Origin of the sequence: Tateyamaria sp. syn59, from assembly GCF_007995245.1 — a bacterium.
Taxonomy (GTDB): domain Bacteria; phylum Pseudomonadota; class Alphaproteobacteria; order Rhodobacterales; family Rhodobacteraceae; genus Tateyamaria.
In genome coordinates this window covers 167,221-223,450 of record NZ_VCBA01000005.1, presented here as the reverse complement: position 1 = coordinate 223,450, position 56,230 = coordinate 167,221, and the positions used below count along the sequence as shown (strand labels likewise).

General features: G+C 59.3%; 57 protein-coding genes (2 of these 57 running past the window's edge). 36 read left to right on the top strand and 21 right to left on the bottom strand.

Annotation, left to right across the window (positions count from 1 at the left end):
• Window positions 1-195: the 5' end (the start) of an argininosuccinate synthase gene (locus FD715_RS11705; protein WP_147109783.1), read on the bottom strand. The gene continues 1,023 nt to the left of window position 1, outside the view; the window shows 195 of its 1,218 coding nt (coding positions 1-195); the start codon lies at window positions 193-195; the stop codon falls past the left edge of the window.
• A gap of 117 nt (window positions 196-312) precedes the next feature.
• Here FD715_RS11705 and ilvA point away from each other — a divergent pair, with 117 nt between their 5' ends.
• The gene (gene ilvA / locus FD715_RS11700; RefSeq protein ID WP_147109781.1) at window positions 313-1,539 is read left to right on the top strand and encodes a threonine ammonia-lyase IlvA; all 1,227 of its coding nucleotides are present in this window, start codon (window positions 313-315) and stop codon (window positions 1,537-1,539) included.
• On the opposite strand, the gene FD715_RS11695 is transcribed toward ilvA, so the two are convergent.
• Window positions 1,536-1,868, bottom strand: a complete 333-nt coding sequence (locus FD715_RS11695) for an Hpt domain-containing protein (RefSeq protein ID WP_147109779.1) — start codon at window positions 1,866-1,868, stop codon at window positions 1,536-1,538. The two genes, ilvA and FD715_RS11695, sit on opposite strands and share 4 nt — an antisense overlap.
• A 149-nt stretch (window positions 1,869-2,017) precedes the next feature.
• Between FD715_RS11695 and FD715_RS11690 the strand changes: the two genes are divergently transcribed.
• Complete coding sequence (locus FD715_RS11690; protein ID WP_147109777.1) at window positions 2,018-3,301, top strand: PP2C family protein-serine/threonine phosphatase; 1,284 nt, start codon at window positions 2,018-2,020, stop codon at window positions 3,299-3,301.
• Here FD715_RS11690 and FD715_RS11685 read toward each other — a convergent pair.
• The gene (locus FD715_RS11685; protein WP_147109775.1) at window positions 3,289-3,726 is read right to left on the bottom strand and encodes an NUDIX hydrolase; all 438 of its coding nucleotides are present in this window, start codon (window positions 3,724-3,726) and stop codon (window positions 3,289-3,291) included. The two genes, FD715_RS11690 and FD715_RS11685, sit on opposite strands and share 13 nt — an antisense overlap.
• Window positions 3,727-3,802: 76 nt before the next feature.
• Between FD715_RS11685 and FD715_RS11680 the strand changes: the two genes are divergently transcribed.
• The 8 genes from FD715_RS11680 to FD715_RS11645 all read left to right on the top strand — a co-directional run bounded on the left by FD715_RS11680 (window position 3,803) and on the right by FD715_RS11645 (window position 13,013).
• Window positions 3,803-4,789: an Hsp33 family molecular chaperone HslO gene (locus FD715_RS11680; RefSeq protein ID WP_147109772.1), complete on the top strand. Its 987-nt coding sequence runs from the start codon at window positions 3,803-3,805 to the stop codon at window positions 4,787-4,789.
• A complete protein-coding gene (locus tag FD715_RS11675; protein WP_223274844.1) occupies window positions 4,782-5,381 on the top strand; it encodes a CoA pyrophosphatase in 600 nt (199 codons plus the stop codon). Before FD715_RS11680 ends, FD715_RS11675 begins: the two co-directional genes overlap by 8 nt.
• Window positions 5,354-6,526, top strand: coding sequence for a CCA tRNA nucleotidyltransferase (locus tag FD715_RS11670; RefSeq protein WP_147109769.1), 1,173 nt, complete (start codon window positions 5,354-5,356; stop codon window positions 6,524-6,526). The genes FD715_RS11675 and FD715_RS11670 overlap by 28 nt, the downstream gene beginning before the upstream one ends.
• 160 nt (window positions 6,527-6,686) lie before the next feature.
• Window positions 6,687-8,528, top strand: a complete 1,842-nt coding sequence (locus FD715_RS11665; protein ID WP_147109767.1) for an ABC transporter ATP-binding protein — start codon at window positions 6,687-6,689, stop codon at window positions 8,526-8,528.
• Window positions 8,525-10,357 carry an ABC transporter ATP-binding protein gene (locus tag FD715_RS11660; RefSeq protein ID WP_147109765.1) on the top strand — a complete coding sequence of 611 codons (1,833 nt, stop codon included), beginning with the start codon at window positions 8,525-8,527 and terminating at the stop codon, window positions 10,355-10,357. The genes FD715_RS11665 and FD715_RS11660 overlap by 4 nt, the downstream gene beginning before the upstream one ends.
• Window positions 10,358-10,397: 40 nt before the next feature.
• A complete protein-coding gene (locus tag FD715_RS11655; protein WP_147109763.1) occupies window positions 10,398-11,627 on the top strand; it encodes a class I SAM-dependent RNA methyltransferase in 1,230 nt (409 codons plus the stop codon).
• A 12-nt stretch (window positions 11,628-11,639) separates the two neighbouring features.
• On the top strand, window positions 11,640-12,407 hold the full coding sequence (locus tag FD715_RS11650) for an ion transporter (RefSeq protein WP_147109761.1): 768 nt from the start codon (window positions 11,640-11,642) through the stop codon (window positions 12,405-12,407).
• 105 nt (window positions 12,408-12,512) lie between these two features.
• Entirely contained in the window at window positions 12,513-13,013 is a 501-nt protein-coding gene (locus FD715_RS11645) for a murein L,D-transpeptidase family protein (RefSeq protein WP_147109759.1), read from the top strand.
• On the opposite strand, the gene FD715_RS11640 is transcribed toward FD715_RS11645, so the two are convergent.
• A complete protein-coding gene (locus FD715_RS11640) occupies window positions 13,014-13,661 on the bottom strand; it encodes a CAP domain-containing protein (RefSeq protein WP_147109758.1) in 648 nt (215 codons plus the stop codon).
• A 172-nt stretch (window positions 13,662-13,833) separates the two neighbouring features.
• On the opposite strand from FD715_RS11640, the gene FD715_RS11635 reads away from it, so the two are divergent.
• Both FD715_RS11635 and FD715_RS11630 read left to right on the top strand, forming a co-directional pair.
• On the top strand, window positions 13,834-14,427 hold the full coding sequence (locus tag FD715_RS11635; protein WP_147109756.1) for a L,D-transpeptidase: 594 nt from the start codon (window positions 13,834-13,836) through the stop codon (window positions 14,425-14,427).
• 138 nt (window positions 14,428-14,565) lie between these two features.
• A complete protein-coding gene (locus tag FD715_RS11630; RefSeq protein ID WP_039685157.1) occupies window positions 14,566-14,745 on the top strand; it encodes a hypothetical protein in 180 nt (59 codons plus the stop codon).
• A 75-nt stretch (window positions 14,746-14,820) separates the two neighbouring features.
• Here the strand turns inward: FD715_RS11630 and hemH are convergent, their stop codons facing one another.
• Together hemH and FD715_RS11620 are read right to left on the bottom strand one after the other, a co-directional pair.
• Window positions 14,821-15,882: a ferrochelatase gene (hemH, locus tag FD715_RS11625; RefSeq protein WP_147109753.1), complete on the bottom strand. Its 1,062-nt coding sequence runs from the start codon at window positions 15,880-15,882 to the stop codon at window positions 14,821-14,823.
• A gap of 54 nt (window positions 15,883-15,936) precedes the next feature.
• Window positions 15,937-16,755: an SAM-dependent methyltransferase gene (locus FD715_RS11620; protein ID WP_147109751.1), complete on the bottom strand. Its 819-nt coding sequence runs from the start codon at window positions 16,753-16,755 to the stop codon at window positions 15,937-15,939.
• Between the two features lie 21 nt (window positions 16,756-16,776).
• On the opposite strand from FD715_RS11620, the gene FD715_RS11615 reads away from it, so the two are divergent.
• Genes FD715_RS11615 through FD715_RS11600 form a run of 4 tightly spaced genes read left to right on the top strand, consistent with a single transcriptional unit; the run spans window position 16,777 to window position 19,091 of the window.
• Entirely contained in the window at window positions 16,777-17,502 is a 726-nt protein-coding gene (locus tag FD715_RS11615) for a ComF family protein (RefSeq protein ID WP_147109749.1), read from the top strand.
• A gap of 41 nt (window positions 17,503-17,543) precedes the next feature.
• Window positions 17,544-17,801, top strand: a complete 258-nt coding sequence (grxC, locus tag FD715_RS11610; RefSeq protein WP_076629579.1) for a glutaredoxin 3 — start codon at window positions 17,544-17,546, stop codon at window positions 17,799-17,801.
• Entirely contained in the window at window positions 17,802-18,632 is an 831-nt protein-coding gene (locus tag FD715_RS11605) for a carbon-nitrogen hydrolase family protein (RefSeq protein ID WP_147109747.1), read from the top strand.
• A 6-nt stretch (window positions 18,633-18,638) separates the two neighbouring features.
• Window positions 18,639-19,091 carry a MarR family winged helix-turn-helix transcriptional regulator gene (locus FD715_RS11600; protein ID WP_147109745.1) on the top strand — a complete coding sequence of 151 codons (453 nt, stop codon included), beginning with the start codon at window positions 18,639-18,641 and terminating at the stop codon, window positions 19,089-19,091.
• Here the strand turns inward: FD715_RS11600 and ubiG are convergent.
• The gene (gene ubiG, locus FD715_RS11595) at window positions 19,078-19,824 is read right to left on the bottom strand and encodes a bifunctional 2-polyprenyl-6-hydroxyphenol methylase/3-demethylubiquinol 3-O-methyltransferase UbiG (protein WP_147109743.1); all 747 of its coding nucleotides are present in this window, start codon (window positions 19,822-19,824) and stop codon (window positions 19,078-19,080) included. The two genes, FD715_RS11600 and ubiG, sit on opposite strands and share 14 nt — an antisense overlap.
• A gap of 49 nt (window positions 19,825-19,873) precedes the next feature.
• On the opposite strand from ubiG, the gene pip reads away from it, so the two are divergent.
• The 6 genes from pip to infB all read left to right on the top strand — a co-directional run bounded on the left by pip (window position 19,874) and on the right by infB (window position 27,087).
• Window positions 19,874-20,845 (top strand): prolyl aminopeptidase, encoded by a 972-nt coding sequence (gene pip / locus FD715_RS11590; RefSeq protein WP_147109741.1) that lies wholly within the window; start codon window positions 19,874-19,876, stop codon window positions 20,843-20,845.
• On the top strand, window positions 20,842-21,612 hold the full coding sequence (locus FD715_RS11585; protein WP_147109739.1) for an ABC transporter substrate-binding protein: 771 nt from the start codon (window positions 20,842-20,844) through the stop codon (window positions 21,610-21,612). Before pip ends, FD715_RS11585 begins: the two co-directional genes overlap by 4 nt.
• A 126-nt stretch (window positions 21,613-21,738) precedes the next feature.
• Window positions 21,739-22,314, top strand: a complete 576-nt coding sequence (gene rimP / locus FD715_RS11580; RefSeq protein ID WP_147109737.1) for a ribosome maturation factor RimP — start codon at window positions 21,739-21,741, stop codon at window positions 22,312-22,314.
• Window positions 22,314-23,933 (top strand): transcription termination factor NusA, encoded by a 1,620-nt coding sequence (gene nusA, locus FD715_RS11575; RefSeq protein ID WP_147109735.1) that lies wholly within the window; start codon window positions 22,314-22,316, stop codon window positions 23,931-23,933. The genes rimP and nusA overlap by 1 nt, the downstream gene beginning before the upstream one ends.
• Window positions 23,934-23,955: 22 nt before the next feature.
• Entirely contained in the window at window positions 23,956-24,606 is a 651-nt protein-coding gene (locus tag FD715_RS11570; protein ID WP_147109734.1) for an RNA-binding protein, read from the top strand.
• A 9-nt stretch (window positions 24,607-24,615) separates the two neighbouring features.
• Complete coding sequence (gene infB, locus FD715_RS11565) at window positions 24,616-27,087, top strand: translation initiation factor IF-2 (RefSeq protein ID WP_147109732.1); 2,472 nt, start codon at window positions 24,616-24,618, stop codon at window positions 27,085-27,087.
• 67 nt (window positions 27,088-27,154) lie between these two features.
• Here the strand turns inward: infB and FD715_RS11560 are convergent, their stop codons facing one another.
• The 4 genes from FD715_RS11560 to FD715_RS11545 are packed head-to-tail and all read right to left on the bottom strand — an operon-like array spanning window position 27,155 to window position 29,874.
• The gene (locus FD715_RS11560) at window positions 27,155-27,403 is read right to left on the bottom strand and encodes a hypothetical protein (RefSeq protein ID WP_147109730.1); all 249 of its coding nucleotides are present in this window, start codon (window positions 27,401-27,403) and stop codon (window positions 27,155-27,157) included.
• A 6-nt stretch (window positions 27,404-27,409) separates the two neighbouring features.
• Window positions 27,410-27,808, bottom strand: a complete 399-nt coding sequence (locus FD715_RS11555) for a (deoxy)nucleoside triphosphate pyrophosphohydrolase (RefSeq protein WP_147109728.1) — start codon at window positions 27,806-27,808, stop codon at window positions 27,410-27,412.
• Window positions 27,805-29,031: a bifunctional glutamate N-acetyltransferase/amino-acid acetyltransferase ArgJ gene (argJ, locus tag FD715_RS11550; protein WP_147109726.1), complete on the bottom strand. Its 1,227-nt coding sequence runs from the start codon at window positions 29,029-29,031 to the stop codon at window positions 27,805-27,807. Before argJ ends, FD715_RS11555 begins: the two co-directional genes overlap by 4 nt.
• A gap of 3 nt (window positions 29,032-29,034) precedes the next feature.
• Window positions 29,035-29,874: a peptidylprolyl isomerase gene (locus FD715_RS11545; RefSeq protein ID WP_147109724.1), complete on the bottom strand. Its 840-nt coding sequence runs from the start codon at window positions 29,872-29,874 to the stop codon at window positions 29,035-29,037.
• A 177-nt stretch (window positions 29,875-30,051) separates the two neighbouring features.
• Here FD715_RS11545 and secA point away from each other — a divergent pair, with 177 nt between their 5' ends.
• The 3 genes from secA (at window position 30,052) to FD715_RS11530 (ending at window position 35,444) form a co-directional block, all read left to right on the top strand.
• Window positions 30,052-32,751 (top strand): preprotein translocase subunit SecA, encoded by a 2,700-nt coding sequence (gene secA, locus FD715_RS11540; RefSeq protein ID WP_147109722.1) that lies wholly within the window; start codon window positions 30,052-30,054, stop codon window positions 32,749-32,751.
• A 118-nt stretch (window positions 32,752-32,869) separates the two neighbouring features.
• Window positions 32,870-33,868 carry a hypothetical protein gene (locus FD715_RS11535; protein ID WP_147109720.1) on the top strand — a complete coding sequence of 333 codons (999 nt, stop codon included), beginning with the start codon at window positions 32,870-32,872 and terminating at the stop codon, window positions 33,866-33,868.
• A 22-nt stretch (window positions 33,869-33,890) separates the two neighbouring features.
• Complete coding sequence (locus FD715_RS11530; RefSeq protein ID WP_147109718.1) at window positions 33,891-35,444, top strand: substrate-binding domain-containing protein; 1,554 nt, start codon at window positions 33,891-33,893, stop codon at window positions 35,442-35,444.
• On the opposite strand, the gene radC is transcribed toward FD715_RS11530, so the two are convergent.
• The 4 genes from radC to dnaK form a co-directional block, all read right to left on the bottom strand.
• Window positions 35,441-36,190, bottom strand: coding sequence for a DNA repair protein RadC (gene radC, locus FD715_RS11525; protein ID WP_147109716.1), 750 nt, complete (start codon window positions 36,188-36,190; stop codon window positions 35,441-35,443). The two genes, FD715_RS11530 and radC, sit on opposite strands and share 4 nt — an antisense overlap.
• Before the next feature lie 96 nt (window positions 36,191-36,286).
• Complete coding sequence (locus FD715_RS11520) at window positions 36,287-37,024, bottom strand: calcium-binding protein (protein ID WP_147109714.1); 738 nt, start codon at window positions 37,022-37,024, stop codon at window positions 36,287-36,289.
• Window positions 37,025-37,233: 209 nt separating this feature from the next.
• Window positions 37,234-38,394 carry a molecular chaperone DnaJ gene (gene dnaJ, locus FD715_RS11515; RefSeq protein ID WP_147109712.1) on the bottom strand — a complete coding sequence of 387 codons (1,161 nt, stop codon included), beginning with the start codon at window positions 38,392-38,394 and terminating at the stop codon, window positions 37,234-37,236.
• Between the two features lie 79 nt (window positions 38,395-38,473).
• Window positions 38,474-40,384 (bottom strand): molecular chaperone DnaK, encoded by a 1,911-nt coding sequence (gene dnaK, locus FD715_RS11510; protein WP_147109710.1) that lies wholly within the window; start codon window positions 40,382-40,384, stop codon window positions 38,474-38,476.
• A 193-nt stretch (window positions 40,385-40,577) separates the two neighbouring features.
• Here dnaK and FD715_RS11505 point away from each other — a divergent pair, with 193 nt between their 5' ends.
• A complete protein-coding gene (locus FD715_RS11505; RefSeq protein WP_147109708.1) occupies window positions 40,578-41,186 on the top strand; it encodes an alpha-ketoglutarate-dependent dioxygenase AlkB in 609 nt (202 codons plus the stop codon).
• 222 nt (window positions 41,187-41,408) lie between these two features.
• The gene (locus FD715_RS11500) at window positions 41,409-42,470 is read left to right on the top strand and encodes a porin (RefSeq protein ID WP_147109706.1); all 1,062 of its coding nucleotides are present in this window, start codon (window positions 41,409-41,411) and stop codon (window positions 42,468-42,470) included.
• Between the two features lie 26 nt (window positions 42,471-42,496).
• Here FD715_RS11500 and FD715_RS11495 read toward each other — a convergent pair whose 3' ends face one another.
• Window positions 42,497-43,321 (bottom strand): ABC transporter permease, encoded by an 825-nt coding sequence (locus FD715_RS11495; RefSeq protein WP_147109704.1) that lies wholly within the window; start codon window positions 43,319-43,321, stop codon window positions 42,497-42,499.
• Window positions 43,322-43,440: 119 nt separating this feature from the next.
• On the opposite strand from FD715_RS11495, the gene cysQ reads away from it, so the two are divergent.
• The 9 genes from cysQ to FD715_RS11450 all read left to right on the top strand — a co-directional run bounded on the left by cysQ (window position 43,441) and on the right by FD715_RS11450 (window position 53,621).
• The gene (gene cysQ, locus FD715_RS11490; RefSeq protein WP_147109703.1) at window positions 43,441-44,238 is read left to right on the top strand and encodes a 3'(2'),5'-bisphosphate nucleotidase CysQ; all 798 of its coding nucleotides are present in this window, start codon (window positions 43,441-43,443) and stop codon (window positions 44,236-44,238) included.
• Window positions 44,238-45,038 carry a 3-deoxy-manno-octulosonate cytidylyltransferase gene (locus tag FD715_RS11485; RefSeq protein ID WP_147109701.1) on the top strand — a complete coding sequence of 267 codons (801 nt, stop codon included), beginning with the start codon at window positions 44,238-44,240 and terminating at the stop codon, window positions 45,036-45,038. The genes cysQ and FD715_RS11485 overlap by 1 nt, the downstream gene beginning before the upstream one ends.
• Window positions 45,035-46,264 (top strand): glycosyltransferase family 2 protein, encoded by a 1,230-nt coding sequence (locus FD715_RS11480; RefSeq protein ID WP_147109699.1) that lies wholly within the window; start codon window positions 45,035-45,037, stop codon window positions 46,262-46,264. Before FD715_RS11485 ends, FD715_RS11480 begins: the two co-directional genes overlap by 4 nt.
• A 128-nt stretch (window positions 46,265-46,392) precedes the next feature.
• Entirely contained in the window at window positions 46,393-47,286 is an 894-nt protein-coding gene (galU, locus tag FD715_RS11475) for a UTP--glucose-1-phosphate uridylyltransferase GalU (protein ID WP_147109697.1), read from the top strand.
• A 14-nt stretch (window positions 47,287-47,300) separates the two neighbouring features.
• Complete coding sequence (gene galE, locus FD715_RS11470) at window positions 47,301-48,284, top strand: UDP-glucose 4-epimerase GalE (protein WP_147109695.1); 984 nt, start codon at window positions 47,301-47,303, stop codon at window positions 48,282-48,284.
• A gap of 37 nt (window positions 48,285-48,321) precedes the next feature.
• A complete protein-coding gene (locus FD715_RS11465) occupies window positions 48,322-49,434 on the top strand; it encodes a glycosyltransferase family 1 protein (protein ID WP_147109693.1) in 1,113 nt (370 codons plus the stop codon).
• A 72-nt stretch (window positions 49,435-49,506) separates the two neighbouring features.
• Window positions 49,507-50,493 (top strand): glycosyltransferase family 2 protein, encoded by a 987-nt coding sequence (locus FD715_RS11460; RefSeq protein ID WP_189799479.1) that lies wholly within the window; start codon window positions 49,507-49,509, stop codon window positions 50,491-50,493.
• On the top strand, window positions 50,490-52,187 hold the full coding sequence (locus FD715_RS11455; RefSeq protein ID WP_147109689.1) for a beta-1,6-N-acetylglucosaminyltransferase: 1,698 nt from the start codon (window positions 50,490-50,492) through the stop codon (window positions 52,185-52,187). The genes FD715_RS11460 and FD715_RS11455 overlap by 4 nt, the downstream gene beginning before the upstream one ends.
• 6 nt (window positions 52,188-52,193) lie before the next feature.
• Window positions 52,194-53,621, top strand: coding sequence for a sulfotransferase domain-containing protein (locus FD715_RS11450; protein ID WP_147109687.1), 1,428 nt, complete (start codon window positions 52,194-52,196; stop codon window positions 53,619-53,621).
• On the opposite strand, the gene FD715_RS11445 is transcribed toward FD715_RS11450, so the two are convergent.
• From FD715_RS11445 to FD715_RS11425, 5 genes are all read right to left on the bottom strand, one after another.
• Complete coding sequence (locus FD715_RS11445; RefSeq protein WP_147109685.1) at window positions 53,618-54,082, bottom strand: PTS sugar transporter subunit IIA; 465 nt, start codon at window positions 54,080-54,082, stop codon at window positions 53,618-53,620. The two genes, FD715_RS11450 and FD715_RS11445, sit on opposite strands and share 4 nt — an antisense overlap.
• 36 nt (window positions 54,083-54,118) lie before the next feature.
• Entirely contained in the window at window positions 54,119-54,682 is a 564-nt protein-coding gene (gene hpf, locus FD715_RS11440; RefSeq protein ID WP_147109683.1) for a ribosome hibernation-promoting factor, HPF/YfiA family, read from the bottom strand.
• 218 nt (window positions 54,683-54,900) lie between these two features.
• Window positions 54,901-55,659, bottom strand: a complete 759-nt coding sequence (gene lptB / locus FD715_RS11435; protein WP_147109681.1) for an LPS export ABC transporter ATP-binding protein — start codon at window positions 55,657-55,659, stop codon at window positions 54,901-54,903.
• Complete coding sequence (gene lptA, locus FD715_RS11430) at window positions 55,659-56,111, bottom strand: lipopolysaccharide transport periplasmic protein LptA (protein WP_147110009.1); 453 nt, start codon at window positions 56,109-56,111, stop codon at window positions 55,659-55,661. The genes lptB and lptA overlap by 1 nt, the downstream gene beginning before the upstream one ends.
• 40 nt (window positions 56,112-56,151) lie before the next feature.
• A protein-coding gene (locus tag FD715_RS11425; RefSeq protein WP_147109679.1) for a hypothetical protein crosses the window boundary here: on the bottom strand, window positions 56,152-56,230 show its 3' portion. It continues 521 nt past the right edge of the window; the window shows 79 of its 600 coding nt (coding positions 522-600); its start codon lies off the right edge, out of view — the gene reads right to left on this strand; the stop codon is at window positions 56,152-56,154.

Below are 56,230 nucleotides of genomic sequence, written 5' to 3'. Positions count from 1 at the left end.
CAGATCCTCGATATAGATGGACGTGGCACCCATCATCTCCGCCTTGGCGCGTGCCGGTTCCAGTTCCTCGCCCTGGCCCAGATCCGCGGTGAAGGTCACAACCTCGCACCCGTATTCGGTCTGCAGCCATTTCAGGATGATCGAGGTGTCGAGGCCGCCGGAATAGGCCAGCACAACTTTCTTGGGTGCGCTCATCGTCAGTCTTCCCTTGCAAGAGTTGGCTGCCGATAGCTGTTTTGGCGCACAGGGGCAAGATTGACCCGTGATGGTCGCGCCGCTAGGTCAGTGGGATTGCCGCGAAGGGGTGAATAGATGAGCTTTCAGGATGATGCGCGCGCGGGGGAACAGGCCATGCGCGCGGTTTTTCCGCCCACACCCCTGCTGCGGAACGAGGTCTTGTCCGAACGTTTCAAGGCCGACATCTGGCTCAAGCGGGAAGACCTGAGCCCGGTACGCTCCTACAAGCTGCGCGGCGCGTTCAATGCAATGCGCAAGGTGATGACGGATGGAGCGGTGTTCGTCTGCGCAAGTGCGGGCAATCACGCGCAGGGTGTTGCGTTCATGTGCAAGCATTTCGGGGCGCACGGCGTCATCTTCATGCCGATCACGACGCCGCAGCAAAAGGTCATGAAGACCCAGATGTTTGGCGGTGATCATGTCGAGGTGCGGCTGATCGGTGACTACTTCGATGATACGCTGGCGTCTGCCCAGTCGTTTTGCGCGGAGGCTGGCGGGCATTTTCTGTCGCCTTTTGACGATGACGATGTGATCGAAGGGCAGGCATCCGTCGCCGTCGAGATCGAGGCGCAACTGGGTCGCGCGCCCGACCACATCATTCTGCCCGTCGGTGGCGGTGGACTGTCTGCGGGCACCCGCAGCTATTTCGAAGATCAGGTCAACTATACCTTTGTGGAGCCGTCCGGCGCGCCGTCGCTGGCACGGGCCATTGCAGCCGGTCATCCTGTGGATGTATCACCCATCAATACGTTCGTGGACGGCGCGGCGGTCGCCACAATCGGCGCGCGCACCTTTGAGCGTTTGAAATCTGCGAACACCACAGATGTTATAGACATTCCGGAGGATCGTATCTGCACCACGATCATCGACATGCTGAACGTGGAGGGGATCGTACTGGAGCCTGCTGGCGCTCTGGCCGTCGAAGCGTTGAACGATGTTGCTGATCAGATCGAAGGCAAGACAGTTGTATGTGTCACCTCTGGCGGCAATTTTGATTTTGAACGTCTGCCGGAGGTCAAGGAACGGGCGCAGCGCTATTCTGGAGTGAAGAAGTATTTCATCCTGCGGATGCCGCAGCGCCCAGGAGCGCTCAAGGATTTTCTGAGCATTCTGGGACCGGACGACGATATCGCGCGGTTTGAATACCTGAAGAAATCGGCCCGCAATTTTGGGTCTGTCCTGATCGGGATAGAGACAAAGCGACCGGAAAACTTCGACCGCTTCCTGTCAGAGTTGGACGCCGGCGGGTTTACCTATACCGACATCACCAATGATGAGACGCTGGCGCAATTTGTGATCTAGGCCGCTTGGCCGTCGGCCAGACCGGACGTGAACGCGGTCTTTGAGGCGTCAAAACTGTTCAGGATACGCGGTACGTCCACTTCGGCGGCCTTGCCCTTGGCGGAAAGCGCCTCTCCCTTGTGACACAGGGTAGAAAACTCCGTAAAGCCCAGGTTCAGCGCGCTGCCTTTGAGCGCGTGCAGGTCTTCTTCCAACCGTGAAAGGTCGGGCCCTTCGCGTAAAGCGTCGATGATTTCTGTCACCTCTTCGATGAACAGCGGTACGACCTCTTCAAAGTCTTCTTCGCCGATTTCCGCCCGCAAGGTGTTGACGCGTTCCCAATCAATCATTTCCGTCTCCAATCACTGTGGCCTTGTTTCAGCACAGTGTCCGTTAACGAACGGTGACCGTTAAAGGTTTAGCTAATCAAAAGCCTAGCTTCACCGCGTGTTAAGCGACCGGACCTATCCGTCGGCAGAGCAGTTGGAATACGCGGCACATGAACGTTACTTTGATCCAGCAGGAGGAGGCTTCTGCCCCCGACGACACGCATGCAACGCATCGTGTGCTGATCGTCGACGACAGCCGTTTGCAACGCAAAATCCTGTCCAGCTCGGTCAAGCGCTGGGGTTTTGAGGTGTATGAGGCCGGATCTGGCGAAGAGGCGCTGAAAATCTGCGAAGACGTGTTGCCCGACCTGGTGCTCAGCGACTGGATGATGCCGGGGATGACCGGCCTCGAATTCTGTGCTGCCTTTCGTGAATTGAGCCAGGATCAATATGGCTATTTCATTCTCCTGACCTCAAAGAGCGAAAAGGCGGAGATCGCCATGGGGCTTGAGGCAGGCGCAGATGACTTTGTCACCAAACCGGTCGATGCCCATGAATTGCGCGCGCGTATCGCTGCAGGTGAGCGTATCCTGCACATGCAACGCGAATTGACTGAAAAAAATCGCCTGATCACCGACACTCTGGACGAGCTGCAACGGCTCTACGATTCGCTCGACAGCGATTTGCTTGAAGCGAAGAAGTTGCAGCAGTCTTTGGTGCGCGAGCGTCACAAGTGTTTTGAGAGCGGTGATCTTAGCTTGATGCTGAAATCCAGCGGCCATGTGGGCGGCGATCTTGTTGGCTTTTTCCCCGCCCAGGCCGGGCATCTGGGGCTGTTTTCCATTGATGTGTCAGGCCACGGGATCAGTTCCGCGCTGATGACCGCGCGGTTGGCGGGATATCTGTCGGCCGCGGCGCCGGATCAGAATGTCGCGCTGGGGCGTTGTGCGGATGGAACATACGCATTTCTGCCACCGGAAGAAGTCATCGAGACGCTGAATGACTTGGTCCTCGACGAAATGGAGACAGAGCATTATTTCACCCTGCTGCTTGCTGATGTCGATCTGAAAACGGGGCATGTGCGCATGGCACAGGCAGGTCACCCGCATCCTGCCATACAGCGCCACGATGGCACGATTGAGCAGGACGGGCCGGGTGGTTTTCCTGTCGGGTTGATGTCGGGCATCTCTTTCACCCAGTTCGAAACGCAGTTGAATCCGGGTGATCGGCTTCTGCTGTTGTCCGACGGTGTAACGGAGTGCCCCGGTACAGATGGCGACATGCTTGAAGAGGCTGGACTTGCCAATTTGATGCGCGATCTGGTTGATGTCTCCGGTCCCGCTTTTTTCGAAGCGCTGATTTGGCGGCTCACCGAGTTTGCTGGTGAAACCACCTTTCCCGATGATGTGTCCGGTATTCTGTTCGAATTCCGCGGTGAGGATCAGGCCAAGTAACGGCGCAAAAACATGCGGTCACCATCGTTGTAGACAGCATCTGCTGCCAGCGCAGGAGACATCCAGACAACGCTGTGATCTGGCTCCAACGGATCACTCAAACGCATGACAGGGCGCGCAAGGTATATGTGGCACAGCTTTTCCGCCCACAGGTCGTATTCGGGCATGTAAGTGAAGCGTCGAAACGCGCCCAGTTTGCGCGGCGACCCGATATGCCATCCGGTTTCTTCGTACACTTCGCGGTGCAGGGTCTGAATCGGGCTTTCGCCGGGGTCAATGCCGCCACCGGGCAACTGGAATTCCGGTTCGGGCTGACTTTGAAATGTCAGCAGAACCGATGGTCCGCGATGCAGGATGGCGTAGGCGCCCGGTCGCATTTTGTACCTGCGATTGAGGTCTGGCGGTGCGCCGAAACGTCGGATCATGCGCCCCCCTTTCAGTTTCTGCCCGCAATCCTATATAGTCGCGATATGCCAATGACTGGCACCAAAGGAAACCCCAATGACACTCGGTTCGCAACTCGCGTGGGACGATACCGTCCTGCCCTTCCAACTTGATGCTTCCGACATCCGCGGACGCGTTGCGCGTCTGGACGGAGTGTTGGATGGCATCCTGAAACAACATGATTACCCCCCGCAGGTCGAGGCGCTGATTGCCGAGATGTCGCTGCTGACCGCCTTGATCGGCCAGACGATCAAGCTGCGGTGGAAGCTGTCGCTGCAGGTGCAGTCGAAGGGGCCCGTGCGGATGATCGCGACCGATTATTATGGGCCAGAGACAGAAGGTGACATCGCACGTATCCGCGCCTATGCCAGCTTTGACCGGGACCGTCTGACAGAAGGTGCGCCATTTGATCAGGTGGGTGAAGGGTACTTTGCCATCATGATCGACCAAGGCACCGGTATGACGCCCTATCAAGGCATTACACCGCTGGACGGGACATCGCTGGCCGCCTGCGCAGAGACGTATTTCGCACAGTCAGAGCAGCTGCCGACGCGCTTCCAGCTCAGCTTTGGCAAATCCACCGAAGCAGGCGGGCCCGAGCATTGGCGCGCTGGCGGCGTGATGCTGCAGCATATGCCCAAAGCCTCTCCGTTTGCCGCGACATCCGAAGGCACTGGCGATGTGCTGCGGTCGGACGATCTGCTTGAGGGTGACGAGTCCGACAATTGGAACCGCGTAAATATTCTCTTAGACACAGTCGAAGAGATGGAGTTGATCGGGCCGCAAGTGCCACCGAACGATCTGCTTTTGCGCCTGTTTCATGAGGAAACGCCGCGGGTCTTTGACACCCAGCCGATCCGCTTTGGCTGCACCTGTTCCGAAGAGCGGGTACGCCAAAGCCTGTCGATCTATTCTGCCCGAGACATCGAAAAGATGACGACCGATGACGGGCGGGTTACGGCAGACTGTCAATTCTGCGGGGCGCATTACGATCTGGACCCGGCCACCGTGGGATTTGAGGCGGAATCCCAAGACAGTGCCTGATCTTATCGACCAAACACGGGTCGCGCTGGAACAATCTGGCGCGGCCTCGTCCGACTACGACCTGAACAAGGGCGTTTTGCTGCCGGAGGGGCGCAAGTTGCGGCCCGCCGCTGTTCTTGCGCCGATTATCGAAGGTCGAAACGGGTATGAACTCATCCTGACCAAGCGGTCGTCGGCGCTCAAGCATCATCCGGGTCAGATCGCCTTTCCCGGCGGCAAGCAGGATGAAGGTGATCCTGATCTGGTCGCCACCGCGCTGCGGGAAGCGCATGAAGAGATCGGACTGCAAAGCCATAACGTCGAAGTGCTGGGATCATTCGCGCCCCATGAAACCGTCACCGCGTTCACGGTGACACCTGTCGTCGCGTTCGTGAACGGCAACTTCGATGCGATACCCGAAGCAGGCGAAGTGTCAGAGGTGTTCCGCGTTCCGCTGTCTCACGTTCTGCGCCCTGACAATTTTGTCGTCGAAGCGCGTCATTGGCGTGGGCAGAAACGATTGTACTATACCGTGCCTTACGGCCCCTATTACATCTGGGGCGCAACCGCGCGTATATTGCGCGCATGGACCGACCTGTTGCCCCAAGACTAGACCCTAACACGGCCTTTTTGACCGATCCTGCGGCGCAAACACTTTGCACAGCCTTTGCGGACGCGGGATTTCGGGCCTATTTTGTTGGCGGCTGCGTGCGCAACGCGATCATGGGTGTCCCGATCTCTGACATCGACATTGCGACCGATGCAACGCCCGATCAGACCATGTACCTGTGCAAGGATTCCGGGTTTCGAACCATTCCCACCGGTATCGACCACGGCACTGTCACTGTCGTGGTGCAGGATCACCCGTTTGAAGTAACAACCTTTCGCAAGGACGTCGAAACGGACGGTCGGCGCGCCGTGGTGTCCTTTGCCAGCGATGTTGCCGATGACGCGAGGCGGCGCGATTTTACAATGAACGCACTTTACGCCGATGCGCAGGGCACAATCATCGACCCGGTGGGTGGTCTGAATGACGCCCATGTGCGCCGTGTCCGCTTTATTGATGATGCGGGCCAGCGCATCCGCGAGGATTACTTGCGCACGCTGCGTTTCTTTCGTTTTTCTGCCCAATATGCCGACCCGGCAAACGGCTGGGATGCAGATGCCTTGGCCGGCATTTCCGAAAACCTTGATGGGCTGGAAACGCTGTCTGCAGAACGTGTTGGGTCTGAGTTTATGAAGCTGCTGTCAGCGCCTGATCCGTCACCCGCCGTTGCGGTCATGGACCAGACCGGCGTCCTTGCGCGCCTCTTACCTGGCGCAGAACCAATATTCCTTGGCCCTCTTATCCATCTGGAGGATCTGACGGGCGCACAGCCGGATCCGTTGGCGCGACTGGCGGCGCTGGGCGGTGATACGGTCGAGGCCCGGCTCAGACTGTCGCGTCGCGATCAGCGGCATCTCGAATCGATCCGCACGCTTGCCGTGTCTGCGTACAGTACAAAAGTGGTGGGCTACCTCGGCGGTGCGGCAGCAGCGCGCGGCGCGGTATTGCTGAAAGCTGCTTATGCGGGCGCACCCATCGACGACGATGTAGTGCGCCAGATCGACATGGGTGCCAATGCTGTTTTTCCGATTGCTGCCAAGGATTTGCCACATCTGTCCGGCCCTGCGCTTGGGGCTGAGCTTGAGCGGTTGAAGCAGCTTTGGCTTGCCTCTGATCTGACAACGACCAAGGAAGTGCTGCTCGCCTCGTGACATTTGGCGCCTCTGACACTATGTCTCAGGTGAACCTGATGGAGAGCGCAATGGTACCAAGGATCTGGAACGACGCCTGATCGTCGCTGATTGTCCTTCGTGACGCGCGTGGCCCCGGCCCGCGTCATGTACCTTTTGCACATTTTTCTACGGACCCGTCATGTTCAAGTTCTTTGAATCGCTTGTCGATCCCTACCAACCCTATACCGAAGCCGACACGCCACCGACCAAGTTGTGGCCGTTCTTGTGGAACTACCTGAAGCCCTTTCGGTGGGTGATGACCATCACCTTCGTGTTCAGCACGGTGGTCGCGTTCGGGGAAATTCTGCTGATCTGGTACGTGGCCCGCATCGTCGATCTGCTGGCCCAGGGCACGCCAGAGGCCATCATCCCCGAGTATGGTCTTGAGTTTGCCCTTGTCGCACTTTGGGTACTCATGTTGCGGACGCTTTTGGCATTTGTCGACGTTGCCCTGCTCCACAACACATTGTTGCCAAACCTTGGGACGTTGATCCGCTGGCGGTCGCACCGCCACGTCTTGCGTCAGTCGGTCGGCTGGTTCGAGGATGACTTTGCGGGCCGCATCGCCAACCGCATCATGCAAACGCCGCCAGCCGCGGGTGAGGCGATGTTCCAGGTGCTTGATGCCGGGTCATTCTTTGTGGTGTCGGTCATTGGTGCCGTCATCCTGCTGATGAGCTTTGATTTGTGGCTGGCATTGCCTTTGATCTTCTGGGTCGTCGGGTATCTGCTGTTGATGCGCTGGGTCATCCGCCGTGCCGGCCCCGCGGCCAAGGCCAGTTCGGATGCGCGCAGTGCGATCACGGGGCGGGTCGTGGACAGCTATACCAATATCCATTCGGTCAAGATGTTCGCCCATCATGATCGCGAGATCGATTATGCCAAGGATGCAATCGAGAATGCGCGCCAGACCTTCATGAAAGAGATGCGCATCGTGGTGCGCATGGACGTGGCCCTAACGGTCCTGAACGCGTCGATGATCGTGTCTATGGGTGTGCTGGCGATCTGGCTTTGGATGGGTGGATTTACGACCGAAGGGATGGTCGCCGCCGCGCTGACAATCGCACTGCGCCTGAACAACATGACCTATTGGATCATGTGGGCGATGACATCGCTGGTCCAGAACCTCGGGATCATTTCCGAAGGGATGGAGACGATTGCCCAACCTGTCATCCTTGTCGATGACCCGGATGCCAAGGCGCTTGAGATGGGTCGGGGTGAAATCGCACTGCACCACCTGACCCACCACTATGGACGCGACAGTGGCGGGCTCGAAGCTGTGTCGACGGTCATCCATCCGGGCGAAAAGGTCGGCCTTGTTGGACGGTCCGGTGCGGGCAAGTCGACTTTGGTCAAGCTGCTCTTGCGCTTTTACGATGCCGAGGGGGGTCGGATCGAAATTGATGGTCAGGACATTGCCAAGGTCACGCAGGACAGTCTGCGGCTGAACGTCGGCATGGTTCAACAGGACAGCTCGCTTTTGCACCGGTCGGTGCGTGACAACATCCTGTATGGCCGCCCCGAGGCCACCGAGGAAGAGATGTTTGCCGCTTCCCGTCAGGCGCAGGCGCACGACTTCATTCTGGATCTCGCCGACCCGGAAGGGCGCACGGGGTACGACGCGCAGGTTGGCGAGCGTGGTGTGAAGCTGTCCGGTGGTCAGCGACAACGGATTACGTTGGCCCGCGTGATCCTGAAGAATGCGCCGATCCTGGTTCTGGACGAAGCCACCAGCGCGCTTGATAGCGAGGTTGAGGCGGCGATCCAGGATACGCTCTATAAAATGATGGAGGGCAAGACGGTGATCGCCATTGCGCACCGCCTGTCCACCATCGCGCAGATGGACCGTATTCTGGTGCTCGACGACGGCAAAATCGCCGAGGACGGCTCTCATGACGCGCTTTTGGCCAAAGGCGGTCTATATTCGGAGTTCTGGGCGCGTCAATCCGGCGGGTTCATCGCGACCGAGGCAGCAGAGTGAAGATTTCCAACTGGATCAATTCCTTTCGCAAGGCAGAGGGGCCGCCGCCGCAGGCGCTGTGGCCTTTCATGCGGTGGTGCCTGTCCGGTGCATGGCCTGCACTTTGGCTGGCTGCGTTCTGTTCTGCTGCAGCAGGCGCGCTTGAGGCCGGTACGGCGCTGATCCTTGGCAGGGTGATTGACGCGACGGTTCAGCTTGGTCCCGACGGGTTCTTTTCCGTCTCTAACGTTGGCCTTATCGCAGGCGCACTGGCGTTTTTTCTGATCGCGCGGCCACTTCTCTTTGGTCTGAGTTCGGCAACCAACTCGATCATTGTGCAGCCAAATGTGAACCCGCTGGTCCTGTCGCGGCTGCACCGTTGGACGCTTGGCCAATCCGTCACTTTCTTTGACGACGACTTTGCGGGGCGCATTGCTCAAAAGCAGATGCAGGCCGCGCGTGCCGTTACCGATGTGGTGTCGGAATTCATCAACGTGGTTGCCTTTGCGCTGGCCTCGCTTGCGGGTTCCATTGTGCTTTTGCTGGCCATCGACTGGCGCGTCGCAATCGGGTTTGCGGTCTGGCTGGTTGCGTATTTTGCATTGATCCGCTGGTACCTCCCGCGCATCCGCAAACGGTCCGCAGCCCGTGCTGCCGCTCGTGCAATGGTGTCTGGCCAGGTGGTCGATACGATCACCAACATCAAGACCGTCAAGTTGTTCGCCCACGATGATCACGAGGATCAGGCGGCACTGACTGCCATGCGCAGTTTCCGCAAAACGGCCGTTGATTTCGGCATTCTATCGGCAGGCTTCCGGTTTGCATTGATGACGCTGGCGGGGATTCTGCCTGTCCTGCTTTTGGGCGGGACGATCCTGATGTGGCGCCAGGGCATCGCCACGCCGGGCGACATCGTTGCGTCGGGCGCCATTGCGATCCGGATCGCACAGATGACAGGTTGGGTCAGTTTCACGCTGATGGCCATTTATTCCAATGTAGGCGAGATCGAAGATGGCATGCGCACGCTCACGCCCCGGACGCGCGTGCAGGACGCAGAGGATGCCATATCCCTTGGCGATGTTGCGGGCGAAGTGGTGTTTGACGATCTGGGCTTCAGTTATGGGCGCGACACTGGGGGGATCAATGGCGTGTCGCTGCGCATTGCTCCCGGTGAAAAGGTCGGGATCGTGGGCGCCTCGGGTGCTGGCAAATCCACGCTGGTGTCCTTGCTTTTGCGTCTCTACGAAGGCGAAAGTGGCCGTGTTCTGATTGACGGGCACGACATCAACCACGTGACCCAGGACACCCTGCGCCACAACATCGGGATGGTCACGCAAGAAACGGCGATGTTCAATCGCTCGGCCCGTGAGAACATCCTCTATGGTCGGCCAAACGCCTCCGAAGCGGACATGATTGCCGCCGCCCAAAAGGCGGAGGCGCATGATTTTATTCTTGAGCTGCAGGACCACAAAGGGCGCAAGGGCTATGACGCGCATCTTGGCGAGCGCGGTGTGAAATTGTCCGGCGGGCAGCGACAGCGCATTGCCCTGGCCCGCGCCATACTCAAGGACGCGCCGATCTTGGTTCTGGACGAAGCGACAAGCGCGCTCGACAGCGAGGTGGAGGCGTCTATTCAATCCGCCCTGTCGCGTGTGATGGACGGCAAGACTGTACTTGCCATTGCCCACCGACTGTCCACGCTGACCGAGATGGACCGCATCGTCGTCATGGACCGCGGCCGCATTGTCGAAGAAGGCGCGCATGATGCGTTGCTGGCAAAGGGCGGTCTATACGCGCGCTATTGGCAACGACAGTCTGGCGGGTTCATCAGCACGCAGGCCGCCGAATAACCTCTTTTGCCCCCTGACCGATCCGGGTAGGCCGTTCAGCATGACAACGGTGACGATTAAACGACTGGGGCAGCAAGGCGATGGAATTGCATCGGGCCCCATCTTTGCCCCGATGACCTTGCCCGGCGAAGTCGTGAGTGGTGTGTTGGACGGTGCACTTCTGACAGAGGTTCGGATTGACACGCCGTCGCCTGATCGCGTCGCACCTCCTTGCACGCACTTCCGGTCGTGCGGAGGCTGTCAGATGCAACATGCGTCTGATGCACTGGTGTCGGATTGGAAGCGGGACATTGTCACAAATGCGCTAAAAATCGCAAGTTTAGAGACTGATACGCGTCCCACTGTCACGTCCCCCAGCCACTCCCGACGCCGCGCCACGTTCGCCGCACGACGGACAAAGAAGGGTGCGATGGCCGGGTTTCACGGGCGCAAGTCCGATACCATCATTGCGGTCCCGAATTGTATTCTGGTCACACCGACCGTACGCGCGGCGTTGCCTTTGTGCGAAGAGCTTGCCGTGGCCGGTGCGAGCCGCAAGGCCGCGCTGTCGATCACGGTGACTGACTCAGCCGAAGGGCTCGATATCGCGGTGTCTGGCGGGAAGCCGTTGGACGGCCCGTTGCGGGTGGCCTTGGCTGGATTGTGTGAACAGCACCGGATTGCGCGACTGACATGGGAGGATGAGCAGATTGGCATGCGCGTGCCTCCCGCTCAACCGGTGGGGGTTGCGCGCGTCGTGCCGCCTGCCGGTGCGTTTTTGCAGGCGACCGCGCATGGTCAACAGACGCTCACGGACTTCGTTCGCGATGTTGTCGGCCCGGCAAAGAAGGTGGCCGACCTGTTTGCAGGCTGTGGCACTTTCGCCCTGCCCTTGGCCGAGACGTCTGAGGTGCATGCAGTCGAAGGGGATCGCGACATGATGGCCGCCCTGGATGCCGGGTGGCGTGGCGCCACGGGCTTGAAGCGCGTCACAACGGAAACGCGCGATCTGTTTCGTCGCCCGCTTCTTCCCGACGAACTGTCCAAGTTTGATGCGGTTGTCATCGACCCGCCGCGCGCAGGTGCGGCTGCGCAGATGGCCGAATTGGCCCGTGCCCAGGTGCCCGTGATCGCGCATGTCTCCTGCAACCCGCAAACTTTTGCGCGGGATGCCGAAACCTTGTGCAAAGCCGGATATGTGCTGGATTGGGTGCAGCCGGTGGATCAGTTCCGCTGGTCTGCCCATGTGGAACTTGTCGGTGCCTTCCGTTTGGCCCATATCGCCGCGTGAAGGAGACGACATATGGACCGGACCACCCTCGCCCGATGGCTGGAAAGCCCGCGCGTCACGAATGCAATCATTGCGATCATTGTTCTGAACGCTATCACACTGGGGCTTGAGACCTCGCAGGCGGCAATGTCGGTCGCTGGTGGGCTGATCATCGCGATTGACCGTGTCTGCCTTGGGATTTTCACGGTCGAGATCATCCTGAAGCTCATCGCCTATCGTGGCAGCTTTTTCCGGAATGGGTGGAACATCTTTGACTTTGTCATCGTGGCCATCGCGCTTGTGCCAAGTCAGGGTGGGCTGTCGGTTCTGCGGGCTTTGCGCATTCTACGTGTGTTGCGCGTTGTGTCAGTGGCGCCCAGCCTACGCCGTGTGGTCGAAGGGTTCGTAACCGCCTTGCCCGGCATGGGCAGCGTGTTCCTGTTGATGGCGCTGATCTTTTACATCGGCGCTGTGATGGCGACGAAACTCTTTTCCAGTAGCTTCCCCGATTGGTTTGGGGATTTGGGGCGCAGCGCGTATTCGCTCTTCCAGATCATGACGCTCGAATCGTGGTCCATGGGCATCGTCCGTCCCGTGATGGAGGTGTACCCATACGCCTGGCTCTTTTTCGTGCCCTTTATCATGGTAACCACCTTTGCCGTGGTGAACCTGCTGGTCGGTTTGATCGTGAATTCGATGCAGGACGCACACGCAGAGGAATCGAACGCGGCAACTGACAGCTACCGCGACGAGGTGATCAAGCGTCTGGACCAGATCGAAGCGAAACTGCGGGACAAGTGATCACGCGCTGGTGATCTGGCCGGGCAAAATGCCGCTAGGCCGGACGCTGCCGGTCGTGGTATTTTCCGAGCAAATACAAAAACGATCTATTGGGACAGGACTTTCATGAAACGCAGACATCTGATGATGGGCGGAGCGGCGGCCATGAGCTTGGGCGCCTGTTCGTCTTCCAGCAAGTTCAAGACATATCGCGGCCCTGACGTCACCTATATCATCGTGAACAAGGATGCGCGGCGCATGTACCTGCTGCATGATGACAAGGTGCTCAAGGATTACGACATCGACCTTGGGTTTGCTCCTATCGGTGACAAGTTCATCGAGGGTGACGGGCGCACGCCCGAAGGCACCTACCTGATTGACCGGCGCAACCCGAACAGCCGCTTCCACCTATCGCTTGGCATCTCGTATCCCAACGCGCGCGACCGGATGGAAGCGGCGGCGCTGGGCAAGCCGCCCGGTGGTGATATTTTCATTCATGGGGAATCCAGCCCGTTCAAACGCAAGCGCGAGGATTGGACCTGGGGGTGTATTGCAGTGACCAACCGCGAGATGGAAGATGTCTATGCGATGGTGCGAAATGGCACCCCGATCCAGATCAATCCCTGATCAGGTTGCAGGTGTCGTGATGATCGTGACGTCCTCATCGGTGTCATCGCTGGCTGTTTCAGCGGCACCTTCGACAGGATCGGGCGGTACCAATCGCGTCGCGGACGGATTTGCCTCGGGGACAAGCGGAGCCGTGTCGGGGTTGCCCATCACCATCGTCCACCAGATCTTGCCGTTCTGTTCTTGAAACCAGGCAAAGCCCATATCGCGCGCCTGCGGCGACAGGATTGTGCGACGCGTGTCAGGCTGTTCCATCCATGCGGCGAGCGTCTCCAACTCGGTCTCGTATGATTCCGAAATGTTTTCGCCGATCAGCTTGCCGCCATAGCCAACACGTTGCAGCCGGTCGATGGGCGATGATCCATCGGATCCAAAGTGCCATGGCCGGTTTTGTACCGACATGTCGCGCGCATGTGTTGCCGCTGCTGCGTTCAGTTGTGGATCAAGTTCGACAGGTGCTGCACCTTGCGCGCTGCGCAGGGCATTGACCGAATCGAGCATACGGAACTGCAGCTTGGCGGTGTCGCCGCCGCGGATACGGTACAGTTGCGGAAGGGGGCGACCATCTTCGCCAAGGGTCGGAGCCTGAGGGGCGCCACACGCAGCAAGGGTCAGCATCGCGACCAGAAGAACCGGGAAAAAACGCATCTTTGCAGTACATCGCTGTTGTTGTTTGAAACTCGATAGCCGCTTGGACGTTGCATTACAAACCCACATCGGCGTGATGCTGCATAGATGACATCTGTTTGATTTGCGATTGCGACATTCACGCAATAATTTTCACGGAACTGGCAGGAAAACATCATCGGAGAGGCATTCAATGTCCAAATCACCTTTCAACAGCCCTAGCCGCCGCGCGTTTTTGGCAGGCTCAGCCGCGCTGATCGGCGCGCCCGCGCTTGCGCAAAACATTCCTGCGGGCCAAGCGTCGCGCGATCCGTCCCAATCGGTGCGCCGGAACATCTCCAGCTTCCGGTCGCTGGCATGGCAGCCCTATTTCGACAACCTCAAGAACGGTGCGATCCTCGTTGATATCGACAGCCGTGCTGTTCACTACTGGAACGAGGCGGAAACGATCTACAAACTGTATCCGTCCAGCGTTCCGCTAACCGAGGATCTGACCCGTCGCGGCCGTACCCGTGTGATTCTGAAAGATCCGGAGCCGGATTGGCGCCCCACCCCGTCCATGAAAAAGCGGAACCCGGAATGGCCCGACTACATCGGCCCAGGTCCGGAAAATCCTTTGGGTACGCGGTCACTGCACCTGAGCTGGACGTATTACCGGATCCACGGCACGCACGATACGCGCAAGATTGGCCGCAAGTCCTCGAACGGCTGCATCGGGCTGTACAACGAGCATATCGAAGAGCTGTACGAGATGGCGAACGTCGGTACGCAAGTGTTGCTTATTTGACGACATTGCGGCGGATCGGCGGCTAAGTCCCTGAAACACGGTTTGCATTCGCGCGGTATTGCTGTTTACACAGACTCACGAGGTAAGTCTTGGGTGCGTTCCAACGCTAATTGTTGGGGCGCGTAACTGGAGGTTAATATGAAAAAACTCGTTCTCGCTGCTGCACTGACTGCTGCTGCTTCGACCGCATTCGCTGGCGCACCTGCCGAGCCGATCATCGAAGCACCCGTGATCGTCGAAGAGACTCGTAGCTCTTCGGGTGGCATTGTTCTGCCCCTGCTGATCCTGATCGCAGTTGCAGCCGTTGTTGCGGACTAAGTCCTATACAATATGAAAAGAAAAAGGCGGCTCATTGCGAGCCGCCTTTTTTACGTGCGGGTGTGTACGGCGCCGTCAGTCCAACCAGCCGCGCAGATTTTCCTCGATGACCGTATTCAAGGCTTCGATGTGCGCGTCATCGTCGTTCAGGCATGGGATATAGGTGAAGGTTTCGCCGCCCGCTTCCTCAAAGCTTTCTTTGATTTCTTCGTTGATCTCTTCGAGCGTCTCGATGCAATCAGCCGAAAAGGCGGGCGCGCATACGGCGATGTTCTTTTTCCCGGCTTCCGCCAGGCGCGCCACTTCCTCGACCGTGTAGGGTTTCAGCCACTCTTCCGGGCCGAATTTTGACTGGAATGTCGTTTTGATCTCAGTGTCTTGCCAGCCAAGGCGCTCTTTCAACAGGCGCGTCGTCTTCTGGCATTGGCAATGGTACGGATCGCCCTCCATAAGGTAGCGCAGGGGCACGCCGTGGTAGCTGCACACGAGGATGTCCGGGCGCGTATCCATGGCGCCGTAGGCGCGTTCGATGGATTGCGCGAGCGCTTCGATGTATTTCGGATGCTCGAAGTAGGGCTGCACCGTCCGGGTGGTTGGCTGCCACTTCTCTTCCATGAGCGCACGAAAGAACTGGTCGTTGGCCGTCGCGGACGTCGCCCCGGCGTAGTGAGGGTAGAGCGGGAAGAACAGGATCTTCTGGCATCCCGCCTCGACCATCTCGCGGACTTTCGACTTCGTCGACGGGTTGCCGTAGCGCATGCAGAAATCGACCATCACCTGATCGCCGTATTTGTCGTGCATGGCGGCCTTGATCTTGGCCGTCTGGTCCTTTGTGATTGTCATCAGGGGGCTTTCGCCCGCCTCTTCGTTCCAGATCGACTTGTAGGCCGCGCCCGATGAAAACGGGCGTTTCGTCAGGATGATCAACTGCAAGAGCGGTTGCCAGATCCAAGCGCTGTAGTCGATCACGCGCTTGTCGGACAAAAACTCGTTCAGATAGCGGCGCATCGACCAGTAGTCGTACCCATCCGGTGTGCCCAGATTGGCCAGCAGGATGCCGACGCGCGCCGGCGGGATGGCCGGATGGTCGTCTGCGGCATGGGCCGGACGGGTCGCTGTTTTGCTTGTGTCGAGCATCTGGGTGTCTTCCTGGTCGCCAATGCACGTGAGATAAACGGATTTGCGTGCACGTCAATCTGGCAGCGACGTTTCGTCCGTCTTCAACGCATCCGCCAGACGTGCCTGCGCCGATCCCGGCCGCAACGGCTTTTGCTGGCTGGCGTCCGGCGCCCACCCCGTCAGCACGATCAGTTCAAAGGTCGCAAGGATACCGCCATCTTCGCTCGCGTAATTTGCCGCATAAATGTCGGCTGCTCGTTTCATAATGCGAGGGCGCGTCGTGGTTCTGTTGCGTGCGCTCAGCGCATTCGTCTCTCCCATGGCGCGCAGGTCGCGCATCAGGTGCCACATGGAATCGTACCGCACCCGCAAGGGCACCGTGTCGGCGACGGGCAGCGCCAAACCGGCCCGTTGCAACAGCGCGCCCAGATCGCGGACTTCGGCCATGGGCGCGACACGCGGTGACAGCCCCCCGGTTTCAGACACTTCGGCCTCGGCCAGACAGGCGCGCAGTTCGTGCAGGGTCTGACCGCCAAGTGCGACAGCCAACAAAAGCCCGTCTGCCTTGAGCGCGCGGCGACACTGGATCAGTTGGCCGACCGGATCACTGGCCCAGTGCAACCCGAGACTGTGGACCACCAGGTCATGTGCCACTGGCGACAGGTCCAGCATCTCCTGCTCGGCCACGATATGCGCGTTTTCCAACTGCCTCTGCCAAAGCTGTGGAAAAGCGGCGACGATCCCCACCGATGAAAAGGATTTGTTAACCATCATCAGCCGATCCTGCACTTCATCGCGCGCTGCCTCTTGCAGAAACAGCGCTGACATATCGGCGCGAGCGCGGTGCCGGGCGAGTGCGCAAAGGTCGGTCAAGGGTGTGGGCCGAGTCATGGCGGCATAGGTAGGACAGCAATGGGTCTTTTACAAACCGCGCTTTCGGCGATTTACCCGCCACGATGTTTGGGCTGCGGAGAAATGGTCGACAGTGACTTTGGCCTGTGTGGCGCATGTTGGGGGCAGACAGCCTTTGTCGGCGGTACGGTTTGCGACACCTGCAGCACTCCATTGCCGGGTTCCGCCGTGGATGAGATTGTGCATTGCGACACTTGTCTCAAGTCGCCGAAACCCTGGACACATGCGCGCGCCGCGCTGATTTACACCGGCATGGGACGCAAGATGGTCCTTCGGCTCAAACACGGCGACCGGCAGGAGATCGCGAAACCTGCGGCAGGATGGATGCGTCAGGGCGTGTTGGAGATCGCCAAACACGACGCACTTCTCGTCCCTGTTCCGTTGCACTGGATGCGGCTGGCCAAGCGGCGCTATAATCAATCAGCCCTCATCGCGATGCATTTGGCGGACAAGACCGGCCTTGCCGTTTGCCCTGACGTCCTCGAACGCCCAAGGCGCACGCCATCGCTTGATGGTAAAACGAAAGAAGAGCGCGCGGACATTTTGGACGGCGCCATTCGCGTTGCCGATCGTCGCCGTCACCGCATCGCAGGCCGATCCGTCGTGCTGGTCGATGACGTGCTGACCACGGGCGCCACCCTTGCCGCCTGTGCCGAGGCGTGTCGTGCGGCTGGTGCGGCAGACGTGTGCGTGGCTGTACTGGCGCGCGTGGTGAAAGACGCCTAGATAACCGGCAAACTTGGTTATGTGCCGAAAGGATCCGCGACATGAAAGCCGTCGAAATCTACACCTCACCTCTGTGCGGCTTTTGCCATGCCGCCAAACGGCTGCTGAAGGAAAAGGGCGTTGAATTCTCCGAAGTGAATGTCCTGGCCCAACCCGGCCGCAAGGCCGAGATGATCCAGCGGGCCAATGGTGGACGGACGGTGCCGCAGATCTTTATCGGCGACACGCATGTCGGCGGGTGCGACGACCTCTACGCCTTGGACGGCGCGGGTAAGCTTGATGCATTGCTTGCCTCCTGAATGAAGACCGCGCTGCTGCAGCTGAATGTTTCTGATGATCCGGCGGCCAACCTGCCGCGGACCGTCGAGATGGTCACGCAAGCCGCCGATATGGGCGCGGAATTCATCCTCACACCCGAGGTGACCAATTGCGTCTCGACCAATCGCGCGCATCAGCAATCCGTTCTATCCCATGAAGAGGATGACCCAACCTTGGCCGCCCTGCGGCAAGTGGCGTCAGACAGGGGCGTGCACATTCTCATTGGGTCGCTGGCGCTCAAGACGGATGACCCTGATGGCCGCTTTGCCAACCGGTCGTTTTTGATCTGTCCCCGCGGGGACATCCTTGCGCGGTATGACAAGATCCACATGTTCGATGTGGCGATCAGCAATACCGAGACTTACCGCGAGTCCGCTGGCTACCGACCGGGTGAACGTGCGGTGCTGGCGCAAGCTGACTTTGCACCCATCGGTATGGCCGTCTGCTACGACATGCGCTTTCCCCGGCTGGCAGACGCGCTGGTGACGGCTGGCGCCCGGATCCTGACCTACCCGTCCGCCTTTTCCCCAATCTCCGGTGCGGCCCATTGGCACAGCTTGCTGCGTGCGCGCGCCATCGAGGCGGGGGCTTGGGTTCTGGCTCCGGCCCAGACAGGCACGCATGCCAGCGCCCGGCACAAGACGCGGACCACCTATGGCCACTCGCTGGCGGTCGATCCATGGGGCGAGGTGGTACTTGACGCAGGGACTGCGCCCGGCATTTATGTCTTTGATCTGGATTTGGAAAAGGTGGCCGAGGCGCGCCGCCGTATCCCATCAAGGGAAAATGCGCGCCCGTTCGAAGCCCCCTGATGGCGCATGAGCACGGACAAGAACGCATTGGCCATTTCGCTGTTCAGCGAGGTGTTGGCGGCGGACCAGATGGTCCGCAACCGGCTGAGCCGTGTGTTGCCCAAAGGCATGGAAATCTCGCATTTTTCAGTCCTGAACCACCTCGCCTGGCATGAGGGTGAGCGCAGCCCCGCGCAGTTGGCAGAGACGTTCAATGTCACCCGCGGGGCCATGACCAACACGCTCAACCGGTTGGAGTGGGCGGGGTACATCCATATCCGCCCCGATTGGGACGACGCGCGGCGCAAGATGGTGGCCATCAGCCCGGCTGGACGGCGTGCGCGGGATCAGGCGCTGAGTTCTATTGCGCCGATGGTGGGCGAAGTGATCGACAACTTGGGCGAGGATCGTGTGCGATCGACCCTGCCCATCCTGCGCCAGCTGCGCGATCAGTTGTCTACCAAACCTAAGCCGGATTAAGGCTGGCGGTGACATAGTTCACGCTCAGGTCCGTGTCAGACAGTTTCCAAGCCCAAGTCAGCGGGTTGAACACGAAGCCCTTGCGGTCCACGGGGTCCAGACCAGCGTTCCGCATCAGATCAAACAACTCGTCCGGCGTGATGAACTTATTCCACTCGTGCGTGCCTTTTGGCAGCCAGCGCATCACGTGTTCTGCCCCGATGATCGCCATCATGTAGGATTTCGGGTTCCGGTTGATCGTCGAGCAGATGTGCAGCCCACCCGGCTTCAGAAGTTGGCGGCAGGCGGTCAGGTAACTGAGCGGGTCGGCTACATGCTCGACCACCTCCATGTTCAGCACCACGTCGAACTGTTCGCCCGCGGCGGCCATATCTTCAGCCGTTGTGTGTCGATAGTCGATGGTCAGGCCGGATTGCTCGGCGTGAACCTTGGCGACAGGGATGTTCCGCTCGGCCGCGTCTGCGCCCACGACCTCGGCCCCCAAACGCGCCATCGGTTCAGATAGCAAACCGCCCCCGCATCCGATATCGAGAATGCGCAGCCCTTTGAATGCCTCCGGCCCGGTCAAATCCCGGTCAAACTCCGCTGCAATCTGGCTGGTGATATAGTCCAGCCGGCAGGGGTTCAGCATGTGCAGCGGCTTGAATTTCCCGTTCGGATCCCACCATTCCGCCGCCATCGCTTCGAATTTTGCGATTTCCGATGGGTCAACGGTGGTTTGATGCGTTTGCATTTGCGTCTCCGTATGCTCATGTGCGTCTTACGCCCTATGTAGGTCAGTAATGGACAAACACAGCGATCAAAAGCGCGCGGTACAATATCTGTACCCGCCCATGGACCCCTACGACCAGCGTATGCTTGAGGTTGGGCAGGGCCACCGTATTTACGTGGAGCAATGCGGCAATCCCAATGGGATGCCCGTGGTCGTTTTGCATGGCGGCCCAGGCGGTGGGTGCAGCCCCGCGATGCGCCGCTATTTTGATCCTGAACACTACCGCGTGATTCTGTTCGACCAGCGCGGCTGCGGGCGGTCCCGTCCGCATGCGTCCGTGATGAACAACACGACGTGGCATCTGGTCGACGACATCGAGTTGATCCGCAAGACGTTGGGCATTGATGCTTGGATCGTCTTTGGCGGCTCATGGGGCGCGACCCTTGCTTTGATCTACGCCGAAGCGCATCCGGCGCGCGTGCGTAATCTCGTCCTGCGCGGCGTGTTCCTGATGACGCAATCCGAACTGGACTGGTTTTATGGTGGTGGCGCGGGCAAATTCTGGCCCGAGGTTTGGTCCCGCTTCGAAGGGTTGATCCCCGAAGATGAGCGCGGCGATCTGATTGGCGCGTATCACAGGCGTCTATTTTCCGGCGATGTCGCGATGGAGACCCGGTTCGCGCGTGCGTGGTCGTCTTGGGAAAACGCGCTGGCTTCGATCCATTCGTCCGGTTCGGGGGGCGAGGCGCCAGGAGACTATGCGCGTGCATTTGCGCGGTTGGAGAATCACTATTTCACCAATGCTGGTTTTCTGGAGTTCGATGGCCAAATCCTCGCCCATGCCGGGCGGATCAAGCACATCCCCGGCACCATTGTGCAGGGTCGCTACGATATGATCTGTCCACCCGATAGCGCCTATGCTTTGTCCAAGGCGTGGCCGCTGGGTGAGCTGAAAATGGTGCGCAATGCGGGTCATGCCTTGTCTGAGCCGGGGATTTCGGCTGAACTGGTGCGCACCATGGACAGGATCGCAGGAAAATGACCCGCATCGACCGCCGCGCGCTGTTTGCTTCCGGTGCTGCCGCAGCCTTGCTCGCGGCCACGGGCGCATCGGCGTTGCCCCAGCGGGGCGGGCGATTGCGGGCGGCTTTGTCGCCTGAGTTGTTCGAGCGTGCGGTGGCCGCAACGGTCTATGACAACCTGACTGAGATTGCTGCGGACGGAACCCTGCGCGGTGAGTTGGCGACGGAGTGGTCCTCGGACGGGGATGCGCGTGTGTGGCGTTTCAAACTGCGTGAGGGCGTGACCTTTCATGACGGAACCCCGTTTGATGCCTCGGCTGTCGTCAATCTGATGTGGGATGTTCAGGCCCTTGATGCGCGGACCGTTCAGATCACGCTGGATGCCCCAAATCCGAGCCTGCCTTACCTGCTGGCCCAACCGGGTTTCGAAATTCGCGGGGCGACAGGCACTGGCCTTTACGAAGTGCAAAAGCTGGATGAAGGGCGCCACTTCATCGGAACGCGGGTCGCGGATCACTGGAAGCAGGGCGCAGGCTGGTTCGACACAGTCGAGTTCGTGCAGTTCAGTGCCGATCACGTGCGCGGAGAGGCCCTGCGCGATGGTCTTGTGGATGTAGCGGATGTCATTGCGCTGGACGACTACGCCGACCCTCGCGATTTTCAGACGTTGCCCAATACACATACACCCACACATATCGCAAGCCGGTCGGTGACGGTGCCCGTGACCGTCGGTAAGTCCTGGCCTCTGGACAACCTGCGCATGGCGGAACGGTGGTGGATGGCCTGAGAGGGCTTGCAGACTCACCCGTGCTTACGTATATCCCACCCAACAGCGGCGCGCTGGGGTCCACACCCGACGCTCCACCGGGAAACATCGACGGGCCGCGCGCCCGTTTTTTTGTGCTTGGATCAAATGACCAACGACCTGATTGCCAAAGCTGCCATCGACCGCCGCCTGGCCGAGATCATCACTCCGGTGATCGAGGACCTGGGCTATGAGCTGGTGCGCGTGCGGCTGATGAGCGGCAAGGAAACGACCCTACAGATCATGGCCGACAAGCCTGACGGCGGGATTGAGGTGGATGATTGCGCTGCGATTTCGACTGCCGTGAGTGCGACCTTGGATGTCGAGGACCCGATACTTGATGCCTATACGCTTGAAGTGTCCTCACCCGGCATCGACCGCCCGCTGACGCGGCTGAAGGATTTCGACATGTTCGAAGGGTACGAGGCCAAGCTGGAAACTGACGAACTGATCGACGGACGTCGCCGTTTCAAAGGCGTGCTGGCCGGGATCGAGGATGATGAAGTGCTGATTAATGTCGCCGAGGGCACGATTGGCCTCAAGTTCGAGTGGTTGAGCGACGCCAAGCTGGTCCTGACGGATGAGCTGATCAAAGAGATGCTGCGCCAGCGCAAAGCCGCAGGTGTGTTGAACGAAACGGAATTCGACGAAGTACAGACCGAAGGGTCAGAGGAGGACAGCTGATGGCCATTACATCTGCAAACCAGCTTGAGCTGCTGCAAACCGCCGAGGCGGTGGCCCGCGAAAAGATGATCGACCCCGCGCTGGTGGTCGAGGCGATGGAAGAATCGCTCGCCCGTGCGGCGAAGTCCCGCTACGGCGCCGAAATGGACATTCGCGTGTCCATCGACCGCAAGACCGGCAAGGCGACATTCACCCGCGTCCGCACCGTGGTCGAGGAAGGAGAGCTGGAGAACTACCAGGCCGAGTTCACTGTTGAGCAGGCCAAGCAGTATCTGGACAACCCTGCCGTCGGTGACACCTTTGTCGAGGAAGTCCCGCCGGTTGAGATGGGCCGTATTGCTGCCCAATCTGCCAAGCAGGTGATCCTGCAGAAGGTCCGCGAAGCCGAGCGGGATCGTCAGTACGAAGAATTCAAGGACCGCGCCGGGACCATTATCAATGCGCTGGTCAAGCGCGAAGAATACGGCAACGTCATCGTGGATGTCGGTGCCGGTGAAGCAATCCTGCGCCGAAATGAGAAGATTGGCCGCGAATCGTATCGCCCGAATGACCGCATCCGCTGCTACATCAAGGATGTGCGGCGTGAGCAGCGTGGGCCGCAGATCTTCCTGAGCCGCACCGCGCCTGAGTTCATGGCCGAGCTTTTCAAGATGGAAGTGCCCGAAATTTACGACGGGATCATTGAGATCAAGGCTGTTGCCCGTGACCCGGGTTCGCGTGCGAAGATTGCCGTGATTTCCTACGACAACTCCATCGACCCTGTGGGTGCCTGTGTCGGTATGCGTGGTTCTCGCGTGCAGGCTGTTGTGAACGAGCTTCAGGGCGAAAAGATCGACATCATTCCGTGGAATGAGGACCAGCCGACCTTCCTTGTGAACGCATTGCAGCCCGCCGAGGTGAGCAAGGTGGTTCTGGACGAGGAAGCGGGCAAGATCGAAGTGGTTGTGCCGGAAGAGCAACTGAGCCTTGCCATCGGTCGCCGAGGTCAGAACGTGCGTCTGGCGTCACAGCTCACCAACCTCGATATCGACATCATGACCGAGGCCGAGGAATCGGCGCGTCGTCAGGCCGAATTCGAAGAGCGTACGAAGCTGTTCATGGACACGCTGGACCTTGATGAATTCTTTGCCCAGCTGCTGGTGTCCGAAGGGTTCACCAACCTGGAAGAAGTGGCGTACGTCGAACTGGACGAACTGCTGGTCATCGACGGTGTGGACGAAGGGACCGCAGAAGAACTGCAGGCCCGTGCCCGCGACGTGCTGGAAGCGCAGGCCAAGGCAGCGCTGGACAATGCGCGGTCGATGGGAGCCGAGGACAGCCTTATTGAATTCGACGGTCTCACACCCCAAATGGTAGAGGCGCTCGCCAAGGACGACGTCAAAACCCTCGAAGATTTTGCAACTTGCGCAGACTGGGAACTGGCCGGTGGCTGGACGACCGTTGATGGCGAACGTCACAAGGACGATGGTGTTCTGGAACCCTTCGACGTGTCGCTGGAAGAGGCGCAGCACCTGATCATGACCGCCCGCGTTCTGCTGGGTTGGGTTGATCCCGCTGAATTGGAAGCCGAAGCCGAGGCCGAAGACGGCGAAGAGCTGACCGAGGAGGCCGAGGCCTGATCTCAGGCCTCGGGTGGGCCTGATGGGTCGCGGTGGCGTCTCAAAGGATCGGTCGGATGGACCGGAGCGCAAGTGCATTGCCACGGGCGAGGTGCAACCCAAGCATGGGTTGATCCGCTTTGTCGTGGCTCCCGATGCGCAGATCGTGCCGGACATCGCGGGCAAGCTGCCGGGGCGCGGTATATATGTCGCGGCGGATCGGGCTGCCTTGGACAAGGCGGTGCAGAAGAAGCTGTTTGCGCGGGGGGCCAAGCAACCCGTGCAGGTGCCGGACGATCTGGTGGCTGAGGTTGAGCGGCAATTGGCGCGGCGGGTGATTGACCTGATCGCGCTGTCGCGCAAGGGCGGTCGGGCCGTGGCGGGCTATGAAAAGGTCAAGAACATGCTCCAGATGGAAGAGGCGCAGGTTCTGATCCAGGCGGTCGATGGGTCCGGTCGTGGCAAGTCCAAGCTGAGTACGCCGCATTTCGGCACGTATATCGGCTGGCTGACGGCAGATGAGTTGGGTTTGGCCTTTGGCCGTCAAACTGTGATACATGGGGCGCTCGCCTCTGGTGGACTCACGCAACGTGTTGTAGAGGAAGCCAACCGCTTACGCGGATTCCGCGAAAGTGCAGTGGCTGGCGCCACCGGGCGCGAAAAAGACGGCGGCAAGGGCCGCCGGGAAGGATAGACGAGCTTTATGAGCGATACTGACGGGAAAAAGACACTGGGTCTGCGTAGCGGCGCGCGTCCGGGCAATGTGAAACAGAGTTTCAGCCACGGGCGGACCAAGAATGTCGTCGTCGAAACCAAGCGCAAGCGCGTTGTGGTGCCGAAGCCCGGTGCCGCGAAGCCTGCGGGCGCCGGTGGTGCTGCCGGGGGTGACCCCAGCCGTCGTCCGGCGGGCATTTCCGATGCCGAGATGGAGCGCCGCCTGAAAGCCGTTCAAGCGGCCAAGGCGCGTGAAGTCGAAGAAGCCGCCAAGCGTGAGGCCGAGGAAAAGGCCCGCGAAGAAGAGCGCGAGCGTCGCCGTGCCGAAGCCGAGGCCAAAGAGCAAGCCGAGCGTGAGCGCGAGGAAGCCTTGAAGGCCAAGGAAGAAGAAGAAAAGCGCAAGGCGGCTGAAGCTGCTGCGGCGGCACAAGCTGCGGCTGCAGCCCCTGCTGAAAAGGCGCAACCGGCGCAACGTCAGGCGCAACCCGCTGCAACGCCGCGCAAGAACGAGCGTGACCGCGATCAGCGTCCGAACAACCGGGGCCGTGATGATGGTGGTCGCCGTTCCGGCAAGCTGACGCTGAACCAGGCGCTATCCGGTGGTGAAGGTGGACGCCAGCGTTCCATGGCGGCCATGAAGCGCAAGCAGGAACGTGCCCGGCAGAAAGCCATGGGCGGTTCCGTTGAGCGTGAAAAGGTTGTCCGCGACGTGCAGGTGCCCGAGGCCATCGTGGTGAGCGAGCTGGCCAACCGTATGACCGAAAAGGTCGGCGATGTGGTCAAGGCGCTGATGAACAATGGCATGATGGTCACGCAGAACCAGACCATCGACGCCGATACTGCCGAACTGATCGTCGAGGAATTTGGCCACCGCGTGCAGCGCGTGTCCGACGCCGACGTCGAGGACGTGATTAAGGAGGTTGAGGACAAGGCCGAAGATCTGCAGGGTCGTCCGCCGGTCATCACCATCATGGGTCACGTCGACCACGGTAAAACATCGCTTCTTGACGCGATTCGCGATGCAAAGGTTGTGGCAGGCGAAGCGGGCGGTATCACGCAGCACATCGGTGCCTACCAGGTGAAAACCGATGGCGGCGCGGTGCTGTCCTTCCTCGACACTCCGGGCCACGCGGCGTTCACGTCGATGCGGTCGCGCGGTGCGCAGGTTACGGACATCGTGGTGCTGGTTGTTGCGGCAGATGACGCCGTGATGCCGCAGACGATTGAAGCCATCAACCACGCCAAGGCGGCCGAAGTGCCAATGATCGTGGCGATCAACAAGTGCGACAAGCCCGAGGCGAACCCGGACAAGGTCCGTACAGATCTGCTGCAGCACGAGGTGATTGTTGAGAAGATGTCCGGCGAAGTGCAGGATGTCGAAGTGTCTGCGATCACAGGCAAAGGTCTGGATGAACTGCTCGAAGCCATCGCGCTTCAGGCCGAAATTCTGGAACTGAAAGCCAACCCTGACCGCGCCGCCCAAGGTGCTGTGATCGAGGCGCAGTTGGATGTGGGCCGTGGGCCTGTCGCGACCGTTCTGGTTCAGACCGGGACGCTGCGCCAGGGCGACATCTTTGTTGTGGGTGAGCAGTACGGTAAGGTTCGTGCACTCATCAATGACAAGGGCGAGCGCGTGAAGGAGGCTGGACCATCTGTTCCTGTCGAGGTGCTTGGTCTGAACGGCACACCCGAAGCGGGCGATGTTCTGAACGTGACCGAGACCGAGGCGCAGGCGCGCGAGATCGCGGAATATCGCGAGAAAGCGGCCAAGGACAAACGCGCGGCAGCGGGTGCGGCCACGACCCTCGAACAGCTTATGGCGAACGCCAAGGCGGACGAGAATGTCAGCGAACTGCCTATCCTTGTCAAAGCGGACGTGCAGGGCTCTGCCGAAGCTATTGTTCAGGCGATGGAGAAAATCGGCAACGATGAAGTTCGTGTGCGCGTGCTGCACTCCGGCGTGGGTGCGATCACCGAAACCGACGTGGGTCTTGCCGAGGCCTCAGGCGCGCCTGTCATGGGTTTCAACGTCCGTGCGAATGCATCGGCTCGGAATACAGCGAACCAGAAGGGTGTGGAGATCCGGTATTACTCGGTCATTTATGACTTGGTCGATGATGTGAAGGCAGCTGCCTCGGGTCTGCTGAGTGCTGAAATCCGCGAGAACTTCATCGGTTATGCCGAGATCAAGGAAGTGTTCAAGGTGACGGGTGTCGGCAAGGTTGCCGGTTGCCTCGTGACCGAGGGGGTGGCTCGCCGCTCGGCTGGTGTGCGTCTGCTCCGGGACAACGTAGTGATCCACGAGGGCACGCTGAAAACCCTCAAGCGCTTCAAGGATGAAGTGGCCGAGGTTCAGTCGGGTCAGGAATGCGGCATGGCGTTCGAAAACTACGACGATATTCGTCCCTCGGATGTCATCGAGATTTTCGAGCGGGAAGAAGTGACACGTACGCTCGACTAAGCGACACGTATAAGAAAAGAGAAAGGGGACGGTGTGGAACCGTCCCCTTTTTCGTCAGATCGTCGCGTTATGCAGTTTGCGAAACGGGTGTTCCGGAATAGTTGGCTCCGTCAACCCGAACAGTCATCCGGCCATCCGGTAGGGTTTTTACGTAAAACCCCTGGATCAAAACGGCGCTGCCCAAAGCAATTGTGCGTAGCATGACTTTCCTCCCCAAAAAGAAAAGTGATACCTCAACTATAAGTGTATTGTTTAACAAGTCATCAACAATGTCACAAAACTGTCGTTTTTTTTGTCGTTTTGTGAAGAGTTTCACGCAACGTTACAACCAATCCCGCAGAATTGGGATCAATGGGATATCTGCGGCGGGCATGGGATAGTCGCGCAAATCCCGAGGCTTGACCCATTTCAACGCCTGATTTTCGCGGGACTGTGGAGTACCCTCCCATTTTCGGCAGGCAAACAACGGCATCAGCAGGTGAAAGTCATCATAGCTATGGCTGGCGAATGTCAGCGGCGCCAGGCAAGACGCCCAAGTGTCGATGCCCAGTTCTTCGTTCAACTCTCGGATGAGGGCGGCTTCGGGGGATTCGCCGGGTTCGACCTTGCCGCCCGGAAACTCCCACAGGCCTGCCATTGATTTCCCTTCCGGCCGTTGTGCCAGCAATACGCGGCCGTCGACGTCGACGAGGGCAACGGCTGAAACCAATACAACTTTCATGACCGGTAATCCGCATTGATGTCGATATAGCCATGCGTCAGATCACAGGTCCAAATCGTGGCTGATTTATCACCCATGCCACAATCGACGCGAATGTGGATGTGATCTTGCTTCATATGGGCAACTGCGTCCTCTTCGCGGTAGGTCGGGCTGACCCATCCGTTTTCGGCGACGAGTGTTTCACCAAACCAGATGGACAGCGTGTCCCGGTCCGCGGGTGCGCCCGACTTCCCGATCGCCATGACCACGCGCCCCCAATTGGGGTCCTCTCCGGCAATGGCTGTTTTGACCAAGGGGGAATTGGCGATGGACAGACCGTGGGTTTTTGCCGCCGCTGTGTCAGTGCAGCCGGTCATTTCAATTTCGACGAATTTTGTTGCACCTTCGCCGTCGCGGACAACCTGGTGGGCCAGATCAAGCATGACGGCGTGCAGGGCGTCTGCAAATGCGGATTTGCCTGTCACTTCGATACCGCTTGCCCCGGTTGCCGCGACGATCAAGCTGTCGGATGTCGATGTGTCGCTGTCGACCGTGATGCAGTTAAAGGTCGTGTCGGTTGTGTCCCGCACCAGGTCCTGCAACGCGGCTTGAGAGATGAGCGCATCGGTGAAGATGTAGACAAGCATCGTGGCCATGTCGGGCGCAATCATACCGCTGCCCTTGGCGATGCCCGCGATTTTGACAGCCTGTCCGTTCACCTCAACGGTGCGCGTCGCGCCCTTGGCATATGTATCCGTCGTCATGATCGCAGAGGCGGCATCCACGATCCCGCTCGCCGATTGCTGGGCCACCAGATCGGCAAGGTGCGATGTAATCCGGTCATGCGGCAAGGGTTCGCCAATCACACCGGTCGATGCCGTGAAAATCCGTTCTGCGGGCAAGCCGGTCGCATCTGCTGTTGCACACACCACAGCTGCCACAGCATCCACTCCGTTTCGACCTGTAAACGCGTTGGCATTGCCTGCATTTACGAGAATGGCTGCGCCAGCATCCTGCGGGCCACCCAGTTTGGACTGGCAATCCAGAACGGGTGCTGCACGGGTGGCGGACTTGGTAAAGACACCAGCCACGCTGGTGCCCGGGGCACAGAGCGCCAGCATCACATCCAGGCGACCGGAATACCGTACGCCCGCCTCAACGGCGGCAAAGGTGACGCCATCAATCTGGGGAAGATCGGGAAATGTCTCCGGTGCCAGCGGCGACCGTGGCAATGCGCCGGCCATCGACTACTCCACCAAGCCGAGGTCGGACAGAATCTCGGGGTCGATGTCTGCGGCGCCGGACTGGTCGATCTGCGCCGCCTCTGTCAGGGACGCGACATAGTCTTCGACAGCCGTGTCGCGCACGTCCTGCAGCAGTTCTTCGCGCACCTCATCCAGAGTGGGGGCTTCGGGTGTGCGGGTTTCGTTCAGGACAATGACGTGCCATCCGAACTGGGTTTGCACCGGCTCCGACACTTCGCCCACTTCCAGGGAAATCACTGCCGCTTCAAAGCTGGGAACCATTGCGCCTGCACCGAACCATCCAAGCTGACCGCCATTGGGGCCCGAGGGACCTGTCGATTTTTCGCGGGCCGTGGCGGCAAAGTCGGCGCCGCCGTCAATCTCTGCCTTGATGGCTTTCGCCTCTTCCTCGGTTTCGACCAGGATGTGTGAGGCATTGTACTCTTCTTGGGGTGTGACGCCCGCGTATTTCGCGTCATATGCGGCCTGCAGCGCCTCGTCTGTCAGTGTTTTCTGGAACAGCGTTTCCAATTCCTCGCCCGCGGTCAGGGACCGCGTTTCGTTTTCAATCTGCAGGTTGGTCCGCTTGGGCAGGTCACCGTCAAAAGCCTGAGCCAAAAGGGTCTGGTTAATTAACTGCTCCAGAATGCCGGTGAACAGCACGTCGTTGGGCAGTTGCTGAAACTGCTGTGGCAGCGAGGCGCGGGCCACGATCATGTGACCGATGGTGATGTCGGTTCCGTTTACCGTGGCAACGACTGTATCCGCGTCCTGCGCATTTGCCGGGGTGGCCATGGCTGCAATCAAACCAAGCGCGGGCAGGGAGAAGAAACGTTTATTCATGTAACAGTCCTTGGGCTCATGCGCCCCACCGGGGGCGCGCATTGACACGGTTTCACGTGACCCTTACATCGCCCTATGGACGCGGCCTGGGCCGATTTTCGCCCACCGTTATTATGGGCTTGGCGCGCGCCCGGCAAGCAGTTGCTGTATGGACACAAACGATCGGCTGGAGAACGTATGCTCGGTTTCGGAACACTCACCAAGAAGGTGTTTGGCACGCCCAATGATCGCAAGATCAAGAGCACGCGCCCTCTGGTCGAAAAGATCAACGCGCTTGAACCAGAGTTCGAGGCGCTGAGCGACGATGGGCTGAAGGATCGGACGCAAGCCATGGCCGAGCGGGCCATGGGCGGCGAAAGCCTTGACGATCTGCTGCCCGAGGCATTCGCGAATTGCCGTGAAGCCGCCAAACGGACGCTGGGTCTGCGTGCCTACGATACGCAACTTCTTGGCGCGATCTTTCTGCATCAGGGCAACATCGCCGAACAGAAGACGGGCGAGGGCAAGACCCTGACCGCAGCCTTTGCCGCCTACCTGAACGCGCTGTCTGGCAAGGGCGTGCACGTGGTGACCGTGAACGAATACCTCGTTCAGCGGGACGCCGACTGGATGGGCAAGGTCTATGCCGCACTGGGTCTGACCACTGGCGTCGCCATCAACGGCATCGGTGAAGAGAACAAGCGCGCTGCTTATGCCTGCGACATCACCTATGCGACCAACAACGAGTTGGGCTTCGACTACCTGCGCGACAACATGAAGCCGTCGATCGAAGAGATGGTGCAGCGCGGCCACAACTTCGCCATCGTGGACGAGGTTGACAGTATCCTGATCGACGAGGCGCGGACGCCGCTGGTTATCTCTGGTCCCCTGCAGGACCGGTCAGAGATGTATGTGACCATCGATGGGATCATCCCGTTGATTGAGGACGATCACTTCACCCTCGATGAAAAGCAGAAAAACGTGACCTTCACCGACGAAGGCAACGAGTTCGTCGAGGAACAGTTGCGTGTGCGCGGCCTGATCGAGGAAGGCGCGTCGCTTTATGACCCCGAAAGCACAACAATCGTGCACCACGTGAACCAGGGTCTGCGGGCGCACAAGCTGTTTCAGAAGGACAAGGATTACATCGTTCGCAATGGCGAGATTGTCCTGATTGACGAGTTCACGGGTCGCATGATGACCGGACGCCGTCTGTCAGACGGTCTGCACCAGGCAATTGAAGCCAAGGAAAGCGTGCAGATCCAACCTGAGAACCAGACGCTCGCGTCTGTGACCTTCCAGAACTACTTCCGTTTGTATTCCAAACTTGCTGGCATGACCGGAACCGCCGCGACCGAGGCGGAGGAGTTCCAAACCATCTACGGCCTGGGCGTTGTGGAAGTGCCCACAAACAAACCCATCGCCCGCCTGGATGAAGATGATCAGGTGTTTCGCACCGGACAGGAAAAGTACAAGGCCATGATCGACGAGATCAAGGCGGCCCACGAAAAAGGTCAGCCGGTCCTTGTCGGCACTACGTCCATCGACAAGTCCGAGATGTTCGCCGAAGCGCTGAAATCCGAAGGTATCGCGCACAACGTTCTGAACGCGCGCCAGCACGAGCAAGAGGCGCAGATCATCGCGGATGCAGGTAAGCTGGGCGCGGTGACCATCGCGACGAACATGGCGGGCCGGGGCACCGACATTCAGCTGGGCGGCAATGTCGAGATGAAGGTGCTGGAAGCGATCACGGCCGATCCCGAAGCGGATCCGGATGAAGTGCGCAAGCGCATCGAAGCGGAGCACGAAGACGAAAAGCAAAAAGTTCTCGCCGCCGGCGGGCTGTTTGTTCTTGCCTCCGAACGGCACGAAAGCCGCCGGATCGATAACCAACTTCGGGGACGTTCGGGCCGTCAGGGCGATCCGGGCCGCACGTCCTTCTATCTGAGCCTCGAAGACGACCTGATGCGCATCTTTGGCTCTGACCGTCTGGACAAGGTGCTCAAGACGCTTGGACTGGAAGAAGGCGAGGCCATCGTGCACCCATGGGTCAACAAATCCCTGGAACGTGCGCAGGCCAAGGTCGAAGGCCGCAACTTTGATATCCGCAAGCAGCTTCTGAAGTTCGACGACGTGATGAACGATCAGCGTCGCGTCATCTTCTCCCAGCGTCGTGAGATCATGGAAGCGCAGGACCTGTCTGAAATCACGTCCGATATGCGGGACGAGGTGATTGACGACCTGATCGACCAGTACATGCCGCCTAATAGTTATGCGGACCAATGGGACACCGAGGGGCTCTATGCCGCCGTTATCGAAAACCTCGGCATCGACGTGCCTGTCATGGCCTGGTGCGACGAAGAGGGCGTGGACGATGAACAGATCCGTGAACGCCTGATCGAAGCCAGCGACAAGCTGATGGCCGAGAAATCCGAAGCCTTTGGCGACGACAACATGCGCAGCATTGAAAAGCAGCTGATTCTGCAGGCGATCGACGGCAAATGGCGCGAGCATCTTTTGACGCTGGAACACTTGCGCTCTGTCGTCGGGTTCCGGGGTTATGCGCAACGTGATCCGCTGAACGAATACAAGAACGAAGCGTTCCAACTGTTCGAGGCCATGCTGGAAAGTTTGCGCAGCGAAGTGACCACCAAGCTGTCGCGTATTCGCCCCCTCACCGAAGAAGAGCGCGAGCAGATGCTGGCCCAGATGGCTGCTCAGCAAGAGCAGGCTGCTGCGGCGTCAAAGACGAATGACCTTCCGGCACCGACTGCCGAAGCTCTGGCAAACGGCTTTGATGAAAATGACAGGAGCACATGGGGCAATCCTGGGCGGAATGACCCGTGCCCATGTGGGTCCGGCAAGAAGTTCAAGCATTGCCACGGCGCATTCGTGTAATCGTCATTTGAACCAAGCGCCGCAATCCTGCCGCAAAGACTCCCAACGCCTGTCATAACCCGGCCCGTTTCACCTGCCATTTGATGGTGGAACCAATCCGTGGGAAGGGAATGGGACGATGCGATATATAAAAGAGATCGCAACCGGCGCAACGACGCTGGCAATTGCGGTCGGGATAGGCTTTGTCATGCAAAGTGGCGAAGCAGCCCAAGCGAGATATGGCGAAGCGGCAAGGCAAATGGCCGCTTCTGACAGTCAGCCCGTCAACAGCGCGCAAAGTGCGGACGTGTTGCTAGAAGTGCAAGAGATTGAACTGACCTCTGCCACGGACCCTGCGGCGGTGCCTGTACCACAGGCAGATGCAACCGTGCAGCGTGTGTCTGTACCTGCGAACAGCGACATGCCTGACAAAAGTGATGTTCTGCCCCGTGCAGCGGGTTGCGAAATTGTCGCCGGTGCCCAGGCGGGTCTGGCAGCAACGGTCAGCCTGTCTCTCGCTGCGCCATGTGCGCGCAACGAACGGCTCACCGTTCATCATAACGGCATGATGTTCACCGAGACGACGGACGCGAATGGTAATCTGAGCCTGATCGTTCCGGCGCTCACGGAACAGGCTGTGTTTATCATGGCGTTTTCTGATGGTGACGGTGCCGTGGCGCAAGTCGCCGTTCCCGATGTCGCGCAGTACAAGCGGACGACGCTGCAATGGCGTGGGCGTGCGGGGTTTGAGCTTCACGCGCGGGAGTTTGGTGCAGATTACGGTCAAGACGGTCACGTCTGGTCAGGTGTTGATCAAGACATCGAAGGCATGATGAGCGGCAAAAATGGTTACATCATGCGGCTCGGGGATACCGACCTAGCCGAACCGCTGATCGCCGAAGTCTATACCTATCCTTCTGGCCATTCGATCCAATCGGGCACCATCGACCTGAGCGTCGAAGCCCAAGTAACGTTGAACAACTGCGGTATCGAAGTTGAGGCTCAATCACTGGAAATTCAGGCCGATGGAGGGATGAAATCGCAGGATTTGACACTTGCGGTGCCCGGTTGCGAGGCCGTTGGGAGTTTTCTGGTGTTGAACAATTTGGTCGCAGACCTGAAAGTCGCCAGCAACTGACCGCAGCGACAACAGGCTTGATATGGCTTTGATACGTGCGGCGATTTTCGCCGCACTTTCCTTTTGGGGGATTGCCTCCTTTGCGCAGGACGTCACGCTCACATCGCCCGATGGGCAAGTGGAGTTGAGCGGGACGCTTCTGGGTTTTGATGGCGAGTTCTACCGCATCGAAACGATCTATGGCGAGTTAACTGTGGACGGGTCCGGTGTCCTGTGCGAGGGGCCTGCTTGCCCCAACTTGCAAGACTTTGTGGCCGAGATCAGCGTGTCCGGATCGTCCACAATGGGCGCCGTCTTGATGCCTGCGCTGATTGAGGGGTTCGCTCTGCGTAACAATTATTCAACGGTGCGGGATGTCGTCGACGCCCGCAACTTTACCTACACGCTGAAAGACGAGGAAACCGGCAAGCCTGTCGCGCGCTTTTATTTTCATGTCTCGACCACGGATGAGGGCTTTGCGGATCTGTTGGCGAATGACGCTGACATCGTGATGGCGCTGCGCGAAATCCGGCCGGACGAGCGCCAGCGCGCACGCGACGCTGGCATGGGCGATATGACTGAAGCCAATCGCAGTCGTGTGCTTGCCTTGGATGCGATGGTGCCGATTGTGTCACCGTCGAACCCGGTCGATACGATTTCGCCCCAAGACCTCGCTTCTGTTTTTGCCGGTCGTATCACCAATTGGACAGAACTTGGCGGTGCCGACGCGCCTATTGCGCTGCATCTGCCGGCCGCAGGCACAGGGCTTGGCCAATCGGTCGAGGATGATGTGATGGGGCCGGCCCGGTCCACCTTTGCCGAAGGCATCCAGCGCCATGACCGCGGCATGGACGTTGTGAACGCGGTGCTGCGTGATCCTTTCGGGATTGGTATTGCAAGCTATGCTGACACCGGCGATGCGCGGGCATTGACCCTGACAGGGCCTTGCGGCTTTTCCCTCTCGGCCGCGCGCGGAACGATAAAGACCGAAGACTATCCCCTGACTGCGCCGATGTTTTTGTATCTTCCGGCGCGTCGGTTGCCAAAGATCGGGCGCGAGTTTCTGGCCTTTACCCGCGGCCAGTCGGCGCAGGTTGTCATCCGGCGGGCAGGTTTCGTCGATCAGGCACCCGAAGAGGTGTCGATCAATGAACAGGGCTATCGCTTTGCCAATGCAGTGACGTCCGCCGGGCCCGAGGTGTCTCTGGAAGAACTTCAGCGGATGACGCGCACGCTGTACGGTATGGCCCGGCTGACCACGTCCTTTCGGTTCGAGGCGGGATCGGTGCGTTTGGACGCGCAGTCGCGGTCAAATGTCCAGCAATTGGCGCGGGCGCTTGAGCAGGGAAAGTACGACGCGCGGCAGATCCTGCTTGTGGGCTTCAGCGACGGTGATGGTCCGGCAACAGCCAATCGCGACATCGCCCTACGTCGGGCGGAGGCTGTGCAGCGCGCGGTCGAAACAGCCGCACAAACGGCAAATTTCGAGCGGTTCCAGATGAGTGTTGACGCGTTCGGAGAGGCGTTGCCGATGGCATGTGATGACAGCGCATGGGGGCGCCAGGCCAACCGGCGGGTCGAGGTCTGGGTCCGCTAAAGGTACCCTTCGGACTTGAAGCTTAGCTCCCGATCCTTACCGACGATCAGGTGGTCGTGGACGGTAATACCAAGCGCACCGCAAGCCATCTCCATCTTGGCCGTCATGTCGATGTCTGACTGGCTGGGCGTCGGGTCACCCGATGGGTGATTGTGGACAAGGATGAGGGCGGATGCGTTGAGTTCAAGCGCCCTTTTGGCCACTTCCCGGGGATAGACCGGCACATGGTCAACGGTGCCCTTGGCCTGTTCCTCATCTGCAATAAGAACGTTCTTACGGTCGAGATAGAGTACCCTGAACTGTTCGGTCTCCCGGTGAGCCATGGTCGTATGGCAGTAATCCAGCAGCGCATCCCAGCTTGAAATCACGTGTGTGTTCAATACTTTGGCGCGTGCCATGCGATGGGCGGCCGCTTCGACAATCTTCAATTCACAGATCACCGCCTCGCCGACACCCTTGAACGCGCGCAGCCGCTCAACGGGAGCGGTCACAACGCGGTTGAAGTCGCCAAATTCGGTCATCAGGTCATGGGCAAGCGGTTTGACGTCCTGACGCGGGATCGCGCGGAACAGGACAAGTTCAAGCAATTCGTAGTCTGGCATTGCGCCGGCCCCGCCGTCCATGAACCGGGTGCGCAGACGCTTGCGATGATCGGCCATGTAAGACGGCGTGCGTCCCTTCGGTATCGAAACAGGGGTCGCTTCGTCAAAGTCGAAAGGCAGCGGCTGTTCGGCGAAATGGGACATGCCGAAAAACGTGCGCGAGACTGGTTAGGGAAGCGTTAACAACGAACCTCCGCCCATCAAAAACCATGAAAGGGCGGAGGTGTTTGACATGTTCCCTCAGAAAATGAAATCACCCGCATCGAGGTCGGATTCTTCTATGCCACGCAGAACAACGACGCCCTCATCAAAGGTAAGCACAAGGTTGTTTCCGGATTGCGTGGCTGCATCCAGAATGTCCCCGAAGTTATTGACACCATTGGCAGCGGAAAGATCGACACGGTCGTCATCCTCGTCAAAGTCGGTAATGACGTCGCGACCGCCAACAAAGATAAAGGTGTCATTCCCATCTCCACCTGTCAGCTCATCCCGTCCGCCACCGCCGGTCAGGCTGTCGGCGCCATCGCCGCCAAATAGCGTATCATTTCCGCCGCCTCCTTCGATGTCATCTCTGCCTTCACCACCTGTGATCCGGTCAGCACCTTTGCCGCCGAATATGTCGTCATTGCCCTCGCCGCCATTAATGCGATCTGCGCCGGCGGCACCAAAGATCTCATCGTTGCCGTCTTCGCCTATGATCGTGTCCGCGCCTGATCCGCCAAACAGGTCATCATGTCCGTCTTCGCCAAAGATGCGATCATTGCCCGCGCCACCGAATACGGTGTCATTGCCATCTTCAGCTTCCAGCCGATCGTTGCCGTCATTTCCGCGCAGCAGGTCGTCGTCATCCCCGCCATCAAGCAGGTCATCCCCCGCGTTCCCGTTCAGGGTGTCGTCCCCGTCAAAGCCGCGTAGTGTGTCGTCGAAGCGTCCGCCGATAAGCAGGTCGTCGTTATCCGTTCCTCGAAAGACAGGCATATCCACTCCTCAAAAAAGCACGACCGTCAGTGTGTCGCACTCCGCAAATGTCGCTGCTGGGCGGGAGAGCCATATGCGCCGCGTTTACTTCGATCGAATAAACCAAAGGTATAAGCGGGCTTTCTCCAAGGTCTGGCGAAACCCTCAAAAGAATGCCGCCCAGAGGGTTGGGGCGACATAAAACTGTTACTTTGCAAAGCGTTGCGCGCTTAACCCTTCATCGAATCCCAAAAGGATTTCACGCTGGAGAAGAAGCTGGAGGATTCCGGGTTGTTCTCTTCCGAGAGGTCCTCGAATTCGCGCAGCAGTTCCTTTTGGCGTGCTGTCAGGTTCACCGGTGTTTCGACCGCGAGTTCGATGAACATGTCACCTGTCGCGCCGCCGCGCAGGGCGGGCATGCCCTTACTGCGCAGGCGCATTTGCCGACCCGACTGCGAGCCCGCGGGGATCTGCACGCGACCACGGCCACCGTCGATGGTTGGCACCTCGATGCTGCCACCGAGCGCGGCTGTTCCCATGCTGACCGGTACGCGGCAGAACAGGTTCGTGCCGTCCCGTTCGAACAGCTTGTGATCGGCCACGTCGATAAAGATGTAGAGATCGCCGGAAGGTCCGCCGCGCATCCCGGCCTCGCCCTCGCCAGCAAGGCGGATGCGGGTGCCGGTTTCGACACCTGCGGGGATGTTCACGGAGAGAGCGCGGTCCTTCTCGACCCGACCTGCGCCGCCGCAGGCGCGGCATGGATCCTTGATGATCTGACCGAGGCCCGAACAGGTAGGGCAGGTGCGTTCGACGGTGAAGAAGCCTTGTTGCGCGCGTACCTTGCCCATGCCGGAACATGTGGGGCAGGTGGTTGGTTCGGACCCATCCTCGGCCCCGGTTCCGTTACACGCGTCGCATTGGACGGAGGTCGGTACGTTGATGGTTTTCTGCATCCCCGCAAATGCGTCTTCGAGCGAGACGCGCAGGTTGTAGCGCAGGTCGGACCCGCGTGCAGCGCGTTGACGTCCGCCGCCGCCACCACGTTGGCCGCCCATGAAGTCGCCGAAGAGGTCGTCGAAGACGTCAGAGAAAGCGGAGCCGAAGTCGCCCTGACCACCGCCAAAGCCACCGCCGGGTCGGCCACCGCCGCCGCCCATGCCGCCCTCGAACGCAGCGTGGCCGAAGCGGTCATAGGCTGCTTTCTTATCGGCGTCCTTCAGAACTTCGTAGGCTTCGTTGGCTTCCTTGAACTGCGCTTCGGCGTTGGGGTTGTCCGCGTTGCGGTCGGGGTGCAGTTCCTTGGCCTTGCGGCGGTAGCCCTTCTTGATCTCGTCGGCTGAGGCGCCTTTCGAGACGCCAAGGACCTCGTAATAGTCACGTTTTGCCATGGATCATGTCCTTTGCTGGAACGTCTGAGGCCGGCCTAATTGGGGCCGGCCTCGTGATTGGTTCCTCTGAGGCCCAAAATCAGGCGCGTTTGTTATCGTCGAGATCTTCGAACTCTGCGTCGACGATGTCGTCATCGTCGGCGCGGGGCTCGTCCGCAGCCTGCGGCTCGTCGTCGCCGTCTTCCTGCGCGGCCTTGTAGATCGCTTCGCCCAGTTTCATGGCCGCTTCGGTCACGTTCTGGATGCCCGACTTGATCTTGTCGGCGTTTTCGCTTTCCAGCTCGTCCTTGAGCGCGGCGATGGCCAGTTCGATCGCTTCGACCGTGGTCGGGTCGACCTTGTCCGAATGCTCTTCCAGCGACTTTTCGGTCGAGTGGATTAGGCTTTCGGCCTGGTTGGTCGCTTCGACCAGCTCCTTGCGGGCCTTGTCGGCTTCGGCGTTTTCCTCGGCGTCCTTCACCATTTGTTCGATGTCCTCGTCCGAGAGGCCACCGGAGGCTTGGATGGTGATCTTCTGTTCCTTGCCTGTGCCCTTGTCCATCGCGCCGACCGACACGATGCCGTTGGCGTCGATGTCGAAGGTCACTTCGATCTGGGGCATGCCGCGTGGGGCGGGCGGGATGTTTTCGAGGTTGAACGCACCCAGCAGTTTGTTGTCGGACGCCATTTCGCGCTCACCCTGGAAGACCCGGATGGTCACGGCGTTCTGGTTGTCCTCGGCGGTCGAGAAGATCTGAGATTTCTTCGTCGGGATCGTGGTGTTGCGGTCGATCAGGCGGGTGAACACGCCACCCAGCGTCTCGATGCCCAGCGACAGCGGGGTCACGTCGAGCAGAACAACGTCCTTCACGTCACCTTGCAGAACACCGGCCTGGATAGCCGCACCCATGGCAACCACTTCGTCGGGGTTCACGCCCTTGTGGGGTTCTTTGCCGAAGAACTTGGTCACTTCCTCGATCACTTTGGGCATGCGGGTCATACCGCCGACCAGAACCACTTCGTCGATGTCCGAGGCGGAGAGCCCGGCGTCTTTCAGAGCGGCCTGGCAGGGTTTCATCGAGGATTTGATCAGGTCACCGACCAGTTGCTCCAGCTTGGCACGGGTCAGCTTCATGACCATGTGCAGCGGCTGGCCGTTCGAACCCATCGAGATAAACGGCTGGTTGATTTCGGTTTGGTTGGCCGAGGAGAGCTCGATCTTGGCCTTTTCGGCGGCTTCCTTCAGGCGCTGCAGCGCCATCTTGTCCGCTGTCAGGTCGACCGAGTGTTCTTTTTTGAACTCGTCAGCGAGGTAGTTGACGATGCGCATGTCGAAGTCTTCACCACCCAGGAACGTGTCGCCGTTGGTGGATTTCACTTCGAACAGGCCCTCGTCGATTTCGAGGATGGTAACGTCGAAGGTACCACCGCCAAGGTCGTAGACAGCGATGGTTTGGCTGTTCTCTTTGTCGAGGCCATAGGCCAGTGCGGCGGCCGTCGGTTCGTTGATGATCCGCAGCACTTCGAGGCCCGCGATCTTACCGGCGTCTTTGGTGGCCTGGCGCTGGGCGTCGTTGAAATAGGCGGGGACGGTGATGACGGCCTGCGTCACCTCTTCGCCGAGATACGATTCGGCGGTCTCTTTCATCTTGCCCAGGATGAAGGCGGAGATCTGGCTGGGCGAGTATTTCTCACCACGCGCTTCGACCCATGCGTCGCCGTTGCCGCCGTCAATCACGTTGAAGGGCAGGTTTTTCTTGTCCTTGGCCAGATCCGCGTCGTCGTTGCGGCGGCCGATCAGGCGCTTGACACCGAAGATGGTGTTGTCGGGGTTCGTGACCGCTTGCCGTTTGGCAGGCTGGCCGACGAGACGTTCGTTTTCGGTGAAAGCGACGATGGACGGGGTTGTCCGCGCGCCTTCCGCGTTTTCGATCACGCGGGGCTGGCTGCCATCCATGATGGCGATGCAGCTGTTGGTGGTTCCAAGGTCAATACCAATGACTTTAGCCATGTTTTTCGATCCCTCATATCAGTTCAAGGCGATGACACGAGGCGGCGACCCGTTTCGGCATCGACGCCCCGCATAGGTTTGCGCACGATTTCGTGCGCGCTGCGGCGTATATAAGGAGGGGATATAGGCGCTGCAACCATTCTGACAGGGTGCGAAAGGCCAAAATGTCTACATATTGAGGGGGACAAGCGCGATGCGGGTCACGGTGCGGGGATTCGAGATTTACAAAGGGTATCTGGACCCGGCCGCGCAAGCGTCACTTGTGTCGGACGTGCGTCAGGTGGTCGAGGCGGCGCCGATGTTTTCGCCCGAGACGCCCTATGGCAAGCCGATGTCGGTGCGCATGACGTCCGCCGGGTCCGTGGGCTGGTATGCTGATCGGTCCGGGTATCGCTATGCGCCGCAGCATCCGAGTGGTGTTGCGTGGCCAGCGATTCCGGAAGCTGTCCTGACGCTATGGACGGATTTGACCGGTCTTGATCGGATGCCGGATTGCTGCCTGATCAACTACTATGGGGAAGTCGCGCGGATGGGGATGCACCAGGACAAGGATGAGGCGGATTTCAAATGGCCAGTCCTGTCGGTGTCACTTGGCGATGCGGGGCTGTTCCGGATCGGGAACACGACACGCGGCGGCAAAACAGAATCGCTGTGGCTGAAAAGTGGGGATGTGGTAGTGATGGGTGGTGAGGCTCGATTGACCTATCACGGCGTGGATCGCATCCGTTTTGGGTCGTCTTCGCTGCTGCCGAAAGGTGGGCGCATCAATCTGACCTGCCGGGTAGTGCACGCAGATTTGTAAAAGTTTGATAACACGTTATTGAACCGTACAGTTCAGTTCATAGGTCGAGGGTGCGCGCGGCAACCTCACTTCCCCGCGCTTTGACGACATGACGTTCCCATCCACGCGGCACCGGTTTTGCGTGAACAAAAGCGTTCGCCTGTGGCGCCACTTTATGACTGGACACATCTCGTGACACACTCTCGCAGACTTATCCCCGTTTTTGCCGGTCTGACCGGCCTCATGGCAGCACCTGTTGCCGCTGACATAGTTTACGAGTCCCCCGGCGGTGCGACATTCGCGCCTTATGGTCACCTGAACTTTGGCATCACATCCTTTGACGACGGACAGGATGAAAACAGCCAATTCACCGACAACGCCGCATCAACATCACGCCTGGGCTTTCGCCTGAGCCGCTCGTTCGGTGAAGATGAATTGACCTTTCGGTTCGAAACATCACTCGGTTTTGCTTCCAGCGATGATTTCAGCCAGACCTCGGATCCAGATGACTTCGATTGGGATCAGACCAACCTGCGGCATGTCGATCTGATCTACCGGACTGCCCAATTCGGGACATTTTATTTGGGTCAGGGTAGCATGGCGTCAGACGGCATCGGTCAGTTTGATGCCTCTGGCACCGGGCTAGCATCCTCTGTTGCCATCGGCGACATCGCTGGCGGTTTTGAGTTGCGCGATACGGCAGGTGCGCTGACGGGGATCGAAATCGGCGATGCCTTCGCAACGTTTGATGGCACACGCGCGGGGCGCATCCGCTATGACACACCCGAGTTCAATGGCTTCACCCTGTCGCTGGCGGCGGGTGAAAATATCCTGACTGACGACAACGACGACGAATTCTATGATATCGCCTTCAGTTACGAGGGCGACATAGGCGCGACCGAGTTTTCGGCGGGGATCGGCTATTCGGTGCGCGAGCGACCGGGCAGCGATGATCGCGAAGACACGTTCGGGTCCATCGCCGTTGAGTTGCCAAGCGGGTTCAACTTTTCCTTCTCTGCAGGTGATCGCAATACCGCGGGCAACTACGTCTATGCCAAGGTCGGGTATCAGGCCGAATGGCTTGATGTAGGATCAACCGCCTTGTCGCTCGACTACTTTGCCGGGTCCGACGCGGTATCAGACGGTGACGACGCTGACTCGTTCGGCATCGCCGTCGTGCAGGACTTTGACCGTCAGAACATCGAAGCGTATTTCGGGTACCGCGACTATTCTTACTCTGACACCACCGGTGCGCAGTACCAGGATGCGTCGTCTTACATCATTGGCGCGCGTTGGAGCTTTTGATCGGAATCAGATTGGAACGTGGGGTCCTAACGCCGCGCGTTCCAGCTGATCGACGCGTGGCGTCGGGTGTAAAACTCACCCATCAACCCGACCATCAGCAGGATCACGCCCACCCACCATGCGTATTCCCAGCTGGAATAGCGCGGGTTGTAGTTGATGAAGGTGAAGCCCCGCGACTGGTCGATGGCGTGGAACAGGGGGTTCCAATCGAACATGGCCAGCATGAAGCTGGGCAAGGTGTTGGCGACAAACATCTTGCCCGACGCGATCATATTGGCGCGTTGGTAGATCTGCGTAAAAATCGACACGAAGGTCGGAAACCAGGGCTTGATGGCCAGCAGCACAACCCCCAACGCGCAGCCGGTGAACCACGCGATCAACAGCATGCCGAAGGCCGGGAAGGGCTGTTCGATGTGAATGGGCGTAAAAGCAACGTGATAGATGAACAGGATCACAAAAAGCGACAGCACCTGCACGTAGAGCGCGCCCAGCGCCGCCGAGCAAATCGAAACGATCGTGTTCATAGGTGCGTGCTGCATCATGGGGCTTGCTGGTCCTTCGGCCCCGACGACGGCCCCCAATGACTTTGTGTGCGTCATGTAAAGGAAAATGCCCGTCATGATGTACAGCAAGAAATCGCCGCGTATCGCTGCGCCGCGCAAGCCGAGTATCGAAAACATAACGTAGAACGCCAATACGAAAATCGCCGCCTGAAGCATGTTCATCAGGATGGCCATGAACGCATTATTGTGGCTTTTCCGCACGCTCCGCACGATCGAGTGATAGATCACCTCGAACATTGCGACGGCGCTGCCCAGGCCCGTCTGCGGTTTGCGTGTTGATTGAAACATGTGCGGTTCTGCCTCGTGCCGCGCGAAAGTCGCAGGGAAATCTTGCCGTTCCGTTATCGCGCCAGCATAAGGAGCACGCGGCCCGTTTTCAACAAATGCCCGACAATGGAGACCTTTTGATGACCTATGACGATTTGATTCCGGTGATCCGGAAACTTGCACTCGAGGCCGGGGACAAGATCATGGAGATCTATGACGCGGACGACTTCGATGTGAAAGTCAAATCCGATGACAGTCCGGTGACAGAGGCGGATGAGGCCGCTGATGCGCTGATCTCGGAAGGTCTGCGCGCTGCGTTTCCAGACGTGATGCTGGTGACAGAAGAACAGTCGGCCACTCACGACACGACCGGCACAACGTTTCTGATCGTTGATCCGCTAGATGGGACCAAGGAATTCGTGCACCGGCGCGGCGACTTTACCGTCAATATCGCCCTTGTCGAAGATGGCGTGCCGACACGCGGCGTCGTCTATGCCCCGGCCAAGGGCCGCATGTTCTACACCCAGGCAGACGGTCAAACGGTCGAAGAAACCGGCGCCTTGGACAAGGATAGCGTGGGCGATGTGACGCCGCTGTCCGTGGCTGACAGTGACAACGCCGCCTTGATGGTCGTTGCCTCTAAATCGCACCGCGATCAGGCGACGGACGACTATATCAACAAATATGCCGTCAAGGATATGAAGAGCGCAGGATCGTCGCTGAAGTTCTGCCTGGTCGCGACGGGCGAGGCTGACATCTATCCCCGCGTCGGTCGCACGATGGAATGGGACACTGCCGCGGGTCATGCCGTCCTGACGGGTGCGGGCGGCAAGGTTGTGCGCTTTGACGACCATACGCCGCTTGTCTACGGCAAGGACGGCTATGCGAACCCGTTCTTCATTGCATATGCGCCAGCGGTGGATCTGAAACCCGCCTGATGCCGGTTCTGATCGCCATTCCTGCCCGCTATGCGTCGTCCCGCTATCCCGGCAAGCCGCTTGTTCCGCTGACGGGCGCCACCGGCGTTGCACAAACACTGATCGAACGGAGCTGGCGGGCCGCCATGGCGGTGCGTGGCGTGGACCGGGTCGTCGTTGCGACGGATGATAATCGGATCGCGGACGCGTCGACGGCGTTCGGGGCCGAAGTCGTCATGACGTCCGAAAATTGTCAGAACGGGACGGAGCGCTGCGCCGAAGCCCATGCAGCGTTGGGTGGCGGATTCGATGTGGTCGTCAACCTGCAAGGCGACGCGCCCCTGACCCCCGCCTGGTTTATCGAAGGTCTGGTGGACGGGCTGAACGCGGCACCCGAGGCAGAAATTGCCACGCCTGTGCTGCGCTGTGACGGCGCCACGCTGCGCGGTTTCCTTGAGGACCGCAAAGCGGGACGCGTCGGTGGCACGACAGCCGTCTTCGGTGCGTCCGGTCAGGCGCTGTACTTTTCGAAGGAAGTGATTCCGTTCACCAATGAGACATACGCCGACGACGCGGACACGCCTGTGTTTCATCACGTTGGTGTATACGCCTATCGGCCCGATGCGTTGGCGGCCTATCCGGGTTGGACGGTTGGCCCGCTCGAGACCCTTGAAGGGCTGGAACAACTTCGCTTCCTTGAAAACGGGCGGCAGGTTCTTTGTGTCGAGGTCGAGGCGCGCGGTCGCCAGTTCTGGGAGCTGAACAATCCCGCGGACGTGCCCAAGATCGAAGCCATGATGGCGGAGATGGGTGTGGCATGACCCACCCGAAGGTCAGTGTTGTGGTGGTGAGCCGCGACCGGCCGGACGCGTTGATTTGGTGCCTGACGGGCCTGTCGCAACTTCAGTATTCCGATTTCGAGGTCATCGTCATTGCCGATCCGCCGGGTTGTGCCGCGGTCCAGGCAAGCCCATTTGCCGATCTGGTCAAGCTGATTGGCTTTGACCGCGCCAACATCTCCGAAGCGCGCAATCTGGGTGTTTGCCACGCGGCTGGCGAAATCGTCGCCTTCATCGACGATGACGCGGTGCCAGAACCCAGTTGGCTGCACCAGCTTGTTGCCCCGGCGTCGCGGGCCGACGTGGCCGCGATGGGTGGGTTTGTGCGGGGGCGCAATGGAATTTCATGGCAATGGCAGGCGCGTACAGTCGATGAAACCGGCGCAACCGAAGCGCTGGAGGTCAGCCCCCACCGCGCCACCGTTCTGACCCCGAAAGGGCGCCGCGCGATCAAAACCGAAGGCACAAACATGGCGGTGCGTCGTGACGTGTTGGTCGCCCTTGAAGGGTTTGATCCCGGATTTGCATTCTATCTGGATGAAACCGACCTCAACCTGCGCCTCAAGCGGGCGGGCTATGCCACAGCTTTGGTTCCCCTGGCCGAGGTGCATCATGGTTTTGCCGCAAGTCCGCGCCGTCGTAGCGACCGCGCCCCGCGCGACCTTTTCGATATCGGGTCCAGCTGGGCCGTTTTCCAACGCAAATACATGGAGGAGGCGCCGCGCCGAGATCATTGGCGGCATATCCGCGACCACGAGCGCAAACGCGTCCTGGAACACATGACCGCGGGCAGGCTTCTGCCGCGGGATGTGCGCTATCTGATGACCCGTCTGGATCAGGGCTACAGCCAGGGATTGATGCGCCAGCGTGGCGGCGCCCAGATATCGAACAGCCCGATGTCCGCGTTTAAGGCGTTTCCCGTCGAAAAGCGCGAGTCGGTTGTTCTGGCTGGCCGCACCTGGCAGCGCAGACGGCTACGCGCCGAAGCGGCAGAACGCGCACGCGGGGGTGCCATCGTTACGTTGTTCTTGTTTTCGCCGACGGTCCGCTATCACACCGTCCGCTTTGATCCTGCCGGGTACTGGGAACAACGGGGTGGCTTGTTTGGCCGCTCTGTGCGAGAAGCTTCCTTGTTTAGAATGTTTACTTTTTCTGAGCGTGTGGCGGCGGAAACGCGCCGCATCGGCAAACAAAGGCTGATAATTTGACGCGTTTTGGGTGAACCGGCAACAGTTGTCCGATGGTAACTATGGTTCACGAATTGGACATTTTTCGAACGTGTTTTAATGATAAGACACCTCCAAACCGATAGTGCATTTTTGTTCAGAGGATGATTATGAGAAAGAAAGTCACAAAAGCGATCTTCCCGGTTGCGGGTTTGGGCACGCGATTTCTACCCGCGACCAAGTCGGTGCCCAAGGAGATCATGACGCTGGTCGATCGTCCGTTGATTCAATACGCCATTGATGAAGCCCGCGCTGCCGGCATCAAGGAGTTCATCTTTGTTACGTCGCGGGGCAAAGGCGCACTCGAAGATTACTTCGATCATTCGCCAACGCTGGAACAAGAGCTGCGCAAGAAGGGCAAAGACGAGCTTTTGGAGGTGCTGAAAGGCACCAATATGGACAGCGGCGCCATTGCCTACATCCGTCAGCACAAGGCGCTTGGGCTGGGTCACGCGGTATGGTGTGCCCGCCGTCTGATCGGCAATGAACCCTTTGCCGTGATCCTCCCGGACGATGTGATCGCAGCGGATACACCGTGCCTTCAGCAGATGGTTGAAGCATACAGTGAGACCGGCGGCAACGTGGTCGCGGCCATGGAAGTGCCGCCAGAGCGTGCCTCGTCCTACGGTGTGCTCGACATCAAGGAAGATATGGGTCAGCTGGTCGAGGCCAAAGGCATGGTCGAAAAGCCCGCGCCCGGAGAGGCACCTTCGAACCTTGCTGTCATTGGCCGGTACATCCTCACCACGAAGGTTCTGCGCTCGCTCAACCAGATGAAGTCCGGCGCCGGCGGAGAGATCCAGTTGACCGACGCCATTGCAAACGAGATCGGCGGCGAAGACGGCGTATTCGGCTATCGTTTCCGCGGCCAACGGTTCGATTGCGGATCAAAATCCGGCTTTCTGCAAGCGACCGTCGCCTTTGGTCTCGCGCGCGAAGAACTGCGTGACGATCTGCTTGGATACATTCGGGATGTCGTACAGATGGACAAGGCAGCCGAATAGGGCGGACGCGGAACGTGGTGAATGTGCTTGTTACGGGCGGGGCCGGATACATCGGCTCCCATGCCTGCAAGGCCTTACGGGACGCTGGCCTTGTCCCGGTGACCTTCGACAATCTTGAGACCGGTTGGCAGGACGCCGTCAAGTTCGGGCCGTTCGTGCAGGGTGACCTGACGGATCGGGCGGCACTGGACGCGGCGTTTGCCGAGTACAAACCGGTCGCCGTGATGCACTTTGCCGCTCTTAGCCAAGTGGGTGAGAGCATGCAGGATCCGGGCCGGTACTGGCGCAACAACGTGATTGGGTCTCTGACCCTGATCGAAGCCGCCGTCGCGGCCGGTTGTCTGGATTTCGTGTTTTCGTCGACCTGCGCCACCTATGGCGATCAGGACAATGTCGTTCTGGATGAAAACAGCGCGCAGCATCCCATCAATGCCTATGGCGCGTCCAAGCGCGCAATCGAAGACATCCTGCGGGATTTCGAGGCCGCCTATGGTCTGCGACACGTCATTTTCCGTTACTTCAACGTGGCGGGCGCCGACCCGGACGGTGAGGTGGGAGAGTTCCACCAGCCCGAGACACATCTGATTCCCCTGATGCTGGATGCCATCGCAGGCAAGCGCGACGCGCTGACAGTCTACGGCACCGATTATGACACACCGGACGGGACCTGTATTCGTGACTATGTCCACGTCTGTGACCTGGTGGATGCCCACGTTCTGGGTCTGCAGTGGTTGCAGGACGGCAAGGGCAGCCGGGTGTTCAACCTGGGCACGGGCAGCGGGTTTTCGGTGCGCGAAGTGATTGATCATTCCCGTGCCGTCACCAATCAGAGCGTGCCATATGTTGATGGCGCCCGGCGGCCGGGCGATTGCACCAAACTGGTGTCCGGATCGACACGGGCAGAGGCCGAACTGGGCTGGACGCCCACACGGTCCACGCTTGAAACGATGATCAAAGACGCCTGGAGATGGCACCAAACTGGGCACTACGACGCATAAGCCCCCCACTGCGCGCCTGCTGGACCTGACCCGGCTGATGCGCCGTGTTGGGCGTGTTCTGACCGGGGTGGACCGCGTCGAGCTGGCCTATCTGCGCGCGCTACAGGATGCGCCCGAGCCTGTCTTTGGGCTGATACGGTCAAAGCTGGGATACATTCTGCTTGATCCACAGGGTGTTGCGACTGTGGCACCCCTTCTTTCCGGTGGTTCAGACTCGGGCGATACAGCCAGCGTGTGGTGGACCGTACGCCGCGCCGCGGTCGCGCGCGGTGTGCCCTTTGCCTTGCCGCGCATGTTGCGCCGCCGTTTGCCTGTCGGAACCGTTTACCTGAACACGGGCCACTCAAACGTCACGGACCGCGTGTTGCGCGCGATGAAACGTGCTGACATTCCGATCACGGTCTTCATCCATGACGTCATTCCGCTGGAGTTCCCAGAGTACCAGCGCGACGGATCCGTTGCCCCATTTCGCGCCATGATTGATCGTGTGTCAGCGCATGCTGATCTGATCATCTACAATTCAACGGACACCCGAACGCGGGCAGAGGTGCAGATGGTGCGGCGCGTACCGCCGTCTATTGTTGCGCATTTGGGAACGGACATTGCTGCGCCCCGACCAACGGAACTGCCCGATGGCCTGCCGCCAAACGCCCCCTACTTTGTCACGCCCGGCACCATCGAACCGCGCAAAAATCACGCCTTTCTTCTGGATCTGTGGGACGAGATGGGTACGGATGCGCCCGGTCTGGTCCTGGCAGGCAGTCGTGGGTGGAAGAACGAAGCCGTATTTGCCCGCCTCGATGCGCTGGGCGCAGACAGCAAAGTGCGCGAGGTTTCCGGGTTGAGCGACGGCGCTTTGGCTGCATTGATCAACGGGGCAGCGGGCGTGTTGCTGCCGTCTCATGCCGAAGGATTTGGACTACCTGCGGTGGAAGCTGCTGCGCGGGGTGTTCCGGTCGTCGTCAACACACTTGATGTCTATGCCGAGTTCCTGGGTGACATACCCATTTACGCAAGCGTTTCAGATCGTTATCTGTGGATTGAAACAATCAATACGCTGGCCAAGGCCGGGCATCGCACGCAACAGGAACACCAATTTGAACTGCCGAGTTGGGACGCGCATTTCAAGACTGTGTTAAGGTTGACCTGATAGGCGCGGACAAGGCCGGTCACTTCGGCTGGTAGAGGACGGGGCAATTTGGGCGCTTGGCAGTCATATAGGCTGAGGCTTCAGCGCAAGCGGTGGCGTATCCGGGCATTTCGGAAGCGACGCGAATTGACGCGCGTTGTGAACCGTACTGACCGTATCCGACCCTCGGACCTTTTGTGTTTCTCAACCCAGCGCAACGAAGCGATCCGGTTGCCGTATTTCCTGAACTTCTACCGCGAGATGGGGATCAACCATTTCCTGATCGTGGACAATGACAGCACGGATGGGTCGCTCGATTATCTTGCTGACCAGCCGGATGTGTCCGTCTGGTCGACCAAGGGCAGCTATAAACGCGCGCGCTTTGGTGTTGACTGGTTGAACTGGTTGCAGATGAAGTACGGGCACGGCCATTGGACGCTGGTGGTCGATCCCGATGAATTCCTTGTCTACCCGTTCTGCGACACACGGCCCCTGCGGGCGCTGACGGACTGGCTGGACGCCTCTTCGATCAAGTCGTTCTCGGCCATGCTGCTGGACATGTATCCAAAGGGTCGGCTTGACGCGCAACCCTACTCCGCCGGTCAGAACCCGATGGAGATTGCAAGCTGGTTCGACAGCGGCAATTACACGATCTCCAAAAATCACACCCTGGGCAATCTGTGGATCCAAGGTGGCCCGCGGGCTCGCGTCTTTTTCCCGGACGAACCGGCGCGTGCGCCGGCACTTAACAAGATACCGCTGGTAAAATGGGACAGGCGCTATGCCTATGCCAGTTCGACTCACATGCTGTTGCCGCGCGGGCTCAACCAGGTCTTTGACGAGTGGGGCGGGGAAAAGGCGTCCGGCGTTTTGTTGCATGCCAAGTTCCTCGACACGTTCACAGCGAAGGCGGCGGAAGAACTGGCGCGCAAACAGCACTACGCCGCGTCAGTTGAATACAAGGCATACGCCGCCACCATGCGCGACGATCCCGACCTGTGGTGCAAATGGTCAGAAAAATACATCAATTGGCGCCAGCTTGAGATTTTGGGCCTCATGTCCAAGGGGAACTGGGCGTGAGCGTCGGCATTGTCATGCTGGTCCATACCGCGCTGGACCGTGCCGAACAGGCTGCGCGGTTCTGGGCGACGGGTGGTTGTCCGGTCGTCATCCATGTTGACGTGAACGTGCCAAAGCGGACCTACAACACCTTTGCCAAGGCGTTGTCCGACGTGTCGACCGTCAAGTTTTCCAAACGGTTCCGGTGCGAATGGGGCACCTGGGGCATCGTCGCAGCGAGCCAGGCAGCCTCTGAGCTGATGCTGGCCGAGTTTGCGGATGTGCGGCATGTGTACCTCGCTTCCGGCTCATGCTTGCCCCTGCGGCCCGTAGACGAACTGGTGGACTACCTCGCGGACCGTCCAAGGACGGATTTTATCGAAAGTGCTACTACGGCCGATGTCCCCTGGACGGTCGGCGGGCTGGACCACGAACGCTTTACCCTGCGCTTCCCGTTTTCCTGGAAGCGGAACCGTTTTCTGTTCGACAAATACGTCGACCTGCAGCGCAAGCTGGGCATGAAACGTAAGATCCCCGAGGGCATCGTCCCGCATATGGGCAGCCAGTGGTGGTGCCTGACCCGACAAACACTGTCGGCCATCCTGCAAGGTCCGGACCGAAAGGAATACGACGCCTATTTCAAGCAGGTATGGATCCCCGACGAAAGCTACTACCAGACGCTGGCGCGGCAGTACTCGATCGAGATCGAAAGCCGATCCCTGACGCTGTCCAAGTTCGATTTCCAGGGCAAACCGCATATTTTCTACGACGACCACCTGCAGCTGTTGCGCAGATCTGACTGCTTTGTCGCGCGCAAGATCTGGCCGCATGCCAATCGCCTCTATGACGCGTTTCTGACGGATCCGGCAGGCGCCATGAAACGGACGGAGCCGAACCCGGGCAAGATCGACCGCATCTTCGCCAAGGCGGTCGAGCGTCGGACACGTGGGCGCGCGGGTCTTTACATGCAAAGCCGGTTTCCGAATGAAGATTGGGAAAACGGTGTCACAGCCGCACCCTATTCCGTCTTCCAGGGCTTTACCGAGATATTCGAGAATTTTGAGCCCTGGCTGGCCAAGGCGACGGGTGCGCGGGTGCATGGCCATCTGTTCCACCCGAAGCGCGTCGAATTTGCCGACGGGGAAAACACGCTGAACGGTGCGCTTAGCAACAGCGCCGAGGCACGCGACTACAATGCAAATGCGTTTCTGACCAACCTGATCTGGAACACGCGGGGCGAGCGTCAGTGCTTTCAGTTCGGCCCCGACGACAATCAGGACATTGTCTGGAAAGTGGCGAAGGACCCGAACGCGCAGATTTCTGTCATCTCGGGGGCGTGGTCTGTTCCGTTGTTCCGGTCAAATCTGAACTTCATGGACATTCGCAAAGAAGCGGCGCGCTTGCAAAAGATCGAAAGCGATCATCTGGACGTGCTGCGCTCCCCCTATGCCAAAGCGCGCATTCGCACCTGGACCATGGCCGAATTTATCGAAGCACCGATGGAACCTTTGCAAGGTATCCTGGACGAGATTGGCCTGACACGCGCCCGCCGTCTGTCCGAAGTGCCCAAGCTCACCAATCTGACCGGATTTGGTCAATTCCTGCAAAACCTGAAAAATCAGGGTATGCACCCATACCTCATGGGTGATTTCCCCGTGGCACTTGGCCCAAAGGCGGCCCAGGACCCGCCTCGCAAACCTTACTTGGTGCGTTAACCTCACATGGCCAAATTTGATTATTTCGTTGTGTTCGCAGAGATGCGCACAGGGTCAAATTTTCTCGAAACAAATCTGAACGCCTTTGACGGTATCTCGTGCCACGGAGAGGCGTTTAACCCCTTCTTTATTGGTTACCCGAAAAATAATGACATTCTGGGTGTTACGCAGTCTGCGCGGGACACTGACCCAAAGACCCTGTTGCGTGAGATCCGGAGAGCGCCGGACCTGAGCGGCTTTCGCTATTTTCACGACCATGACCCGCGGATTTTCGACAAGATCGTCGAGGATTCGAAATGCGCCAAGGTTGTCCTGACCCGGAACCCGGTCGACAGCTACGTGTCGTGGAAGATTGCGCAGGCCACCGGTCAATGGAAGCTGACGGACGCCCGGGCACGCAAGGACAGCAAGGCGACTTTCGACACCGATGAATTTGCCGCGCATCTCGGTGCCCTTCAGGATTTCCAGGTCACGTTGTTGAACCGGCTGCAGGCGTCCGGCCAGACAGCCTTTTACCTCGCTTACGAAGACTTGCAGAACCTGGACGTGATGAACGGCCTGGCGAAATGGCTGGGCGTCGACAGCACCCTTGAGGCATTGGACAAAAGCCTGAAGGTCCAGAACCCCAGCGCGTTGTCAGACAAGGTGAGCAACTTCAACCAGATGACCGATGCCCTGTCGGGTCTGGATCGTTTCAACCTGACCCGCACCCCAAATTTCGAACCAAGGCGCGGTGCTGCCGTGCCGACTTACTTCGCCAGTCAGGCGGCACCGCTCATGTACCTGCCCATCCGCGGCTGGCCTGAGGATCAGGCGCTGCGCTGGATGCAGGCGATTGACCGGGTTGATGGCGGCAAGCCGATGGCGAAGCTTTCGCAGACCGAAATGCGGGATTGGATGCGGTCGCATCCGGGCCACCGCAGTTTCAGTGTGTTGCGGCATCCGCTGGAACGCGCCCATGCGGTGTTCTGTCATCGTATCCTGAACACCGGCAAGGGAGGGTATGCGGGCATCCGAACGGTTTTGGGCAAACGGTACAAGATGGCGTTGCCCGACGATCCAAGCGACAGCTCGTATGATAAGGTGGCACACCGCGACGCGTTTGCCGCGTTTCTTCGGTTTCTGAAGGCCAATCTGAACGGGCAAACCGCCGTGCGCGTGGACCCCGATTGGGCGAGCCAGGCCAAAATCATCGAAGGGTTTGCGGAATTTGTGCTGCCGGACAGGCTGATCAGGCGCGAGACCATGGCGCATGAATTGGCTGAACTGGGTGCTACGGTTGGGTTGGTATCCGCACCGGAACTTGGCCCGGCGACCCAAGACGTGCCTTACCAACTCATCGACGTCTACGACGCCCAGATCGAAGAGTTGTGCCGCGCCGCATATGCGCGCGACTATCTCATGTTTGGTTTCACGGACTGGAGACCGACCTAAGCGGCTTGGGCCGGTTTCGCCTCATTGAGGATCGCATAGAGCGTGCTTGGATCCGGGTTGGCGCGCAACTTGGTGCAGATCGCCGGATCGCGCAGCGTCCGTGACACCAATGCAAGGGCTTTCAGGTGTTCGACACCCGCCTCTTCTGGGGCAAAGAGGGCAAAAGCGATATCGACCGGCTGGCGGTCCACTGCGTCAAAGTCGATGGGTTTGTCGAGCAGAACGAAGGCACCCATGACGCTTTCAATCCCGTCAAGCCGTGCGTGGGGGAGGGCCACACCGTGGCCCACGCCCGTGGGCCCCAACGCTTCACGCGCGATCAGAGATTCCACAACCAGCGCTGCATTCAGGTCATAGGCTGACTGCATGAGATCGCCGATCTCATGAAAAAGCCGTTTCTTGGACGAGGCGGAGGTCACAACCTTGACCGCCTCGGGTGTCAAAAGGGTCCCAAAATTCATTCTGCTCGCTTGTCGGTGCGCCGTGGCACCGATCCCTTACGGGTCGATCCAGCCAATATTCCCGTCATCGCGACGGTAGACCACGTTCAGCCCGTCTTTCCCTTCGTTTCGGAACACCAGCACAGGGGCGCCCGCCAATTCCATTTGCATGACCGCTTCACCGACCGAAAGGGATGGGATCTTGGTTTCCATCTCGGCCACGATCATCGGTTGCAGCGTCTCGGGCTCCGAGTCGTCTGCGCCTGCATCAGAAGCGAGGATATAAGAGGCCGCGCCGGAGAGTTCAACCGGCTGCGCACGTTCCTTGTGATGGTCCTTGAGACGCCGCTTGTAGCGCCGCAGCTGCTTTTCCATTTTATCGGAACAGCCATCAAAAGCGGCATATATTTCAGTGGCATGGGCCTTGGCCTGCGCTGTCAGACCGGTAGACAAGTGCACCGTCGCTTCGCAGACATATTCATGCGCCGACTTGGAAAAGACCACTTGGGCGTTCGTCGGGCGTTCGGCATATTTTTGCACAACTGCGCCCAAATCATCCCGTACATGGGTTTGCAGCGCTTCGCCGATGTCGATCTGTTTGCCACTGATTTGATACTGCATTCTTGCTCCTTCTGATGTGTCCGCAACGCACGAATTGACCACCAAGTCATTGACGGCGCGTACGTATCTAGAATTGCGGAAATGGCTTGGCTGGACCCTGATCTATGTCAAAGCCCGTCGGACGGGGGGGGACATTGCAGATCGTGGACAGTGCAAAAGCCATACGTGCATTGCACGCCAAAAGTGCACCCGGAGTCAATGAAAAGCGGCTGGCAGGGTTACCCGATCCGGAAGTTCTCGCCCAGATAGACGCGGCGCACGTTTTCGTTCTGCACGACGTCTTCGGGTGTTCCCGACATAAGAACCTGCCCGTCGTGCAGAATATAGGCCCGGTCCACGATCTCGAGCGTTTCGCGCACGTTGTGGTCGGTGATCAGCACGCCAATGCCACGCTTTTTCAGATCCGCCACCAGATGTCGAATGTCTCCGACCGAGATTGGATCAACCCCGGCAAACGGTTCGTCCAGCAGCAGATATTTGGGGTTGGCAGCCAATGAACGCGCGATTTCCACCCGCCGCCGTTCGCCCCCGGACAGTGCCAGCGCGGGGGCACGGCGCAAATGCTCGATCGAGAACTCGCTCAGCAATTCCTCCAGCCGCTCACGCCGTTTGTGCCGGTCGGGTTCGGTGATGTCGAGAATGGCCAGGATGTTGTCCTGCACGCTGAGGCCGCGGAAAATGCTCATTTCCTGGGGCAGATAGCCAATGCCCATCTGCGCGCGCCGGTACATAGGCAGGCTGCTCACATCCGTGCCGTCCAGCGTGACAGTGCCTCCTTCGGCCGTGACCAGTCCGGCCACGGCATAGAACGTGGTGGTCTTGCCCGACCCGTTCGGGCCCAACAGGGCGACAACCTCACCCCGGTTCAATTCCATGGAAAAGTCGCGGATCACCAGCTTCTTGCGGTAGGATTTCCGCAAGTGCGAAATACGCAATCCGGACGACCCTTCTGCCACTTTCAGATCAGGGGCTGCCATCAGTTGTTGCCAGTCTGAAGGATCGTCTTGACGCTGCCCTGCATCCGCGCGGTCCCGTCTTCCAGATTGACGGTCATCCGCTCGGACGCAATGGCGCTTTGGCCCTGCGTCAGCAGCACGTCACCCGTCATGATGATCAGGCCGGTGTCGATGCTGTAGTCGGCACGGCGCGACTCAGCGGCGTCTGGACCGGACACTAATGTGACACCGCCCGTCGCCTCCATCCGTTCGATGCCCGCCTGATCCTCGCGATAGATCACCAGCACGCGCGGTGCAGACAGGCGCATCTCGCCCTGACCGATCACGACGTTCCCCGTGAACACGGCGGCACCCGTCTCCTGATCTACGTTCAGTTCATCAGCACTGACCTCTACCGGAGCCGATGTATCCTGTCGGATCGCGCCAAAAGCCACCTGCGTGCCCTGCGCGTAAAGTGGAGTGATCAGACCCATCAGGATCAGGCAGGCTATGGCACGCAAAAAAGTCACGGGTCTATTCTTCTTCCAATTCTTGCGGGCGGTATACCAACTTTACGCCGTTTGTGAAAATCAATTGGGCATTCTCGCCGCCG

Coding starts and splice junctions, on each gene's coding strand:
- FD715_RS11545 (WP_147109724.1), bottom strand. CDS start 29,874: ATGAATAAACGTTTCTTCTCCCTGCCCGCGCTTGGTTTGATTGCAGCC.
- argJ (WP_147109726.1), bottom strand. CDS start 29,031: ATGGCCGGCGCATTGCCACGGTCGCCGCTGGCACCGGAGACATTTCCC.
- FD715_RS11605 (WP_147109747.1), top strand. CDS start 17,802: ATGAAGACCGCGCTGCTGCAGCTGAATGTTTCTGATGATCCGGCGGCC.
- lptB (WP_147109681.1), bottom strand. CDS start 55,659: ATGGCAGCCCCTGATCTGAAAGTGGCAGAAGGGTCGTCCGGATTGCGT.
- secA (WP_147109722.1), top strand. CDS start 30,052: ATGCTCGGTTTCGGAACACTCACCAAGAAGGTGTTTGGCACGCCCAAT.
- FD715_RS11445 (WP_147109685.1), bottom strand. CDS start 54,082: ATGAATTTTGGGACCCTTTTGACACCCGAGGCGGTCAAGGTTGTGACC.
- FD715_RS11505 (WP_147109708.1), top strand. CDS start 40,578: ATGCGGGTCACGGTGCGGGGATTCGAGATTTACAAAGGGTATCTGGAC.
- FD715_RS11670 (WP_147109769.1), top strand. CDS start 5,354: ATGGACCGACCTGTTGCCCCAAGACTAGACCCTAACACGGCCTTTTTG.
- dnaJ (WP_147109712.1), bottom strand. CDS start 38,394: ATGGCAAAACGTGACTATTACGAGGTCCTTGGCGTCTCGAAAGGCGCC.
- FD715_RS11635 (WP_147109756.1), top strand. CDS start 13,834: ATGTCCAAATCACCTTTCAACAGCCCTAGCCGCCGCGCGTTTTTGGCA.
- FD715_RS11630 (WP_039685157.1), top strand. CDS start 14,566: ATGAAAAAACTCGTTCTCGCTGCTGCACTGACTGCTGCTGCTTCGACC.
- FD715_RS11640 (WP_147109758.1), bottom strand. CDS start 13,661: ATGCGTTTTTTCCCGGTTCTTCTGGTCGCGATGCTGACCCTTGCTGCG.
- dnaK (WP_147109710.1), bottom strand. CDS start 40,384: ATGGCTAAAGTCATTGGTATTGACCTTGGAACCACCAACAGCTGCATC.
- FD715_RS11585 (WP_147109739.1), top strand. CDS start 20,842: ATGACCCGCATCGACCGCCGCGCGCTGTTTGCTTCCGGTGCTGCCGCA.
- FD715_RS11535 (WP_147109720.1), top strand. CDS start 32,870: ATGCGATATATAAAAGAGATCGCAACCGGCGCAACGACGCTGGCAATT.
- FD715_RS11650 (WP_147109761.1), top strand. CDS start 11,640: ATGGACCGGACCACCCTCGCCCGATGGCTGGAAAGCCCGCGCGTCACG.
- FD715_RS11450 (WP_147109687.1), top strand. CDS start 52,194: ATGGCCAAATTTGATTATTTCGTTGTGTTCGCAGAGATGCGCACAGGG.
- rimP (WP_147109737.1), top strand. CDS start 21,739: ATGACCAACGACCTGATTGCCAAAGCTGCCATCGACCGCCGCCTGGCC.
- cysQ (WP_147109703.1), top strand. CDS start 43,441: ATGACCTATGACGATTTGATTCCGGTGATCCGGAAACTTGCACTCGAG.
- hemH (WP_147109753.1), bottom strand. CDS start 15,882: ATGCTCGACACAAGCAAAACAGCGACCCGTCCGGCCCATGCCGCAGAC.
- FD715_RS11600 (WP_147109745.1), top strand. CDS start 18,639: ATGAGCACGGACAAGAACGCATTGGCCATTTCGCTGTTCAGCGAGGTG.
- galU (WP_147109697.1), top strand. CDS start 46,393: ATGAGAAAGAAAGTCACAAAAGCGATCTTCCCGGTTGCGGGTTTGGGC.
- nusA (WP_147109735.1), top strand. CDS start 22,314: ATGGCCATTACATCTGCAAACCAGCTTGAGCTGCTGCAAACCGCCGAG.
- FD715_RS11680 (WP_147109772.1), top strand. CDS start 3,803: ATGACACTCGGTTCGCAACTCGCGTGGGACGATACCGTCCTGCCCTTC.
- FD715_RS11665 (WP_147109767.1), top strand. CDS start 6,687: ATGTTCAAGTTCTTTGAATCGCTTGTCGATCCCTACCAACCCTATACC.
- FD715_RS11615 (WP_147109749.1), top strand. CDS start 16,777: ATGGGTCTTTTACAAACCGCGCTTTCGGCGATTTACCCGCCACGATGT.
- radC (WP_147109716.1), bottom strand. CDS start 36,190: ATGTCCCATTTCGCCGAACAGCCGCTGCCTTTCGACTTTGACGAAGCG.
- FD715_RS11695 (WP_147109779.1), bottom strand. CDS start 1,868: ATGATTGATTGGGAACGCGTCAACACCTTGCGGGCGGAAATCGGCGAA.
- FD715_RS11530 (WP_147109718.1), top strand. CDS start 33,891: ATGGCTTTGATACGTGCGGCGATTTTCGCCGCACTTTCCTTTTGGGGG.
- pip (WP_147109741.1), top strand. CDS start 19,874: ATGGACAAACACAGCGATCAAAAGCGCGCGGTACAATATCTGTACCCG.
- FD715_RS11520 (WP_147109714.1), bottom strand. CDS start 37,024: ATGCCTGTCTTTCGAGGAACGGATAACGACGACCTGCTTATCGGCGGA.
- FD715_RS11480 (WP_147109699.1), top strand. CDS start 45,035: ATGACCCACCCGAAGGTCAGTGTTGTGGTGGTGAGCCGCGACCGGCCG.
- lptA (WP_147110009.1), bottom strand. CDS start 56,111: ATGGGTCTGATCACTCCACTTTACGCGCAGGGCACGCAGGTGGCTTTT.
- FD715_RS11500 (WP_147109706.1), top strand. CDS start 41,409: ATGGCAGCACCTGTTGCCGCTGACATAGTTTACGAGTCCCCCGGCGGT.
- grxC (WP_076629579.1), top strand. CDS start 17,544: ATGAAAGCCGTCGAAATCTACACCTCACCTCTGTGCGGCTTTTGCCAT.
- hpf (WP_147109683.1), bottom strand. CDS start 54,682: ATGCAGTATCAAATCAGTGGCAAACAGATCGACATCGGCGAAGCGCTG.
- FD715_RS11570 (WP_147109734.1), top strand. CDS start 23,956: ATGGGTCGCGGTGGCGTCTCAAAGGATCGGTCGGATGGACCGGAGCGC.
- FD715_RS11685 (WP_147109775.1), bottom strand. CDS start 3,726: ATGATCCGACGTTTCGGCGCACCGCCAGACCTCAATCGCAGGTACAAA.
- FD715_RS11555 (WP_147109728.1), bottom strand. CDS start 27,808: ATGAAAGTTGTATTGGTTTCAGCCGTTGCCCTCGTCGACGTCGACGGC.
- FD715_RS11465 (WP_147109693.1), top strand. CDS start 48,322: ATGCGCCGTGTTGGGCGTGTTCTGACCGGGGTGGACCGCGTCGAGCTG.
- FD715_RS11690 (WP_147109777.1), top strand. CDS start 2,018: ATGAACGTTACTTTGATCCAGCAGGAGGAGGCTTCTGCCCCCGACGAC.
- infB (WP_147109732.1), top strand. CDS start 24,616: ATGAGCGATACTGACGGGAAAAAGACACTGGGTCTGCGTAGCGGCGCG.
- FD715_RS11620 (WP_147109751.1), bottom strand. CDS start 16,755: ATGACTCGGCCCACACCCTTGACCGACCTTTGCGCACTCGCCCGGCAC.
- ilvA (WP_147109781.1), top strand. CDS start 313: ATGAGCTTTCAGGATGATGCGCGCGCGGGGGAACAGGCCATGCGCGCG.
- FD715_RS11485 (WP_147109701.1), top strand. CDS start 44,238: ATGCCGGTTCTGATCGCCATTCCTGCCCGCTATGCGTCGTCCCGCTAT.
- ubiG (WP_147109743.1), bottom strand. CDS start 19,824: ATGCAAACGCATCAAACCACCGTTGACCCATCGGAAATCGCAAAATTC.
- FD715_RS11655 (WP_147109763.1), top strand. CDS start 10,398: ATGACAACGGTGACGATTAAACGACTGGGGCAGCAAGGCGATGGAATT.
- FD715_RS11645 (WP_147109759.1), top strand. CDS start 12,513: ATGAAACGCAGACATCTGATGATGGGCGGAGCGGCGGCCATGAGCTTG.
- FD715_RS11495 (WP_147109704.1), bottom strand. CDS start 43,321: ATGTTTCAATCAACACGCAAACCGCAGACGGGCCTGGGCAGCGCCGTC.